At 71.1% G+C, this 57,671-nt stretch carries 49 protein-coding genes (2 of these 49 only partly in view); 12 read left to right on the forward strand and 37 right to left on the reverse strand.

Annotated elements, in window-relative coordinates:
• Nucleotides 1-533, forward strand: partial view of a hypothetical protein gene (locus tag ACH4K4_RS20625; protein WP_398168979.1) — the 3' portion only. 157 nt of this gene lie to the left of the window's left edge; the window shows 533 of its 690 coding nt (coding positions 158-690); its start codon lies beyond the left edge, outside the window; the stop codon is at nucleotides 531-533.
• A gap of 31 nt (nucleotides 534-564) precedes the next feature.
• Here the strand turns inward: ACH4K4_RS20625 and ACH4K4_RS20630 are convergent, their stop codons facing one another.
• The 23 genes from ACH4K4_RS20630 to ACH4K4_RS20740 all read right to left on the reverse strand — a co-directional run bounded on the left by ACH4K4_RS20630 (nucleotide 565) and on the right by ACH4K4_RS20740 (nucleotide 27,305).
• Nucleotides 565-957: a YccF domain-containing protein gene (locus ACH4K4_RS20630; RefSeq protein WP_398168981.1), complete on the reverse strand. Its 393-nt coding sequence runs from the start codon at nucleotides 955-957 to the stop codon at nucleotides 565-567.
• A gap of 106 nt (nucleotides 958-1,063) precedes the next feature.
• Complete coding sequence (gene htpX, locus ACH4K4_RS20635; RefSeq protein ID WP_398168983.1) at nucleotides 1,064-1,927, reverse strand: zinc metalloprotease HtpX; 864 nt, start codon at nucleotides 1,925-1,927, stop codon at nucleotides 1,064-1,066.
• A 307-nt stretch (nucleotides 1,928-2,234) separates the two neighbouring features.
• Entirely contained in the window at nucleotides 2,235-3,791 is a 1,557-nt protein-coding gene (locus tag ACH4K4_RS20640) for an NADH-quinone oxidoreductase subunit N (protein ID WP_398168984.1), read from the reverse strand.
• Nucleotides 3,791-5,425 carry a NuoM family protein gene (locus ACH4K4_RS20645; RefSeq protein WP_398169208.1) on the reverse strand — a complete coding sequence of 545 codons (1,635 nt, stop codon included), beginning with the start codon at nucleotides 5,423-5,425 and terminating at the stop codon, nucleotides 3,791-3,793. Before ACH4K4_RS20645 ends, ACH4K4_RS20640 begins: the two co-directional genes overlap by 1 nt.
• A gap of 17 nt (nucleotides 5,426-5,442) precedes the next feature.
• Nucleotides 5,443-7,476, reverse strand: coding sequence for an NADH-quinone oxidoreductase subunit L (locus tag ACH4K4_RS20650; RefSeq protein WP_398168985.1), 2,034 nt, complete (start codon nucleotides 7,474-7,476; stop codon nucleotides 5,443-5,445).
• A complete protein-coding gene (nuoK, locus tag ACH4K4_RS20655) occupies nucleotides 7,473-7,874 on the reverse strand; it encodes an NADH-quinone oxidoreductase subunit NuoK (protein WP_398168986.1) in 402 nt (133 codons plus the stop codon). The genes ACH4K4_RS20650 and nuoK (ACH4K4_RS20655) overlap by 4 nt, the downstream gene beginning before the upstream one ends.
• A complete protein-coding gene (locus tag ACH4K4_RS20660) occupies nucleotides 7,874-8,548 on the reverse strand; it encodes an NADH-quinone oxidoreductase subunit J (protein ID WP_398168988.1) in 675 nt (224 codons plus the stop codon). Before ACH4K4_RS20660 ends, nuoK (ACH4K4_RS20655) begins: the two co-directional genes overlap by 1 nt.
• Nucleotides 8,545-9,174, reverse strand: coding sequence for a NuoI/complex I 23 kDa subunit family protein (locus ACH4K4_RS20665; protein ID WP_398168990.1), 630 nt, complete (start codon nucleotides 9,172-9,174; stop codon nucleotides 8,545-8,547). The genes ACH4K4_RS20660 and ACH4K4_RS20665 overlap by 4 nt, the downstream gene beginning before the upstream one ends.
• Nucleotides 9,174-10,139 carry a complex I subunit 1 family protein gene (locus ACH4K4_RS20670; RefSeq protein WP_360124605.1) on the reverse strand — a complete coding sequence of 322 codons (966 nt, stop codon included), beginning with the start codon at nucleotides 10,137-10,139 and terminating at the stop codon, nucleotides 9,174-9,176. The genes ACH4K4_RS20665 and ACH4K4_RS20670 overlap by 1 nt, the downstream gene beginning before the upstream one ends.
• Entirely contained in the window at nucleotides 10,136-11,434 is a 1,299-nt protein-coding gene (locus ACH4K4_RS20675) for an NADH-quinone oxidoreductase subunit C (RefSeq protein WP_398168991.1), read from the reverse strand. The genes ACH4K4_RS20670 and ACH4K4_RS20675 overlap by 4 nt, the downstream gene beginning before the upstream one ends.
• Complete coding sequence (locus tag ACH4K4_RS20680) at nucleotides 11,431-12,144, reverse strand: NADH-quinone oxidoreductase subunit B (protein ID WP_398168993.1); 714 nt, start codon at nucleotides 12,142-12,144, stop codon at nucleotides 11,431-11,433. Before ACH4K4_RS20680 ends, ACH4K4_RS20675 begins: the two co-directional genes overlap by 4 nt.
• The gene (locus ACH4K4_RS20685; RefSeq protein WP_031002969.1) at nucleotides 12,135-12,536 is read right to left on the reverse strand and encodes an NADH-quinone oxidoreductase subunit A; all 402 of its coding nucleotides are present in this window, start codon (nucleotides 12,534-12,536) and stop codon (nucleotides 12,135-12,137) included. Before ACH4K4_RS20685 ends, ACH4K4_RS20680 begins: the two co-directional genes overlap by 10 nt.
• A 169-nt stretch (nucleotides 12,537-12,705) precedes the next feature.
• Complete coding sequence (locus ACH4K4_RS20690) at nucleotides 12,706-14,214, reverse strand: DUF6177 family protein (protein WP_398168995.1); 1,509 nt, start codon at nucleotides 14,212-14,214, stop codon at nucleotides 12,706-12,708.
• Between the two features lie 82 nt (nucleotides 14,215-14,296).
• Nucleotides 14,297-18,382: a type VII secretion protein EccCa gene (gene eccCa / locus ACH4K4_RS20695; protein ID WP_398168997.1), complete on the reverse strand. Its 4,086-nt coding sequence runs from the start codon at nucleotides 18,380-18,382 to the stop codon at nucleotides 14,297-14,299.
• A complete protein-coding gene (locus ACH4K4_RS20700; RefSeq protein ID WP_398168998.1) occupies nucleotides 18,379-19,236 on the reverse strand; it encodes a hypothetical protein in 858 nt (285 codons plus the stop codon). The genes eccCa and ACH4K4_RS20700 overlap by 4 nt, the downstream gene beginning before the upstream one ends.
• A 500-nt stretch (nucleotides 19,237-19,736) precedes the next feature.
• Nucleotides 19,737-21,089, reverse strand: coding sequence for a type VII secretion integral membrane protein EccD (eccD, locus tag ACH4K4_RS20705; RefSeq protein WP_398168999.1), 1,353 nt, complete (start codon nucleotides 21,087-21,089; stop codon nucleotides 19,737-19,739).
• Nucleotides 21,083-21,397, reverse strand: a complete 315-nt coding sequence (locus ACH4K4_RS20710; RefSeq protein ID WP_398169000.1) for a hypothetical protein — start codon at nucleotides 21,395-21,397, stop codon at nucleotides 21,083-21,085. The genes eccD and ACH4K4_RS20710 overlap by 7 nt, the downstream gene beginning before the upstream one ends.
• Before the next feature lie 252 nt (nucleotides 21,398-21,649).
• Nucleotides 21,650-22,660, reverse strand: coding sequence for a hypothetical protein (locus ACH4K4_RS20715; protein ID WP_398169001.1), 1,011 nt, complete (start codon nucleotides 22,658-22,660; stop codon nucleotides 21,650-21,652).
• A gap of 340 nt (nucleotides 22,661-23,000) precedes the next feature.
• The gene (locus ACH4K4_RS20720) at nucleotides 23,001-23,663 is read right to left on the reverse strand and encodes a pentapeptide repeat-containing protein (RefSeq protein ID WP_398169002.1); all 663 of its coding nucleotides are present in this window, start codon (nucleotides 23,661-23,663) and stop codon (nucleotides 23,001-23,003) included.
• Nucleotides 23,629-26,070, reverse strand: coding sequence for a hypothetical protein (locus ACH4K4_RS20725; RefSeq protein ID WP_398169004.1), 2,442 nt, complete (start codon nucleotides 26,068-26,070; stop codon nucleotides 23,629-23,631). The genes ACH4K4_RS20720 and ACH4K4_RS20725 overlap by 35 nt, the downstream gene beginning before the upstream one ends.
• 8 nt (nucleotides 26,071-26,078) lie before the next feature.
• On the reverse strand, nucleotides 26,079-26,513 hold the full coding sequence (locus tag ACH4K4_RS20730) for a DUF6507 family protein (RefSeq protein ID WP_398169006.1): 435 nt from the start codon (nucleotides 26,511-26,513) through the stop codon (nucleotides 26,079-26,081).
• 89 nt (nucleotides 26,514-26,602) lie between these two features.
• Nucleotides 26,603-26,914 (reverse strand): pore-forming ESAT-6 family protein, encoded by a 312-nt coding sequence (locus tag ACH4K4_RS20735; protein WP_398169007.1) that lies wholly within the window; start codon nucleotides 26,912-26,914, stop codon nucleotides 26,603-26,605.
• A gap of 70 nt (nucleotides 26,915-26,984) precedes the next feature.
• Nucleotides 26,985-27,305: a hypothetical protein gene (locus ACH4K4_RS20740; RefSeq protein ID WP_398169209.1), complete on the reverse strand. Its 321-nt coding sequence runs from the start codon at nucleotides 27,303-27,305 to the stop codon at nucleotides 26,985-26,987.
• Between the two features lie 310 nt (nucleotides 27,306-27,615).
• On the opposite strand from ACH4K4_RS20740, the gene ACH4K4_RS20745 reads away from it, so the two are divergent.
• From ACH4K4_RS20745 to ACH4K4_RS20775, 7 genes are all read left to right on the forward strand, one after another.
• Nucleotides 27,616-28,983 carry a sensor histidine kinase gene (locus ACH4K4_RS20745; RefSeq protein WP_398169009.1) on the forward strand — a complete coding sequence of 456 codons (1,368 nt, stop codon included), beginning with the start codon at nucleotides 27,616-27,618 and terminating at the stop codon, nucleotides 28,981-28,983.
• 176 nt (nucleotides 28,984-29,159) lie between these two features.
• Nucleotides 29,160-30,476, forward strand: a complete 1,317-nt coding sequence (locus ACH4K4_RS20750; RefSeq protein ID WP_398169010.1) for a sensor histidine kinase — start codon at nucleotides 29,160-29,162, stop codon at nucleotides 30,474-30,476.
• A gap of 341 nt (nucleotides 30,477-30,817) precedes the next feature.
• Nucleotides 30,818-31,477: a LuxR C-terminal-related transcriptional regulator gene (locus ACH4K4_RS20755; protein WP_398169211.1), complete on the forward strand. Its 660-nt coding sequence runs from the start codon at nucleotides 30,818-30,820 to the stop codon at nucleotides 31,475-31,477.
• A 273-nt stretch (nucleotides 31,478-31,750) separates the two neighbouring features.
• Nucleotides 31,751-33,706: a 2-oxoacid:acceptor oxidoreductase subunit alpha gene (locus ACH4K4_RS20760; RefSeq protein ID WP_398169012.1), complete on the forward strand. Its 1,956-nt coding sequence runs from the start codon at nucleotides 31,751-31,753 to the stop codon at nucleotides 33,704-33,706.
• On the forward strand, nucleotides 33,699-34,793 hold the full coding sequence (locus ACH4K4_RS20765) for a 2-oxoacid:ferredoxin oxidoreductase subunit beta (RefSeq protein WP_398169013.1): 1,095 nt from the start codon (nucleotides 33,699-33,701) through the stop codon (nucleotides 34,791-34,793). Before ACH4K4_RS20760 ends, ACH4K4_RS20765 begins: the two co-directional genes overlap by 8 nt.
• A gap of 228 nt (nucleotides 34,794-35,021) precedes the next feature.
• Nucleotides 35,022-36,026, forward strand: a complete 1,005-nt coding sequence (gene rarD / locus ACH4K4_RS20770) for an EamA family transporter RarD (RefSeq protein ID WP_398169015.1) — start codon at nucleotides 35,022-35,024, stop codon at nucleotides 36,024-36,026.
• Between the two features lie 149 nt (nucleotides 36,027-36,175).
• Entirely contained in the window at nucleotides 36,176-37,606 is a 1,431-nt protein-coding gene (locus tag ACH4K4_RS20775) for a M28 family metallopeptidase (protein ID WP_398169017.1), read from the forward strand.
• Between the two features lie 51 nt (nucleotides 37,607-37,657).
• On the opposite strand, the gene ACH4K4_RS20780 is transcribed toward ACH4K4_RS20775, so the two are convergent.
• The 6 genes from ACH4K4_RS20780 to ACH4K4_RS20805 all read right to left on the reverse strand — a co-directional run bounded on the left by ACH4K4_RS20780 (nucleotide 37,658) and on the right by ACH4K4_RS20805 (nucleotide 45,267).
• A complete protein-coding gene (locus ACH4K4_RS20780; RefSeq protein WP_398169018.1) occupies nucleotides 37,658-38,533 on the reverse strand; it encodes an ABC transporter permease in 876 nt (291 codons plus the stop codon).
• Entirely contained in the window at nucleotides 38,520-39,503 is a 984-nt protein-coding gene (locus ACH4K4_RS20785) for an ABC transporter ATP-binding protein (RefSeq protein ID WP_398169019.1), read from the reverse strand. Before ACH4K4_RS20785 ends, ACH4K4_RS20780 begins: the two co-directional genes overlap by 14 nt.
• A 53-nt stretch (nucleotides 39,504-39,556) precedes the next feature.
• Nucleotides 39,557-40,861, reverse strand: a complete 1,305-nt coding sequence (locus tag ACH4K4_RS20790) for an outer membrane lipoprotein carrier protein LolA (RefSeq protein ID WP_398169020.1) — start codon at nucleotides 40,859-40,861, stop codon at nucleotides 39,557-39,559.
• 284 nt (nucleotides 40,862-41,145) lie between these two features.
• Nucleotides 41,146-42,159, reverse strand: coding sequence for a polyprenyl synthetase family protein (locus tag ACH4K4_RS20795; RefSeq protein WP_398169022.1), 1,014 nt, complete (start codon nucleotides 42,157-42,159; stop codon nucleotides 41,146-41,148).
• 503 nt (nucleotides 42,160-42,662) lie between these two features.
• Nucleotides 42,663-43,862, reverse strand: coding sequence for an FAD-dependent oxidoreductase (locus ACH4K4_RS20800; protein ID WP_398169024.1), 1,200 nt, complete (start codon nucleotides 43,860-43,862; stop codon nucleotides 42,663-42,665).
• A 121-nt stretch (nucleotides 43,863-43,983) separates the two neighbouring features.
• Nucleotides 43,984-45,267, reverse strand: a complete 1,284-nt coding sequence (locus tag ACH4K4_RS20805) for an ATP-grasp domain-containing protein (RefSeq protein WP_398169025.1) — start codon at nucleotides 45,265-45,267, stop codon at nucleotides 43,984-43,986.
• A 286-nt stretch (nucleotides 45,268-45,553) separates the two neighbouring features.
• Here ACH4K4_RS20805 and fahA point away from each other — a divergent pair, with 286 nt between their 5' ends.
• The 4 genes from fahA (at nucleotide 45,554) to ACH4K4_RS20825 (ending at nucleotide 48,584) form a co-directional block, all read left to right on the forward strand.
• A complete protein-coding gene (fahA, locus tag ACH4K4_RS20810; protein ID WP_398169027.1) occupies nucleotides 45,554-46,753 on the forward strand; it encodes a fumarylacetoacetase in 1,200 nt (399 codons plus the stop codon).
• A complete protein-coding gene (locus ACH4K4_RS20815; protein WP_398169029.1) occupies nucleotides 46,750-47,430 on the forward strand; it encodes a GPP34 family phosphoprotein in 681 nt (226 codons plus the stop codon). Before fahA ends, ACH4K4_RS20815 begins: the two co-directional genes overlap by 4 nt.
• A 174-nt stretch (nucleotides 47,431-47,604) precedes the next feature.
• Complete coding sequence (locus ACH4K4_RS20820) at nucleotides 47,605-48,087, forward strand: hypothetical protein (RefSeq protein ID WP_398169030.1); 483 nt, start codon at nucleotides 47,605-47,607, stop codon at nucleotides 48,085-48,087.
• A gap of 155 nt (nucleotides 48,088-48,242) precedes the next feature.
• Nucleotides 48,243-48,584 (forward strand): hypothetical protein, encoded by a 342-nt coding sequence (locus tag ACH4K4_RS20825; protein WP_398169032.1) that lies wholly within the window; start codon nucleotides 48,243-48,245, stop codon nucleotides 48,582-48,584.
• A 180-nt stretch (nucleotides 48,585-48,764) separates the two neighbouring features.
• On the opposite strand, the gene nuoN is transcribed toward ACH4K4_RS20825, so the two are convergent.
• The 8 genes in view from nuoN to ACH4K4_RS20865 are tightly spaced (at most 12 nt apart) and all read right to left on the reverse strand, a layout consistent with a single transcriptional unit that may run on beyond the window.
• Entirely contained in the window at nucleotides 48,765-50,417 is a 1,653-nt protein-coding gene (gene nuoN / locus ACH4K4_RS20830) for an NADH-quinone oxidoreductase subunit NuoN (protein WP_398169033.1), read from the reverse strand.
• A complete protein-coding gene (locus tag ACH4K4_RS20835; RefSeq protein WP_398169035.1) occupies nucleotides 50,414-52,030 on the reverse strand; it encodes an NADH-quinone oxidoreductase subunit M in 1,617 nt (538 codons plus the stop codon). The genes nuoN and ACH4K4_RS20835 overlap by 4 nt, the downstream gene beginning before the upstream one ends.
• A gap of 3 nt (nucleotides 52,031-52,033) precedes the next feature.
• On the reverse strand, nucleotides 52,034-53,980 hold the full coding sequence (gene nuoL / locus ACH4K4_RS20840; protein ID WP_398169037.1) for an NADH-quinone oxidoreductase subunit L: 1,947 nt from the start codon (nucleotides 53,978-53,980) through the stop codon (nucleotides 52,034-52,036).
• A 12-nt stretch (nucleotides 53,981-53,992) separates the two neighbouring features.
• On the reverse strand, nucleotides 53,993-54,292 hold the full coding sequence (nuoK, locus tag ACH4K4_RS20845; RefSeq protein ID WP_003983361.1) for an NADH-quinone oxidoreductase subunit NuoK: 300 nt from the start codon (nucleotides 54,290-54,292) through the stop codon (nucleotides 53,993-53,995).
• A complete protein-coding gene (locus ACH4K4_RS20850; protein ID WP_398169038.1) occupies nucleotides 54,289-55,098 on the reverse strand; it encodes an NADH-quinone oxidoreductase subunit J in 810 nt (269 codons plus the stop codon). Before ACH4K4_RS20850 ends, nuoK (ACH4K4_RS20845) begins: the two co-directional genes overlap by 4 nt.
• Nucleotides 55,098-55,745: an NADH-quinone oxidoreductase subunit NuoI gene (gene nuoI / locus ACH4K4_RS20855; protein WP_398169040.1), complete on the reverse strand. Its 648-nt coding sequence runs from the start codon at nucleotides 55,743-55,745 to the stop codon at nucleotides 55,098-55,100. The genes ACH4K4_RS20850 and nuoI overlap by 1 nt, the downstream gene beginning before the upstream one ends.
• Nucleotides 55,738-57,117 (reverse strand): NADH-quinone oxidoreductase subunit NuoH, encoded by a 1,380-nt coding sequence (nuoH, locus tag ACH4K4_RS20860; protein WP_398169042.1) that lies wholly within the window; start codon nucleotides 57,115-57,117, stop codon nucleotides 55,738-55,740. The genes nuoI and nuoH overlap by 8 nt, the downstream gene beginning before the upstream one ends.
• Nucleotides 57,114-57,671, reverse strand: partial view of an NADH-quinone oxidoreductase subunit G gene (locus tag ACH4K4_RS20865; protein WP_398169043.1) — the end only. Its footprint extends 2,022 nt past the window's final position; only the last 558 of its 2,580 coding nucleotides appear in the window; its start codon lies off the right edge, out of view — the gene reads right to left on this strand; it ends in the stop codon at nucleotides 57,114-57,116. The genes nuoH and ACH4K4_RS20865 overlap by 4 nt, the downstream gene beginning before the upstream one ends.

A 57,671-nucleotide genomic window follows, 5' to 3' on the forward strand; every position in this document is an offset into this window, starting at 1 on the left:
CGTGGCAGGAGACGCCGCTGCCGGACGGCCTGGTCTCCCAGGTCTTCTTCTCCGGGACGGACGGCCGCACCGTGCTCGGCTTCGCGCAATGGGAAGAGGGCGCGGCCGGGGCGCCCCTGCGGTCCCCCGGGGCGGGCGGGCCGCGGCCCTACCGGTACTACCGCAGCCTGCTGCCCCAGGGCGAGCCGCCGGAGCCGGGGTGCATCGTGACCGTCTCCTTCGAGACGACGGGGCACGAGGCCGCCCGGCAGCTGGTCGACAGCCTGGTGGACATGATGGGCGGCGCGCAGCCGGGCTCCGCGAGCGCTTCCCCCACCCGTTCCGGCGGGATCTCCTCGAACTTCCATATCAGCGAGGACGGCACCCGGGTCTTCAACTACAGCGAGTGGACGGACGAGGCCGCGCACCAGCGCACGGTCGAGACGTCCCTCCAGGAGGGCGGCGCGGTGATGAACCTGATCGCGAGTATCCCGGGCGTCACGCCGCTCGGCTTCAAGCGGTACGTGGCGCCCCGGGGGCTCGTACGGCGGTGAGAGCCTGCCCGGAGAGCCGGGCGCGCCGTCGTCAGCGGGCGGCGAACGGCTGGTCCGTGGGGACGATCTCCCGGCCGAGCGGGAACAGGGAGAGCGGCACCATCTTGAAGTTCGCGATGCCGAGCGGGATGCCGATGATCGTCACGCACTGCAGCGCGCCCGTGACGATGTGGCCCAGCGCCAGCCACCAGCCCGCGAAGACGACCCAGACGACGTTGCCGATGACAGATCCCGCGCCCGAGTCGCGGCGCTCCACCGTCGTACGGCCGAAGGGCCACAGCGCGTACCCGGCGATCCGGAACGAGGCGATGCCGAAGGGGATCGTGATGATCAGGATGCAGCAGACGATGCCCGCGACGACGTAGCCGACCGCCATCCAGAACCCGCTCAGAACCAGCCATATGACGTTGAGGATGAGCTTCATGAGCGGCAGCCTTCCATGCGCTGTGCCGTGCGGTGATCGGGGCCTTCCCTCACCTAGACGCAGCGGCTGCGGGAATCGTTGCAGGTCTGCCGCGCACATCGGCCTGTCAGGAGTGGCGGCCCGCCATCTGTTCGAGGCGGGCGATGCGCTCGCGCATCGGCGGGTGGGTCGAGAACAGCTTGGTCATGCCGTCACCGGGCCTGAACGGGTTCGCGATCATCATGTGGCCGGCCGTCTCCAGGCGCGGCTCGGCCGGCAGCGGCAGCTGCCGGGTGCCCGCCTCCAGCTTGCGGAGCGCGGAGGCCAGGGCGAGCGGGTCGCCGGTGAGCTGGGCGCCGGAGGCGTCGGCCTGGTACTCGCGGGAGCGGCTGACGGCCAGCTGGATGAGGGAGGCGGCCACCGGGCCCAGGATCATGATCAGGAGCATGCCCAGGATGCCGGGGCCCTCGTCGTCGTCGGACCGGCCTATGGGAATCAGCCAGGCGAAGTTGACCAGGAACATCACGACCGAGGCCAGGGCGCCGGCCACGGAGGAGATGAGGATGTCGCGGTTGTAGACGTGGCTCAGCTCGTGGCCGATGACGCCGCGCAGTTCGCGCTCGTCCAGGAGGTGCAGGATGCCGTCCGTGCAGCAGACCGCGGCGTTGCGCGGGTTCCGGCCGGTGGCGAAGGCGTTCGGGGCCTGGGTCGGCGAGATGTACAGACGGGGCATGGGCTGGCGCGCGGCCGTGGAGAGCTCCCTGACCATGCGGTAGAGCTGTGGTGCCTGGAACTCGCTGACCGGGCGGGCGCGCATGGCCCTCAGGGCCAGCTTGTCGCTGTTCCAGTACGCGTAGGCGTTGGTGCCCAGGGCCACGAGGACCGCGATGATCAGGCCCGTACGGCCGAAGAGACTGCCGATGACGATGATGAGTGCGGACAGTCCCCCGAGGAGTACGGCGGTCCTGAGCCCGTTGTGCCTGCGGTGCACGGTACGCCCTCCAAATGGTGCGGCAGGGGAACCCTTTTGCTGACGTTTCCTCCACTTTTCAGTGGACCCTCTCTGTCTGGTCAACGCGAGGTGAAGGGCGCTAGTTCCCTTGTGCATCCGGAGACGGCGTACAGCCGTACGGGTGAGCCCCCGGACGGGTGCTCCCGCGGCACGCGCGAGACGGGTACGAAGCCAGGTGAAAACCGGCCACGACACGGTCCCGCACCGGCCGGGAAGTGGCCGGGGAACGATCGCAGCCCGGACCCGGGGTGCCCGGGTCCGGGCTGTCGCGTCGCGGGCCGGGCTCCTACAGGAGCGCGCCGGAGGCGAAGCGGAGAACGAGCTGCGGCGCTCCGGAGAGGGCGATGCCGAGTACGGCGGTGAGGACGATGGCGGCCGCGAGGGGCGCGGGGACGGCGGGCAGGGCGGCCGGGGCTCCGGACGCCTGCGTACGAACCCCCTCGGGAGCGCCGGCCCCGGCCTCGTCGCCGACCGTACGGAAGAGCACCGCCGTCCACTGGAGGTAGTAGTACAGCGCGATCACCACATTGACGGCCATCACCACGGCGAGCCAGGCCAGGCCCGCGTCGACCGCCGCCGAGAAGACCGTGACCTTGGCGAACAGGCCGATGATGCCGGGCGGCAGGCCCGCCAGGCAGAGCAGGAAGAAGCCGAGGGCGAGGGCGGCCAGCGGTCGGCGCGAGTAGAGCCCGCGGTAGTCGCTGATGCGGTTGGCGGGGCTCGTACGGGCCACGAGCGCGGCGACCGCGAAGGCGCCGAGGTTCACGGCCGCGTACATCAGGGCGTACGCGACGGTGGAGCCGATGGCGTGGGCCGCGTCGTCGGCGTACCCGGCGGCGGCGATCGGCACCAGGAGGTAGCCGGCCTGGCCCACCGAGGACCAGGCGAGCAGGCGTACGGCGCTGTGCGCGCGGCCCGGGGCCTGGCGCAGCGCCGCGACGTTGCCGACGGTCATGGTCAGGGCGGCCAGTACGGCGAGCGCCGGGCCCCAGACGTCCGCGTACGAGGGGAAGCCCTGGACCGTCACGAGGATGAGGCCGGAGAAACCGACGGCCTTGCCGATCACGGAGAGGTACGCGGCGATCGGCAGCGGCGCGCCCACGTACGTGTCGGGCACCCAGAAGTGGAACGGCACGGCGGCGGTCTTGAAGGCGAAGCCGACGAGGGTGAGGGCGACGCCCGCCGTGGCCAGGGTGGCCAGTCGGGGGTCGGGCAGGTGGGTGAGGGCGGCCGCGACCCGGTTCAGGTGGAGGCTGCCGGTCGCCGCGTAGACGAAGCTGACGCCCATGAGCATGACCGCGGTGGCCGCCACCGAGGACAGGAAGAACTTCAGGGCCGCCTCCGAGGAGAGGCGGTCCGCGCGCTTGAGCCCCACGAGGGCGAAGGCGGGCAGCGAGGCCACTTCGAGGGCGATGACGAGCGTCGCCAGGTCCCTGGAGGCGGGCAGCAGGGCCGCGCCGGCCGCGGAGGAGAGCAGCAGGAACCAGTACTCGCCCGCGGGCAGCCGGTGGTCCTCGACGGTGTTGAGGGACAGCAGCGCGGTGACCAGCGCGCCGGCCAGCACCAGGAACTGGACGACCACGGCGAAGTGGTCGGCGGCGTAACTGCACACGCCGGGGTCCGTGGTCAGGCAGAAGGTACGGCGGTCCCCCGCGACCAGGGGGAGGAGCGAGAGCGCGGCCAGGGCGAGACCGCCGGTCGCGACCCACCCCAGGAGCGGTTTGCGGCTTTCGGGGACGAAGAGGTCGGCGACCAGGACGGCCAGCGCGACGACCGCGGTGATGGTGGGCGGCGCGACGGCGAGCCAGTCGACGGACTGGACCAGGGAGGTCACGGAACTCATCACTTACCGCCTCCGAGGAGCTGCTGGACGGCCGGGTCGGTGAGGCCGAGGAGGGCCGCGGGCCACAGTCCGGTGAGGACGGTGAGGACGGCGAGGGGCGTCCAGGCCGCGTATTCGTAGCGGGCCAGGTCGGGGATGACGGGGGCGGTACGGGTGGCGCCGGCCCCGGAGCCGGCCGTCCCGGCGGTCTCCTCCGAACCGGCCGTCCCGGCAGCCCCGTTGCTCTCGGCCGTCTCCTTGCTGCCCATGCACACCCGCCGCACGACGATCAGCAGGTACGCGGCGGTGAGGAGCGTGCCCAGACCGGCCAGCGCCATGAACGTCAGGAACGCGGGCCTGCTGAGGCCGTCGGCGGGCTTGAAGGCGCCGAGCATGGCGAGCATCTCGCCCCAGAACCCGGCCAGTCCCGGCAGGCCGAGGGAGGCGATGGCACCGAAGGCCAGCAGGCCGCCGAAGCGCGGGGCACGCCCGTACAGGGCGGCTCCCGTGCGGCCCGCGAGCTGGTCGAGGTCGGTGGTGCCGTAGCGGTCCTTGAGTGCGCCGACCAGGAAGAAGAGGAGGCCGGTGATCAGGCCGTGCGCGATGTTGGCGAAGAGGGCGCCGTTGACGCCGGTCGGCGTCATGCTCGCGATGCCGAGCAGGACGAATCCCATGTGGCCGACCGAGCTGTACGCGATGAGGCGCTTGAGGTCGCCCTTGGCGCCGCGCCGGGCGAGCGCGAGGCAGGCCAGCGAGCCGTAGACGATGCCGACCGCGGCGAAGGCGGCGAGGTACGGGGCGAAGGTGTGCATGCCGTCGGGCGCGATGGGCAGCGCGATGCGCACGAAACCGTACGTGCCCATCTTCAGCAGGACGCCCGCCAGGAGCACGGAGCCGACGGTGGGGGCCGCGGTGTGCGCGTCCGGCAGCCAGCTGTGCAGCGGCCACATCGGCGCCTTGACGGCCAGTCCGATGCCGATCGCGAGCACCGCGAGCAGCTGGACGGTGTGGCTGAGCTGGGACTTCGGGCCGTTGTCAGTGGCGAGTGCCACCATGTCGAACGTGCCGGATTTCAGGCCGATGAGCAGGAGGCCCAGCAGCATCACGACCGAGCCGAGGAGGGTGTAGAGGATGAACTTCCACGCCGCGTACTGCCGTTGCGCACCGCCCCAGCGGGCGATGAGGAAGTACATCGGGATGAGGACCATCTCGAAGGCGAGGAAGAACAGCACGAGGTCCAGGACGGCGAAGGTGGCGAGGGTGCCGGCCTCCAGGACCAGGAGCAGGGCCACGAATGCCTTGGGAGACGGGCCCGCGGGCATGTGGAAGTAGCTGTAGAGCGCGCAGAGGAAGGTCAGCAGCGCGGTCATCACGAGAAGGGGGAGCGAGATGCCGTCGATGCCGAGGTGGATCCGGATGCCGAGGGCCTGGATCCAGCTGATGTCGGTGGTGGCCTGCATCCGGGCCGGGTGGTCGTGGTCGAAACCCGCGGCCAGTGCGATGGATGCGGCCAGCACGACGCCGGTGACGGTCACGCCGTGGCGCAGTACGGCCTGGTCGGGGTCGCGGCCCCGGAGACCGGGCGGGGCCGGGAGCAGGGCTGCGACCGCGCCCAGCAGGGGGAGGACGACGACGCCCGCGAGGAGAAGCTGCATAGCGGTGTGATTCACGGTCAGGCTCCCGTGCCCGTAGCGACGAGGACAACGGCGACGGCCAGGACGAACGAGCCCGCGAGCAGCGCGCCCAAATAGGTCTGCACATTGCCGGTCTGGGCGCGGCGGACGGCGGCGCCCAGCCAGCGGGGGGCGGTGCCCGCGCCGTGTACGTACGTGTCGACGACCTCGCGGTCGAGGAAGCGTACGAGCCGGGCGCCGGCGCGTACCGGCCGGACGAACAGCGCGGTGTAGGCGGCGTCCAGGCGGAAGCCGAGGGCGGCGTGGCAGTGCAGCGGCCCCAGGAGGAGGCGGCCGGGGTCGGCGGGGTCCGGGGCGCCGGCGTTGTCGCCGTACGCGGCGGCGTGGGTGGCGATGGCCTTCTCCTCGGAGTCCGCGGGGGCGGCGTCCGGGGCGACGGCGACCGCGCCGAGCGGGACGCGGGCCGCGAGGGCGGTGGTGTGCCGCCAGGCTCCGTAAGTGACCAGGGCGCCGACGAGGGCGATGCCGGTGCCCAGGACGGAGGTGGTCAGGGTCGGGATCAGCGACCGGCCGTCGAACCAGTCGGGCAGGACGGGGGTGGCCAGGCCCAGCACGAGGGTGGGGACGAACAGCACCCACAGGACGGTGTTCATCACGAGCGGCTGCTTGCCGTGGTCGGGGGCGGGTTCCGGGCCCTTGCCGTGGAAGGCCAGCAGCCACAGGCGGGTCGCGTACCCGGCGGTGAGGAGGGCGGTGAGCAGGCCTGCGATCAGTACGGTCCAGCCGGCCGCCGTGGGGACGGCGGTGAGCGTGCCGGAGGCCGTCGCGTGGCCGGTGGCGGCGTGTTCGGCGGCGCCCAGGACGGCTTCCTTGGAGAAGAAGCCGGCGAACGGGGGGATGGCGGCCAGAGCGAGCAGCGCCACCGTCATCGTCCAGTAGGCGTCGGGGATGCGCCGGGCCAGGCCGCGCATCCGCGACATGGCGGCCAGCGAGTTGGTGCCGGCGGCGTGGATGACCACACCGGCGGCGAGGAAGAGCAGCGCCTTGAAGGCGCCGTGCGACAGGAGGTGGAAGACGGCGGCCCCGCGGTCGCCGACGGCCAGGGCGCCGGTCATGTAGCCGAGCTGGCCGACCGTCGAATAGGCCAGGACGCGCTTGATGTCGTCCTGCGCCAGGGCGGCGAGTCCGGATCCGACCATGGTGACCGCGGCCATGACGGCGAGCACGACCATCGCGGTGGCGGAGGCCGCGAAGACGGGGAGGAGACGGGCGACGAAGTAGACACCGGCGGCGACCATGGTGGCCGCGTGGATGAGGGCCGAGACCGGGGTCGGGCCCGCCATCGCGTCGGGCAGCCAGGTGTGCAGCGGGAACTGGGCCGACTTGCCCGCGACGCCGGCCAGGAGCAGCAGCGCGACGAGGGTGGGGTGGTCCAGGCCGCCGACGGCCACGGTCTTGAGGATGCCGGTGATGCGGAACGTACCGGCGTCGGCGGCGAGCGCGAAGAGGCCGAACAGGAAGGGGACGTCGCCCAGCTTGGTGACGAGGAACGCCTTGAGGGAGGCGGCGCGGGCGGCTTCGGTCTCCCAGTAGTGGCCGACCAGGAAGTACGAGCAGATGCCCATGATCTCCCAGCCCACCAGCAGCACCATCAGGTCGCCGGAGTAGACGACCAGCAGCATCGCGGCGGTGAAGAGGGAGACCAGGGCGGCGTAGGAGGGATAGCGCGGGTCGTCGCGCAGGTAGCCGGTGGAGTAGATCTGCACGCAGCAGGCGACGACGGCCACGAGCACGGCGACGAGGGCGGCGAAGCCGTCGATGTGCAGGGCGAGGTCGATGGGGACCGAGCCGGTGGGGGTGAGCCGGGTCGCGGCCTCCACCGGGGCCTTCCCCGCGCCGGCGCCACCGCCCTGGGCGACGGCCACGACGACGGCCAGGGCGGCCGCGGCGAGGGTCGGCAGGATGGCCAGCGGGCGCACGAAGCCGGGCGCCCGGCGGCCGAGGAGGATGCCCGCGAGGGCGCCGAGGAAGGGGAGGAGGGGAACGAGTACGGCGGTGGTCGTGGTCGTCACGCGGCGGCCTCCGCCCGCTGGTCCGGCCGCGGCCGGCCGGTGGCGCCGTCCGCGCCGCCGGTGGGGTCGTCGTTCGGGTCGCTGCCGTCCGGGCGTTCGGCGAGGTCGCGCAGGCGGTCCACGTCCGAGCTGCCGCGGTTGCGGTAGACGAGCAGGACGATCGCCAGGCCGATGCCGATCTCGGCGGCGGCCACGGCGATGGTGAAGAGGGTGAGCGCCTGGCCGGCGTGCAGCTTGTCGCGCAGCCAGACGTCGAACGCCACCAGGTTGAGGTTGACGGCGTTGAGCATCAGCTCGACGGACATCAGGACCAGGATCGCGTTGCGGCGGGCGAGGACGCCGTACAGGCCGACGCAGAAGAGGAGGACGGCGAGGACGGCGGGGTAGGCGAGATGCATCAGCCTCGGCCCTCTCTGAGACGTGCGCGGTCACCGGACTGTTCGCGGGAGCCGGGCTGCTTGCGGGCGCCGGTCTGCTTCCGGGAGCCGGGCTGCTCGCCGCCACCGGCCTGCTTATCTCCGCCGGCCTGCTCGCTGTCGCCGTTCTTGCGGGAGAGCACGATCGCGCCGACGAGGGCGGCGAGGAGGAGGACGGAGAGCGCTTCGAACGGCAGCACCCAGTACTGGAACAGGCTGCGCCCGGAGGCTTCGGTGGAGCCTTGGACCGCGCCGTCCAGGTCGATCCAGGTCGTACGGAACGCGTCCACGACGACCCAGACCAGAGCGGCGGCGGAGGCGGCGGCCACGGCGATCGCGGCCCAGCGGTTGCCCGAGTCGGCGTCCGGGGAGCGGCCGATGGGCGCCTTGGTGAGCATCAGCCCGAACAGGAGGAGGACCACGACGGAGCCGACGTAGATCAGGACCTGCACCCAGGCGATGAACTCCGCGGTCAGCAACAGGTACTCGACGGCGATGCCGCCGAGGGCGACGACCAGCCACAGGGCGGCGTGCACCAGCTGCTTGGTGGTGACGGTGACCACGGCGGCGCCCAGGGTGACGAGGCCGACGAGGAGGAAGGCGATCTCCACCCCGGTCGGCGAGAGGAAGCCGTGGCTTGCGGCGGCGAGCGTCACGCTCCTCCCTCCTGTTCCTGGGCGGTGTCCGGGGCTGCTCCCCGGGCTGCTTCCTGCTCGGCCTGCCGTTCGGCCGCTTCCTGCGCGGCGAGTTTGTCGGCGGCCTTGCGGGCCGTGGCGATCTCCTTGGGCTCCTCGGCGGCGGGGTCGAGGGCGGGCGGTTCCGGGACCGTCCACATCCACTCGCGGAGTTTGTCCCGCTCGTGGGTCAGGTTGTGGATGTCGGTCTCGGCGTACTCGAACTCCGGCGACCAGAACAGCGCGTCGAAGGGACAGACCTCGATGCAGATACCGCAGTACATGCAGAGGGAGAAGTCGATGGCGAAGCGGTCCAGGACGTTGCGGCTGCGCTCGCGTCCGCCGGGGGCGGCGGGCGGCACCGTCTCCTTGTGGGAGTCGATGTAGATGCACCAGTCCGGGCATTCGCGCGCGCACAGCATGCAGACCGTGCAGTTCTCCTCGAACAGCCCGATCACGCCGCGGGTGCGCGGAGCCAGGTCGGGCTGTACGTCCGGGTACTGCTCGGTGACCGAACGCTTCGTCATCGTCCGCAGGGTCACGGCCAGGCCCTTGGCCAGTCCGCTGCCGGGCCAGCCGGTCTTCTTCCGCGGGTTCTCCGGGGCCATTACGAGATCACCACCTTGACGACGCCGGTGAGGGCGATCTGGGCGAGGGCCAGCGGGATCAGCACCGTCCAGGCCAGCTTCTGCAGCTGGTCCTCACGCAGCCGCGGGTAGCTGACGCGCAGCCAGATCACACCGAAGGCGAGAACCGCGGTCTTCAGGAGCGTCCACAGCCAGCCGAGGCCGTCGGCGCCGAACGGCCCGTGCCAGCCGCCGAGGAAGAGCACGGAGGTCAGGGCGCACAGGACGACGATGCCTGCGTACTCGGCCAGCAGGAACAGCGCGAAGCGCAGGCCCGTGTACTCGGTGTACGCGCCGAAGATGATCTCGGAGTCGGCGACCGGCATGTCGAACGGCGGCCGTTGCAGCTCGGCCAGCCCCGCCGTGAAGAAGACCAGGCCGCCGACGATCTGCCACGGCACCCACCACCAGTGGAAGGCGTCCAGGATGCCGGGCAGCGAGAGCGTCCCGGCGGCCATCGCGACGGAGGCGGCGGCGAGCAGCATCGGCAGCTCGTACGCGAGCAGCTGGGCGGCCGTACGCAACCCGCCCAGCAGCGAGAACTTGTTGGCCGACGCCCAGCCCGCCATCAGCGAGCCCAGGACGCCGACGCCCATGACGGCGAGGACGAAGAAGACGCCCGCGTCCAGCGACTGCCCCACCGCGTTGTCCGGGCCTATCGGGATGGCGACCAGCACGAGCAGGTACGGCAGGAGCGCGACGGCGGGCGCGAGCTGGAAGATGCGCCGGTCGGCACCGGCCGGTACGACGTCCTCCTTCTGCGCGAACTTCACACCGTCGGCGACCAGCTGCGCCCAGCCGTGGAAACCGCCCGCGTACATGGGACCGAGGCGGCCCTGCATGTGGGCCATGACCTTGTGCTCGGTCTGGCCGATGACCAGGGGAAAGACGAGGAAGGCGACGAAGACGGCGATCAGGCGCAGGGCGATGTCGAGGGCGTCGCTCATGGTCTGGTCCCGCCTTCTTCCGCCGCGTCGTCCGCGGCGGCTCGCACGTCTTCGGCGCCTGGGGCGTCGTCGTTGGTGGTGGGCTTCGCGGGTTTCGGCTCGGCCCGCTTCTCGGGTTTCGGCTCGTCCTCGAAAGCGGGGCGGGCGTGGTGCCACGGCGCGTCCGGGGAAGCGGGCGCGCGCGGCGCCTCGGCGGGCCCGGCGGCAGGCTCCGCCGCAGCCCCGGCAGCGGGCGGTTCACCGGCCGCCGCCGGGCCGGCCGCTGCCGAGTCGGCCGCTGCCGGGTCGGCCGCCGCCTGGCTGGCCGAGCCCTGGCTCGCGCTGCGCATCCGGCGGGCGGGGCGCTCGGGCCGGGCGGCCGGAGCCGGCGCCTCGGCCGGAGCCGGCGCGCCCGTACCCGCGGCCGCCGTCGCGTCGGCGGCCGGTGTCTCCGCGCCACTCGCGGTGCTCTGCTGGCTCGCCGAGCCCGCGCTCGCCGTACGCGTACGCCGGACCGGCCGCTCCCCTGCCGCCCCACCGGCCGCACGGGCACCACCGGCCGCGCGCGCACCACGAGCCGGCCGGGCCGGGGCAGGCGGCAGCTGGCCCTTCAGCGGGCCCCACTCGTTCGGGTCGGGCACGCCGGGCGGCAGCATCTGGCGGCGCTTGGGCCCGCCGTGCTCGGACTCGCCCGGTTCCTTCGCCCCCGGCCACGCCTTGGCGACCCGCGCCGCGAGCACGAAGTCCTTGCGCAGCGGGTGGCCCTCGAAGTTCTCGGGGAGCAGCAGGGGCACGAGGTGCGGGTGGCCGGTGAAGTCCACGCCGAACATCTCGTGCGTCTCGCGCTCGTGCCAGCCCGCGCCCGCGTACACGCCGATGGCGGTGGGCAGGGCGGGGCTCTCGTGCGGGACGGTGGTGCGCAGGACCAGGCGCCGTACGGTGCCGGGCCTGGCCACGTCGGCGAGGTGGGCGCAGACGCGGAAGCCGGTGCCGGGCTCGTCGACCGCGCTCAGCCAGTCGAAGTAGCTGCACCCGAGGTCGTCGCGGGCGGCGGTCAGGGCCGGGATCCAGGCCTCCGCGGGCACGTCCACGGTGAGGAGCCCGTACGCCTCGTCCGCCGTGGCGCCGGGCCCGAAGAGTTCCTCGGCCGGACCGGGCAGCCACCCGACGGGCGCGACGTCCTCGGCCGCACCGGCGGACGTGCCCGTGTCCGGCGTCTCCGTACCCGGCGTCTCGGCAGCCGGGGCTTCCGTCTTCGGGGCTTCCGTCTTCGGAGCCTGCCCGGCCTGCGGCTCCGGAGGCTGTTCGTCGCTCACTGGCCGCCCGCTCCCTTCGGCTCCCCGTCATCGGTCTCCGCGGCATCTGCCACGCCCGCCGCGCCCGCCGTATCCGACGCCGCCGGCGGTGCGACCAGCCCGCTGCGCAGCGCGCCGGTCGACGGCCCGGACGCACCGGCACCGCTCGCGCTCCCGTACCGCTCCCCCAGCGACTCGGCGGCGATCTTCTCCTGGAGCTTGAGGATGCCCTGCAGCAACGCCTCGGGCCGCGGCGGGCAGCCCGGTACGTACACATCGACGGGAATGATCTGGTCGACGCCCTTGGTGACCGCGTACGAGTCCCAGTAGGGGCCCCCGCAGTTCGAACAGGCGCCGAAGGAGATGACGTACTTCGGCTCCGGCATCTGCTCGTACAGACGCTTGACCGCGGGGGCCATCTTGTCCGTGACCGTGCCCGAGACGATCATGAGGTCGGCCTGCCGCGGCCCCGGCGCGAACGGGATCACGCCCAGCCGGATGAAGTCGTGCCGCGCCATCGACGCGGCGATGAACTCGATCGCGCAACAGGCCAGCCCGAAGTTGAAGACCCAGAGGCTGTAGCGCCGGCCCCAGTTCAGGACCACCTTCATCGGTTCGGGGGCCAGGCGGGCGAGCGGGCCCAGCCGGCGTTGTTCGACGGCACCGCCGGCGGACACGACAGGCAGCTGGGTGCCCGTCGTCGTGGCCGGCTTCGAATGCGTCACGTCCATTCCAGGACGCCCTTCTTCCATGCGTAGAGCAGGCCGACGGCGAGGAAGCCGAGGAAGATGAACATCTCCACCAGCGTGACCCCGCCGAAGCCGGGAGCGGCGAAGACCGTCGCCCAGGGGAACAGGAAGATCGAGTCGACGGCGAAGATCACGTACAGGAAGGCGTAGACGTAGTAGCGGACCTGGGTGTGCGCCCAGCCCTCACCCACCGGGTCCACGCCGCATTCGTAGGTGAGCAGTTTCTCCGGGGTGGGCACCACGGGCCGCAGCAGCCGCCCGGCCCCGAAGGCCACGGCGACGAAGAGCACACCGATCACGGCAATGAGCCCGACGACCGAGTACCCCTGGAAATAGTCCGCGGCAAGGCTGGTGCGTACGGTCGCGTCCGGCACGTCCGCCCTCGCTCCCTGACTGCTCTTGTTCAACGACTTCGACGATCTGTACGGACGGGAGTCTAGGCCCTGGCCCGCCCCCCGTGACCAGCCGCGTCACATCACGGACCGCGGCGCCCCCACTTCGCCCCCGCATGGCCCCGTGGCCGGAACCCGCCACGCGGCCGCGTCAGGCCCCACCGGCCTGGTGCGTGCCCCGTGTCCGATTCGCCCTGTCTGGTCGCAAATACCCGATGAGACCCTCCAGCGCCTCCCAGCCCCCCTCTCCCAGCGGATAGTGAAATCCCGCCGCGGCCATCGGCCCGAGTTGCCGCGGCGCCTCGGGAAGCGGCGGCCGTCGCGCATGAGTGATCCCGATCTCGCGCACCTCCGCGCTGCCCAGCACGAACGCCAGCGGTTGCGCGGGCACCTCGAACCGGGCAGGGACGCTCAGGTCGGTCCGGGCGACACGCTGCTGGACCAGGGAGGTGACCAGGCCGTGCCGGGTGACCAGCCGGGCGGACAGCTCGGGCAGGCCGCCGATGGGGAGATCCGCGTCGTACGGGAACCCGAAAGCAGCGGTGACGTCCTCCTCGACACCCTCGCCGGTACGGCTTACCCGGAGCGTGGCGATGCCGGGGCGGTCCGGGTGCCCGACGACGACGAGCCAGGTGGGTTCGGGCGCGCGCTCTCGTGCGAAGTCGGTCAGTTCGTGCCGGGACCAGCGCAGGGCGGCCGGTTCGGCGGTGCCCCAGCCGGCCGGCGGCGCGCCTGTGACGTGCTGCCAGACGTCCTCCAGAGCGCCGCCGAGGACGAGATCGCGGTCGGCGGCGTGGCGGACTCGCAGGGAGAGGACGAGCTGCCGTCCGGGCGTGTACCCGTCGTCCTCTGCGCCTTCCGCGCCTGCGGTCGCCGCTGCCCTGGTGCCGTCCGTACCGTCGGCCTGTTCCGCGGGGGTCCCCCTGACGAAGGCCGGCACCAGGTTTCCTGTCGCGGCGAAGTGCCCGTCCGCTCCTGGCTGCCACCGCAGTTCGGACCCCGACAGCCCGTCGTAGTAACCACCCTCGCCGTCTTGGACGACCCAGCGGTTGGGTATCCCGGTCAGTGCCGTGCGTACGGGCAGGGTGAGCCGCGCGCCGGGCGGTGTCACGATCTGCAGGGCCCGCTCCCCGCTCGCCGCCGCGCGGAACGCGTCGGAGAGCCAGGCCGTCAGGCAGATCACCGGCCGGTCCTGGACGACCACCGCCGCCTTACCCGTCAGCACGTCGACGGCAGGGTGCTCCGTCGCCTGCCCTGCCGTGGGGACGACGTCCGTCACGGTCTCCCCGTATGCGTCAACGGCCGCCGACCTCGGCCACACCGCACCGCCGAGCTGCGCGACCAACCGACTGGCGATGACACCGGCGAGCCGGTCTCCGCCACGCGCCCCGGTGGCTGCCCGTACCTCGGTCCACCACAGCGGACCGGCTCCCGGCACCGCACCCGACGGTCCGAGCAGCCGCGCGGCCTCACCGGGCGTGTGCACCAGTACGGGAGCCTCGACGGACGCCAGCGGGCGCCCCTCGGCGTCGGCCAGCCGGAGCACGGCGCCGTCGGCGTGGCTGGAGACGTGAGCCTCGGGTCCGCCCGCCATCATCCCGGCCGCAAGGCTCCACACATCCGGCATGCGCCGGGTGAGCGCGATCACATCCGTCGTCATCGTTCCGTCCCCGTCCGTTCGTTCTCCGCGGCCGCGCCGGGGCTCCGGGCTTCCTGGCACGGCCTGGTCCAGCTACGGTTTGTCACCCTCCGGCCTTCACTGGCCGTCCGGTGTCCACGTCCCCTGCCCAAGCCGTCTGTATCAGCCGGCTGTTCTCCCCGCGCCGTACGAACATGCCCCGGCCCGTCGGCTGCGGAGCCGGGTACACGCCGGGGAAGAGCTGCCCCTCTCCACGGTCGCCCGACATCACCACGGCCGACGTTCCGCACTCCCTCAGCGTCATCAGGAACGGTTCGTACAGCGCCCGTGACGCTCCGGCCGCTCGCCGTGTGACGACGAAGTGCAGTCCGATGTCCGGTGCGGAGGGCAGATACGGCAGAAAGGCGTCGAGTGGCTGCTGTCCTCCGCTCGCGAGGATGTCGTAGTCGTCCACCACTACGACGATCCGCGGCCCTTCGAAGGACGCGCCGCCCGCGGCCAGTACCTCCGGCGGTACGGAGTCGTCCGGGAGCCGCTTGTCCAGTTCCCGGGTGATCACCTCGGACAGGCCCGCCGCCAGCCGCGTGTTGTGCGCGTATCCGCCACGGTGTTCCTCGGGCACCAGGCTGTGCAGTCCGCGCCGGGGGTCCATCACCGCGAACACCAATTCGTCGTCCCCGAAGCGTTCGACCAGCCCACGCGCCACCAGGCGCAGCAGGCTCGTCTTGCCGCATTCGCTGTCGCCGAGGACCAGCAGATGCTGGTCCTGCCCGAACAGGTCGAGCGGGACCGGCCGCAGACCCGCCTGGTCCACGCCGATGGGTACCCGCCGCGGCTCCTCCGCCACGCCCGGCAGCCGGGCCGCGGGGAGCTTCGCGGGCAGGACGCGTACCGGTGCGGCGCCTTGGCCGCTCCAAGCGGCCCGCACGGTCCGTACGGCCTTCTCGGCTGCCTCGCCGAGATCGTCGACCGTCGCCAGGGCGTCGATACGGGGCAACGCGACCTGCGTGAAGAGCCTCTCCCCCGTGGTCTCGACCAGTGCCCGCCCTTGTTCGTCGGGGGCCAGGGTTTCGGCCAGCTTCCGGCTGACCATGGACTCGCCCGGATCGTTCAGCCGCAGTTCCACCTTGCTGCCGAAAGCGGACTGCGCGGCGATGCGTACGTCGTTCCAGCGCAGCATGGCAGCGACGACGTGGATGCCGTAACCGCTCCCCCGCTTGAGCAGGTCGCCCACGGCGTCGTCCAGCTGCTCGAACTCTTCGCGCAGCTCCCCGAACCCGTCCACCACCAGCACGATGTCCGTGGACGCCAGGCCAGGGGCATCCGGCAGCTGTCCTTGTGCGCGCAGCCGCCGCAGCTGCTCGACGGAGTCGATGCCCTGCTCGCGGAAGAGGCTTTCGCGAGCGGTGAGCATGGCGCGTACTTCTTCGACCGTACGGGCCGCCCGCTCCCGGTCGGCGCGCCCCGCGACGCCTCCGACGTGCGGCAGCCCTGCCATCGCCTGGAGGCCCCCACCGGCCAGGTCGAGTCCGTAGATGCCTACTTCTTGTGGTGTGTGCGTGAGGGCGAGCGACAGCATGAGCGTGCGCAGCAGTGTCGTCTTGCCGCTCGCCGGACCGCCGATGACCGCGACGTGCCCGCCGGCCGCGGTCAAGTCCAGTACCCACCGCTCCTGTCGTTGCCGCGCCGGATCGTCCAACAGCCCGAGCGGTACGCGCAGCGCGCCGACCGGGCTCCGGGACAGCCGCATGCCGCGCGAACCGTCCATCTCCAGAGGCCCTGCCGCGGCGTCCAGCGTCAACGCCTCCGGAAGCGGCGGCAGCCAGATCCGCCTCACCGGGGGCGCGGCGTCGGCGAGCCGGCCGACCAAGCTGGACAGCAGAGTGGGACCAAGGGTCCGGCGCGCGGGTGCCGGGCTCGTATCCTCGGCGGCTTCGGATGCCGCAAACCTGTTGTAGGCGGGGTACGGAAGCACTTCCGGGCCCGAGCCCTCGCGCCCCTCCTGCCGCTCCGGCCCCCGGTAGGGCCCGGACACGTACCCCGCCTTGAACCGCTCGTAATGGCTGGTGTCCACCTTGAGGTAACCGAAGCCGGGAATGGGCGGCAGGTGGAAGGCGTCAGGGGTCTCCAGGACCGTGCGCGATTCGTCGGGCGAAAAGGTCCGCAGGCCCAGCCGGTACGACAAGTACGTCTCCAGGCCACGCAGCTTGCCGCTCTCGATGCGCTGGCTGGACAACAGCAGGTGCACGCCGATCGATCGCCCGATACGGCCGATGGAGAGGAAGAGGTCGATGAAGTCGGGTTTGGCGGTGAGCAGTTCGCCGAACTCGTCGATGACGACGAAGAGGTGCGGAAGCGGGTCCAGTTCCGACGGACGCTGTTCCCGGGCTGCCCGGTAGGTGGAGATGTCCGGCAGGTTGCCCGCGTCCTTGAGCACCTGCTGACGGCGCTTGACCTCCCCCGCCAGGCTGGTGTGCACGCGCTCGACGAGCCCGGCCCGGTTCTCCAGGTTGGTGATGACACCCGCCACGTGCGGCAGCCCGTCGAACGGCGCGAACGTAGCGCCGCCCTTGTAGTCGACCAGCACCATCGACAGGTCCTCGGGCGGGTGGGCCGCCACCAGAGCCAGCACCAAGGTGCGCAGCAGCTCGCTCTTCCCGGAGCCGGTGGCCCCGACGCACAGACCGTGCGGGCCCATGCCCAGTTCGGCGGACTCCTTGAGGTCCAGGAGCACCGGCTCGTGAGCGTCGTTCAGCCCGATCGGCACGCGCAGGAACGCCTGCTCGCCGCGCGGCTGCCAGAGCTGCCGCACGTCCGCCGCACGCGGGTCCCCGATTCCCAGCAACTCGGCGAAATCCACCGGGCCCGACAACGGGGTGCCGGCGGCGGCCGATTCCGGAGAGAGCCGCAACGGCGCCAGTTCCCTGGCAAGGCCGTCGGCGCCGGCGGCGGACACGGCGTCGAGTGTGCCGCTCACCACGGCGGGTTCCGGCCGCCCGGGCACCGCGCCGCCGCGGTCCGCGCCGAGGACGCCCCGGTCGTCCTCGAAGACGACCTCACGGCCGTCTGCGCCGTGCACCGCGATCCGCAGCGCGACCTCGCCCGGCTCGTGCGTACGCTCCGCCACAAGGTGCAGCACGGTGACGCCCATGTCCTGGAGGCTGACCGCCTCGTCGGGACGTGGAAGCTCCCCGGCGATGTCCCCGTACCCGTCGCTGACGACCACCAGCCGCTTGCTCAGCCGCAGCGCGTCCTTGCCGGCCAGCCCCCGCCGGACCTCAGCCGCGTACGTGGCGCGCTCACGCAGCTCCGTGGCGAGCGAGGCGCCCAGGGCGGCCGCGCTGGGGGCGATACGACGGGCACCGACCGGCCCGTCCCACTCCTCCGGGTCCAGCACATGCGGCAGCCACTTGGCCCATTCCCAGTCCGCCAGCCGGTCCTGCGGGCACGCCACGGCGATGGCCACGTCGTCCGGCGCATGGGCGACGGCCGCCTGTACGACCAGCGTCCGTGCGACGCTCAGCACCGCTTCGCGCTCGCCCACCACGCTCACGTTCCCCGCGCGGTCCAGCGGCACGGTGAGCGGCATCTCGGACGCGGTGGAAAAGCGCTCCTGGAGCCCCGCCGCCTCGTTGAGCATGAACTCGTCGGGCGGCGTCAGCACGCTGCTGCCCTGCCGTTCCATGCTCAGTACGCGTACGGGCGTGGCACCGGTCCCGATCCGTACGTCCAGGAAATCCGCGTCGGTACGCCGGCGCTCCCACCGCCTGGCAGGATCGCGCACCAGGTCGTACAGCGCCTCGGGCGGCGGCGCGAGCACCCTCGCGGCCTGCCGGCGCCGGCGGTCCTCGGCGCTCAGCTCCTCCCGTAGCCCCTCCAGGTACTCCAGGTAGCGCTCGCGCTGCGCCCTGCGCTGCCGTTGCGCCCGGCCACGCTGTGAGAACAGCAGCAGCACGCCACCGAGCACCGCCACGACCAGGACGACGGCCCCGAGGGCGGCGAACTGGCTGTTCCGTATGACGGTCATCATCACGACGGAGCTGAACACGCCCGCCATGGGCAGCAGCGAGGTCGCCGCCGAGCCGGTCTTGCCCTCGGGGAGGTTGGGCGGTGGTTCGATCCGCCGCTCGGCGGGACCCGGAAGGGGGCGGGTGGTACGCGCCGGACGATGGACAGTACGGGTGCTCATGGCGTGAGCCGCCCCCCTGACGCGGGATGACGCTTGCCCGGCACGCGCGACACCGCGCGCTGCATCACCTCGGCCGCGATGCGCGCCGCCGCCTCCCGCGTCCGCTCGCCCAGCAGATCCGTACGGACGGCCCCGCCGCCGGCCAGGTGCCGGTCGTACGGCAGGGGAAGCACCGCCGCACCGTCCGCCCCCAGGGACTCAGCGGCCTTGCGCACGTCGATCCCCCCATCAGGTGACGCGTGATTGAGCACCACGACACACGTCGGCAGCAAACCGCGGTGCACCCCGCTCATCCACTGCAGGACGGACCTGGTCGCCAGCACGCCTTCCACGGTCGCCGGGGACACCAGCACCCGCGCTTGTGTGGTGACCAGCGCGGTGCGCGCCACCTCGGCCGGAAGCGTCTCGCAGTCCACGACCGTGGTCGCGAAGTAGCGGCGCAGCGCGGTCATGACCACCCGGTAGGTGTCGATGTCCAGCCGCGTACCGATGGACCCCTGGCTTCCCGGCAACAGCCAGCCGCCGCCCGTGAACGGCAGGAGGTAGCCGGTCAGGTCGGTGATCAGCATGGACGGATCGACGATCTGCGCCAGGTCGGTGCTCGACCAGCGCACCTCCGTCGCGCCGAGCCGGTGCGGCAGCGTGCCCAGCGCCGGGTCGGCCTCCACGGCCAGCACCGGGTCGGAGCGGTAGTGCGCGTAGGTGAGGGCCAGCAGGGCGGCGACCGTGGACTTGCCCGCTCCGCCGCGGATGCTGGACACGGCGAGTTGCCGCCCTGTCGTGACCGGCTGCTGGATGGCGTGCGCGGCCCGCGTGACGGCCTCGGTCTCGGCAGCGGCAGACGACGCGAACACGCGCCGCAGCGTCCGCCCCGCGCGCCGTGCGACGGATTCGCCGTGCCGGGGCTTGGCCTGTACTCCGTCGAGCTCGGGCGGCAGGAGGGGCACGGAGACGGGGGTGGGGGTCGACCGACGCACCTCCCGTGTTTGCTGCTGCGCATTCGCCGGGGGCCTGGCTGGAGCAGCCGGGGCCTCGAACGTGTCGGGTACGGGCGAACCCGCGTCCCCCGCCGTCCCCGGGCCGTACTCCGGCATCGGCGGCACCGAGTGGCCGGGAACCGTTATCGGCCCCGCACCGACCTCGGGCCGGCCGCTCAGGTCCCGCAACAGGTCCTGCTGCCAGTCCCCACGCGTACGCCCCGGCTGCCCCTCACCCGACGGCCCCGGCCGCCCCGGCTCTACCGACATGAACTCCGCCGCCCCTCCTGGTCAGGCCGGTCGATCTGGACGACTCTTCCCGCCGATCGCCGGCTCCCGCCCGTCATTCTGGCCGACCGCTTCCACCGACCGGCTGGTCAGAACGTGTGCAGCAGACGGCTGTACACCCCGAACGCTCCGAGAGCGACGGGAATCAACGCCACCACACCGACCGACTCGACCAGGTTCATCAGGCGGCGCAGCCGTACCCGTACGTGCTCCGGCGGCCGCACGGCAAGAGCCACCAACGGCGACAGCGCCATCAGGCACAACGTGACCAGTGCGCCTGCCGGGTTCTCTCCTTCGGCGGCCCACAACAGCACCAGCCGGATACAGACGGCCGCACCCGCTGCCAGCAACGCCACGACTTCCAAGGCCAACGGGTAGGCCCGCGCCCGCGAGAACAGCACGACACACAGCAACACCGCGACCGCCACCGACCAACCGTCCCCCGCGCCGGACGCGTCCGCCGCACCTGCGGCCAGCAGTCCGGCCGCCCCCGCCGACACCGCCGTGGCCACGGTGGCCAGCGCGAGTCCGCGGTGCGTGGCCCCCAGCGCCGCCGCGACCCGGTGTCTGCTGACCGGGGTGCCGCCGGAGCGCCGGTCGTCCAGTCGCGTGAGCCCGGCCGACATCAGCGCGATCCGCGGCAGGTACCCCAGCACCAGCACCGAGACGGCCCCCACCGCGATGCCGGCGCGCGTCGGACCGGTGACGGCCAGCCCCACTTCCCACATACCCACCGCGGCCGCCACAGCGACCGCGCCGATCAGCCCGCCCCGGCCCAGACCCGTACAGACTCCGAGCAGGGCGAGCACGACCGTCACCGTCATTCCGACAGCGGCCAGACGCAGGGCTCCGCCTGCCGCCACGTCCCACGAAGCGAGCGCACCGAGCGCTCCGCCCGCAAGCAGCAGGGCCGTGCCCAGTGCCGCCTTGCGCAGCAGCGCCCCGGCCACCGCACCGGCCCCGGCAGCGACCACCGAGGCGCCCCACAGCCACGGCCCGACCCGCCCGGCCCCGTACCAGGCCGTCGCGCACACGCCCGCGACGACCACCAGGAGCACACTCGCCCCGACCGCCGACCAGGACCGGCTCCGCTCGCCCCACCGCCAGGCACGTACATCCAGGTCGTCGGCCACCTCGTCGGTGACGTCGTGCACGACCGGCGCCGCCGGCGTTTCCTGCTCCCGCACCAGCCGCAGCACGGCCCCGTCGGCCACGTTCGCAGAAGCAAGCGTGGCGTCCTGTGCGAGCACCGTCCCGTCGACCGTCACCAAGCGGCGCATCAACGGCTCCTGCGCCACCCGGTCGCCGAGCAACGTCAGCACCTCGGGCAGCAGGGCACCGACCGGCTCGTGCGCGGGCAACACCAGGTCGACGCGCCGCCGTTCACCCACCAAGGTCACCCGGCTCAACGCCGCGCGCCGCCCGGTCGCCGTACTCACCATGCCGCAGAGGCCCCCACGCTAGAACCCGAACTCGTATTCGTGCCCGCACTCATACTCGCCCCCGCACTCGGCCGTACCCCCGGCGTACCCGGCGCGCCGTTCCCGTGCGCCATCTTCCCGGAGATGAACGACCACCCCACACAGCCGGCACACACCACGGCCGCGAGGGCGACGCCCCCGAAGATTTTGCCGACATTCTCGTCCAGGCTGCGCCGCGTCCGCTGCCCTCCGAACAACAGCGCGTCCCGCAGGCGTCGCCGCCGCACGGAAACCGATTCCAACAATTGACTGTCATAGTCCCGCGCCATCAGCGCCTACCCCTCCCACCGCGACACCCTACGCTCCCGACCATCATCCCAGCCTGGCCCTCAACGAGCACGGGCACAGTTAGCAAGGTCAAGCCGAGAAAGAACGCGCCATGCAGCGGCGGTGATCTCCACCCCTTCGCCCGCCACGCTCTTTCGCGGCTCACGGCGAAGGAAGTCCCGGCTCCAGTCGCCGACAGGCTCAGACGTGATCACAGGATGCCTCCGGCGTGAGCACAGTCCCCACGCGCCATCTTATTCGCGGCTTGCCATTTCCCTGAGAGAAACCAGACTCGCAATCTGGGCCGACTTGTTCGAGAGCGCATGCCCCATTTTTTCGTCACCGGGCACCCCGGCGAGCTCTGCGAGAGCTTCAGAAGGACGCATCCCTCGCTCTTCCGCTTGCCGGAGCAGCTCCAGCCAGGAGAGACCGGCCCTGTAGCCGGCTTCCCCCGAGGATTCGCGCGGCTCGTAGCTGGCCGCGGCACCCTCGTCCGACGCCCACAGGTAACCGAGCACTCCACGGTCGTCCCCTACCGGCACATAATGCACAACACCATCGATGGAGCGCCGGTAGCCGTCGCGACCGAACTGCGATCGATGGTGAAAAACTCGATTTCGGTACGGAATTTCGAAGGTGCTCCACACATCGGACGCCGAACCGTCAGGGTCGAAGTGGTTGTCCACTCCCGTCTCGCTCGGAGTGCCGAACCACGTGGGGTCATCCGGCTCCACCGCATCCCCCACGACTTCCGAGATCCCCTTCAGCGCCGCCGCAAGCCGCGGGTAATTGGCTCCGTGCACCGACCTCTGCTCTCGCCCCCGCAGGTCGAAGGGCATCCACGCATCCGAGTATGTCGCCAGGCGGATGGACAAGAAATCGACCGCAACGGACACTCCGAGCAAGAACAACCGCTCTTCGTGATACTCCGCACCGTGCCCGAGCAACGTTCCGGCGCAGGTGGCATCCACATTCACGCTGCCCACCCGACCAGGAACGACACTTTTTGAGATTTCAGCAACGATACATGGCATATCGGCATCGAGCGAGGCACTGTTCACCGAGAAGACGTGCTGGTAGAGGAAATTTTCCGGGTTTCCGGCTTCGAGGACCGCCACACGAATCGGAACATCCCCTACGACAAGCCGATGTCCGGCAAGAACAGAGAGGGCGGCACCCGCCGACTCCACACCCGCCGTCACCCAATCGTCGCCCGCCACCTCGTCCCCCCAGGTCCAACGAGCCAACGGGGTAGAAGTGATCACGAGGAGCCTCCTAGTGTGAAAGGGCTGCCGGAGGGCAGACCGTCGAAGACTTTGCCCAGATCGCCAGCCTTCAGCCGGCCGTCGCAGATTCGTTCCACGATCTGTTATTCCACCCCCTGCCGCGTTCGAAGACGCGCTCCTCCGCGAGCGGAACCAGCCCTGTCCCCCCGCCCACCCTAAGCTTATTTGCCTGCCCTCATCTGCGACTCTCGCTTTGGTTGAATTCCGGGCTTCCGGGTAGCGCCCGAAGGCAGAAGACGCAGAACCGTTACCACGCCTCGCAGTTTCGAGTTCGCGACTTCAGCCCTGTGAATCGAGGGGACCGCTCACAGGAGAGACCTTACTTTTTGCGACCACGCGCTGCAAGCACTTCAACGGTTCCTCCATGATGGAAAAACCATTCCTGAAGAGCCGGCCCGTCAAGCTGCTTCAAGGAACCGGAAAGTTCCAGAACGACAGGACCGAAGCAAGTACCCGTAACGCCGTTTAGTACGGTCGCTTCGCTGATCGTCACCTGGAGTACGGCTTCACTCAACACGGCGAACGAAAGGTCCGCGCCGCGGAGATCACTTTCAAGGAACGTGGTTCCGGAGAGGCGGGCACCGCGGAAGACCCCCTCCCTAGCATCCACGGCGTAGAGCGTGGCACTACCCATGTCCGCACCATCGAACCGAGCGGACCGCAGCAACGTCTCATCGAATTCAGCCTTTACCAGATCGGCACCTCTGAGGTCCGCGCCAGAGAGGTCGGTCGACGAAAAGTCCGCCCGGTAGAACGTTGCCCTTTCTGCTGAAACTCCCGTCAGATTCGCACCGGTGAACCGAGACGCCGAGAAATCACCGCCGGACAGGTCGGAACCACGAAAATCCAGGTCCTCCCCGTCGAACTGTGGGTTCCCTGCGGCAACCCAGTCATTGAGCGCTTCCGCTGCCGCTCGATCTTCGGGAAACCTTTTCGGGGCCCATCCTTCACGGGTACCAGATGACATCGTCTCCCCAACCATGAGTCTCGACCACTTTCCTTACATCGTCGATAGCCGCTTGGCTCGCATTCCGCGTGTCAATGACAGTCACGCGCCCCCGCACCTCGATCATTGTCCGCAGCTTGGTCACGAATTTATGGTTATTGGCGGGATTGTAGGCGCCACGGAAGGGTTTCGATTTATCGCGCTGATTATTGAGCGGAGGCCAATCGGAATGGACAGCCTTGATATCGTAAAACCGACCGGTAGTCTCCGAGCGGAAATCCCCCTGATCCGCCAGGTCCGGCCTCCTGATATCCGCCGGCAATCTTCCCTGTTCCCTCATATCGAGGCCCACCCTGGCCTCGTCCCGAGAATTGGCATTGATGACATTTTTATGATCGGGGTCGTGCTCAAGGTGCTTGAAGTCGTCGACATAACGCCTTTCGAGTTCTTCCAAGCGTTGCTGGTGCTGCGCCCTTTCCGAAGGTGACATCTCCCGCATGGGCTCACCTTCAGGCGGCCTCCTCGGTGTTTCCGCGGCCTGGTGCGGTACGTCGTCCGGTGAGCCTATCTCCGTACCGGGGTTGCTTGCAGTACCTCCATCGCCCAGATGCCCACCTTCCGAAGGGAGGGCCGTAGAAGCGTCACCTGTGCCGCGAGTTGCAGGGCCCGTATGACGGCTGGCTTCATTGTTGTGGTTACTGAGTCCCTTGTTCGGCTCGGGATGCACGGTATTGCCGCCATTGCCATGTCCATCACTGGCCCGGCCACCACTTTGGCTTTGCTCTGGCATGTGGTGCCCACCGCCGCCGGTGGACGCCACCGCATGACGCCCCCCACGCGCGGCGTTGCCTGCTCCCCCCGCATCACCTTGCAGGCGGCCATCGGCATGAAGGGCAGAATCGCCCTTCGAGTGTGGCAGGGCTCCTGTTGTGGCCAACTCGCGGTCAGCCGGAACCGAAGGGGCAGAATCAGGTGCCTGCGAAGACTTGTCGAGGAGCGCGCGGTCGGCGGCGGAGGCTTCTGCCATGGGGTGGGAACCCTTGACCGTGGCGCCGTGGCGGTCGACGACCTTGCCCTTGGGGGTGAGGAATTCGTCGTCGCCGTATTTGACCGAGTGTTCCGGGACGTTGCCTGCGCCGTGCGGGAGTTCCACCGCGGTTTTGCCCGGAGGTAGGTCGGGGAGAGGGCCGTGGAGGCTGACGGAGCGGCCGTCCGGTAGGTGAAGTGAACCGGACGGGGTGGCGGTGGCCCTGGCCGTCAGTGCATTGCGCAGGTTGTCGAGGGCCTTGCTTGCCTTGGTGCCCTGAAAGGCGGCGTGGATCGCCTGATCGAGCTTCGTGGCCTTGATGGCGGCACCGGCAGCCCTCGTTCCCTGTGTCACGGGATCAATGGCCCGGCCTATCTTGCCGATGGCGTTGGACACCTCGGCCGCCTTGCCCGCCGCTCCCGTTCCGGCCCGTACCGCGCCCCCCGCACCGATAGTGGCGATCGTGGTGAAGACGTTGAAGGATGCCGCGCCCGCAGCCCTTGCCTTGTTCTCTCCCCACTGGTCCCAGGCCACGAAGCCCTTGAGGATCTCCCGGAACGCAGCCTTCTGCTCATTGTCGGGATTGCCGCCGCCGAGAGTCGTGGAGCACAGCCAGTCGACGGGCCACACCAGGTACTGACCGAGGCCGCCGAGCCCGTTGAACAAGTTCTTCCAGGCGGCCCCCGCTCTCTCCCCGCCGTGCCCGCCCAGCATGGTCCACAGACCGTCCACGGTGCCGACGGCACCGTCCATGACCAGGCCGTCCCACAAGTAGGCCTTTGCCCAGTGGCCCCACTGGGCAGGCTCGTACCAGTGCCGCTTCTCCTCGACCACTGTGCCCCACGGCATCTCACCGGCCTTGTCCATGTCCTCGGCAGAGAACCGGTAGGAGTTCGGCTTGTGTGAACCGTCGTCCGGCACCCAATGGGTACCGCCGACCAAAGCGGAGATCTTGTTGGCGGTGGCGCGCTCCGCGTTCCAGAACGCGACGGTGGTCACCTTGACGTCCTGCCACAGGTCGTTGTTCTTTGCGACCTTGTCCTCGTCGTACTGCCAGTCCTCGTCGGTCTTGACGTCATCGGCGACGAAGGCGGCCGCCTGACCGCGCAACCGGTCCAGCTTGGTGACCAGCGGGCGCACTTCCGCGGCATAGCTGTCCAACGCGGCAGCGGCCTGCTCAAGGTCGTCGGCGAAAGCATCGGCCTTGTCGGCGACCGGTTTCGTCGTGCTGAAGAGCTGGTCGGCCTCCGGGGCCCGGTAGAAGGAGCCCAGCCCCTGGAAGCCGGTGTGGATGTCCGAGCCGCGGTGGCGTATGTCAGCGGCGCTCTTCTTCAGGGCCGCGGCGTCCTTCTCCAGTTGCTCCAGGTTTCCTGTGAACCTCGGGATGCCGGAAGGATCGATCGGATCCGTGCTCACTCTTCCCCCTACTTCCCGCCGCCGTCTTGCTGCCGGGCATCCTCTGCCTTGAACTGTTCGAGATCGGGTGCGCTGAGTGCGGCGTGCTGGGCGTTCGCCGCCATCTCCGTCAGCCCGCGTTCGTACGCGGTGGTGGCCTCGGCGGCACCGGCCACCGACTTGCCGGTACGGGCCACGAGAAAGAGCAGGTTGTCCGCGGTGTGCTGGGAGAACTCGCCGAGCGCCGCAGCCACCGGCCCTCCTGGCGCTTCCGCCCCGCCGGCTCCGCCCTTCCCCCCGGCCGCGGACGCGCCCGCTCCGAACGCGAGCGTGCCCGCCGCCCCTGCCGCCGACTGCAGATGGGCGTCGTACGAAGAGATTTCCGTGGCGAGCTCGTCCGCCTGGCCCCGAGTCTTGTTCAGCACCTGATAGACGCCCGATGGCGTGATGTCCCACCCGGTCATGCCTTGCCCCCCAACCGCTCCTGCCTTGCCTTCCCCGTTGCCTCGTGGCTGTCTCGCCATGGCCTTGACCACGGCTGGTGCCGGATGCCTCAGCCGATGGCGTCCACGGCTGCCTTGGCGCGCTGGATGGCCGTCTGGGCCGTACCGTCGTTCTTCTCCAGCGTGGTGCGCAGCAGGTGGATGATCGAACGGACCTCGGACGCGGTACGGTTCCAGCGCTGTTCCGCCGCGTGGTACTGGTCCGAGACGCCGTCCGCGGTGAAGTCGGCCATCGCCGCCTTCACCTGGCGGTCCCGCTCGCCGATCAGCGACTCCAGGCGTGCGATCACCGACTGCAGGTTGCTCTGTGCCTCACCGGATGCTCCGGTGTCGTAGCTGCGCCGGTCCGCTCCAGCGGCCATGGTTGCCCCCTTCCCGCACGGGAGTCCCGCGCGGAAGTTGAATTCGGTACCACGTGAATACGTCTGTAGGTCAGCGCCCGGAGAAACGGGCCGCGTCGAAGTTCGCCGAGGCCATCGACTGGCGCGCGTTGTCCGCTGCTTCGTGTTCGCCGGCAATGAAGGACCGGTCCATGCCCTTCTGGCCGCCGAGGATCGAGCGGAGCGCTCCGTTCAGTGAAGCCGCGATCTCATCGGAATTGCGCTTGAAATTGTCGAAGGCCGCCTTGCCCGCGCCGTTGAACTTTCCCTCCAGCGGTTGCGCGGCCACCACCAGCTGCTTGACCAGCGCACCGAGGTCCTCAGAAGACCCTTGGGTCTGGCCGGACAGCGTCGACAGCGTTTGACTGCCCATGTCGAACTTGAGACCCACCGTTGCTCACCCTCCCGATATACGCTCTTTCGCTTCGGCGGCCACGATTGGCGATCATGGACACCCCCCGTTCACCGACCACCCAACTAGTGCCGCACTGGTGACAGCAACAGCATTTGGAACAGTGAGGCGGAATCAATACAGATTTATCAGACGCCACTGACATCGACGGCGGTTCCCGGGCAGGGCCGTTTCGGAGGGCGGGTTGGTGGGCGGGGGTGGGGCAAACCCCACCTCCGCCCACCAACATCCCCCATGGTCAGCTCGGGTGGCTACCGGCAAGCTAGGGCATATGACCGCACGTTCCGTTCATGACGGGCGCCAGGGGCGCCCTTCGGCTTCGGGCGGGCTTTTCGCGTCGTCCGTCACCGGGCACGCCGACGAGCCCCTGCCGCCGCCGCGTGCCGCGCTCTCCTCCGTGACCTGGCGGGAGATCGCGCACCTGCTGACCAACTTCCCGTTGGGCGTGACCGCCTTCGCCGTACTGGTGGTCTGGCTGGTGGCCGGTATCGGGCTGTCCGTCACCGTGGTCGGGCTGCCGCTGCTCGCGGCGGGGCTGCTGGTGTGCCGGCAGTACGGGAAGCTGGAACGTGCCCGCGCGCGGCGTCTGCTGGGCGTACGGGTGGCGGAGCCCAGTCCGTTGCGGGCGCTGGACCAGGGGTTCTTCTCCTGGGTGTGGCTGCGGTTGAAGGACCCGGTCGGGTGGCGGCACGCGCTGTACACGATCGTCCGGCTGCCCTGGTCGCTGCTGACCTTTCCGGTGGTGCTCGTCTCGCTCTTCGTGGCCTGGCCCGTGCTGCCGTGGGTCGCGCGCGGACTGGCCAACGCCGACCGGATGATGGTCCGCGGCCTGCTGTCGCCCTCCGACGAGTTGGAGCGGCGGATCGCCGAGCTGAAGACGGACCGCGCGACGGTTTCCGACGCGGCCGCCGCCGACCTGCGCCGGATCGAGCGGGACCTGCACGACGGCGCGCAGGCCCGGCTCGTCGCGCTGGCGATGGGGCTCGGGCTGGCGAAGGAGAAGCTGCTGGAGGACCCGGACGCGGCGGCGCAGATGGTGGACGAGGCGCACGGCGAGGTGAAACTCGCCCTCCAGGAGCTGCGGGACCTCGCCCGCGGCATCCATCCGGCGATCCTCACGGACCGGGGGCTGGGCCCGGCCCTGACCTCGCTGGCCGGCCGCTGCACGGTGCCGGTGGAGGTCGAGGTGGACGTGGCGGAGCGGCCCGCGCCGGCGATCGAGGGCATCGCGTACTTCACCGTCTCGGAGCTGCTGCAGAACGTCTCCAAGCACAGTGGCGCACGGTCCGCGCGGGTGGAGGTCTGGCGGGCGCGGGACCGGCTGCTGCTCCAGGTGCAGGACGACGGGCGGGGCGGAGCGCGGCTGGACGGCGGCAGCGGGATGGCCGGGCTGGCGGAGCGGCTGGGGGCGGTGGACGGGCTGTTCGTCCTCGATTCGCCGGCCGGCGGGCCGACGCGGGTGACGGCCGAACTGCCGTGGCGGAGCCGGGAGCAGGAAACAGGAAAGGAGCCGGGGGCGGGGAAGGGGCCGGGAGCAGGGAAGGGCCGGGGACAGGGAAAAGGTTGGGGGCGGGGAAGAGGTCGGGGGCCAGCGGGGGGAGGCCGCACGGGTAGTGGCGGCGGCGCGGGGTGGGGATAACCCCAGGTTGAAGACTGCGCTGTCCCTCATGGTGCGGACCGCGCCGATCCCCGAGCCTTGAGGTACTGGCGGCGCCGGAAGCGGCGGCGCCGGCAGCGGCAGCGGCCGGACGTGGCCGAAGGCGCCGGAAGGCACCGGCGATGGGCCGGCCCGGACTTGGCAGAACGGACGACGAGATGATGGATACCGCGTACGAACCTCGATCCACACGCCCGCGGGTGCCCGCCGCGCTGCGCGCCCCGTTCTCGGGGCGTACCTGGCGGGAGTTCCTCTACCTCGTCCTCAGCCTCCCGGTGTCGGTCGTGATGTTCACCTACGCCATCACCATGATCGCGATCGGGGCGGGCCTGCTGGTCACCTTCCTGGGCATACCCGTCCTCGCGGGCGGGCTGCTCGGCTGCCGGGGGATGGGGCATCTGGAGCGCGTCCGTGCGCGCGCCCTGTTGCACATGGACGTGGACGCTCCGGAGCCGCTGCGGGCCGGCAAGCCGGGGATGATGGGCCGGGTCGCGGCGGTCCTCAAGAGCGGCGCCTCCTGGCGTCATTTCCTGTACGGCGTGCTGCAGATGCCCTGGGCCGTGTTCGCGTTCTCCGTGGCGGTGACGTTCTGGACGGTGGCCTGGTCGCTGTTCCTCTACCCGCTGTGGCAGTGGACGTTCCCCGCCTACCTCGACCAGCCGGGCATCCAGCTGTGGGGCAACGGGCGCGGCGACGGCCTCTATCTGGACTCCCCCGGCGGGGTGGCGCTGGCCAGCGGTCTCGGGCTGGTGCTCGTGCTGGCCGGGCCGTGGGTGATACACGGGCTGACGCAGGTGGACCGGGTCCTGGTGTACGGGCTGCTGGGCCCGTCCCGGCTCGCCACGCGCGTATCGGAGCTGGAGACGGACCGCGGGGTGGTCGTGGACACCGCCGCCGCCGACCTGCGGCGCATCGAGCGGGACCTGCACGACGGCGCGCAGGCGCGGCTGGTGGCGCTCGCCATGGACCTGGGGCTCGCGAAGGAGAAGCTGGCGGAGGACCCGCAGGCCGCGGCCAAGATGGTGGACGAGGCGCACGGCGAGGTGAAGGTGGCCCTCCAGGAGCTGCGGGACCTCGCGCGGGGCATCCACCCGGCGATCCTCACGGACCGGGGGCTGGGCCCGGCCCTGACCTCGCTGGCCGGCCGCTGCACGGTGCCGGTCAAGGTCTCCGTCGACCTGGACCACCGCCCCGCCGCCGCCATCGAGGGCATCGCCTACTTCACCGTCTCCGAGCTGCTGCAGAACGTCTCCAAGCACGCTCGCGCGTCCGCCGCCACCGTGGACGTGTGGCATGCGGGTGACCGGATCATGGTTCTCGTCACGGACGACGGCCAGGGCGGCGCGAACACCGAATCGGGCAGCGGGCTGGCGGGCCTGGCGGAACGGCTCGGCGCGGTCGACGGCCTGCTCGTCGTCGACTCCCCGGTGGGCGGGCCGACGGCGATCACGGCGGAGTTGCCCTGGCGGGGCTGATACCCGTCGGCCGCGCCGCTCCGGGGGGCGTCGAAGGGGCGAGCCGTACGGCCTGGTTTCCCACCAGGGCGGACCGGCTTCGCCCCTTCGGCGTGTTCCGGGACGACCCGGTTTGCCCCCGGGCCCGTAAGAGCCTGTGCCATCAGCCGGCCGGCTGTGCTCCGCCCACCGGCGGAACCGGCGCGCGTTCGGACTTCGCCCCTCCGGTTTCCCTCCCTCTGAACTGTCACCTCCTTTAATCCCGGCGGCTGGGGGCGGGCGGGATCGGATGCTGGGATGCTTGGGGGCGCAGGGGTGGGAAAACACCGAAACGTGGGGGCTTGAAAGACGTGGAGGACAGGGTGCGGGTGGTCATCGCCGAGGATTCGGTGTTGCTTCGGGAGGGCCTGACCCGGTTGCTGACCGACCGGGGGCACGACGTCGTGGCCGGGGTGGGCGACGCCGAAGCGCTGATCAAGGTCATCGGGGAGCTGGCCGCGGAGGACGCGCTGCCGGACGTGGTCGTGGCGGACGTACGGATGCCGCCGACGCACACGGACGAGGGGGTACGGGCCGCGGTGCGGCTGCGGCGCGATCACCCGGGGCTGGGGGTGCTGGTGCTGTCGCAGTACGTGGAGGAGCAGTACGCGACGGAATTGCTGGCGGGATCCAGTCACGGGGTCGGCTATCTCCTCAAGGACCGGGTAGCCGAAGTGCGGGAGTTCGTCGACGCGGTGGTCCGGGTCGCCGAGGGGGGCACCGCGCTGGACCCCGAAGTGGTCGCGCAGCTTCTGGGCCGCAGCCGCAAGCAGGACGTGCTGGCGCATCTCACGCCGCGGGAGCGTGAGGTCCTGGGGCTGATGGCCGAGGGGCGGACGAACTCGGCGATCGCACGGCAGCTGGTGGTGAGCGACGGTGCGGTGGAGAAGCACGTCAGCAACATCTTCCTCAAGCTGGGCCTGTCGCAGAGTGACGGGGATCACCGGCGGGTGCTGGCCGTGCTCACCTATCTCGACTCCTGAGAAACCGACACGCCGTCAGCCGCGCAGGTCCGGGTACGGCCGGGGCCGTACCGGGACCAAAGGAGTAGAACCAATGGCCGAGACGCAAGCGTCTTGGAGAAGGGGGCCGGGGGGCGGTTGTTCCATGACAATTCCTGACAGAACGGCGTCTCACGTCCACGTCCATCATGTGATCGGCCCAGGGAAGGCGACCCTTACCCACGTACGATGTTCGTGGGACGACCGGTCGGCACGACGAGTCCCGAGCCACCGCCCCAAGGGAGGTCCGAAGCAGTGACCAGCCAGGTCAGCAGCCAAGCCGAGCAGGCCGACGGAGCGCTCACCGGGGAGCCGCCCGCTCCCGGGACCGGCGCCGGAGGCGGTAATGACGGCGGTAAAGAGGTACGTCGCCTGGACCGGGTGATCATCCGGTTCGCGGGCGATTCGGGTGACGGCATGCAACTCACGGGCGACCGGTTCACGTCCGAGACGGCGTCCTTCGGCAACGACCTCTCGACCCTGCCGAACTTCCCCGCCGAGATCCGGGCCCCGGCCGGCACCCTGCCGGGCGTCTCCAGTTTCCAGCTGCACTTCGCCGACCACGACATCCTCACCCCCGGTGACGCCCCCAACGTGCTGGTGGCGATGAACCCGGCGGCCCTGAAGGCGAACCTGGCCGACGTACCGCGCGGCGCGGACATCATCGTCAACACCGACGAGTTCACCAAGCGCCCGATGGCCAAGGTCGGTTACGCCGTCAGCCCGCTGGAGGACGGCTCGCTGGAGGCGTACAACGTCCACCCGGTGCCGCTGACGACGCTGACCATCGAGGCGCTCAAGGACTTCGGCCTGTCCCGGAAGGAGGCCGAGCGGTCCAAGAACATGTTCGCGCTGGGCCTGCTGTCGTGGATGTACCACCGGCCCACCGAGGGCACCGAGGCGTTCCTGCGCCGCAAGTTCGCCAAGAAGCCGCAGATCGCCGAGGCGAACGTGGCCGCGTTCCGGGCGGGCTGGAACTTCGGCGAGACCACCGAGGACTTCGCCGTCTCCTACCAGGTCGCGCCGGCCACCGCCGCCTTCCCGACCGGCACCTACCGCAACATCTCCGGCAACCTGGCCCTGTCCTACGGCCTGATCGCCGCCGGGCAGCAGGCCGACCTGCCGCTGTACCTGGGCTCCTACCCGATCACCCCCGCCTCCGACATCCTGCACGAGCTGTCCCGCCACAAGAACTTCGGCGTGCGCACCTTCCAGGCCGAGGACGAGATCGCCGGGATCGGCGCGGCACTGGGCGCCGCCTTCGGCGGGGCGCTGGCGGTGACCACCACCTCCGGGCCCGGGGTGGCGCTGAAGTCGGAGACGATCGGGCTGGCGGTCTCCCTGGAGCTGCCGCTGGTGATCGTGGACATCCAGCGCGGCGGGCCCTCGACCGGCCTGCCCACCAAGACCGAGCAGGCGGACCTGCTGCAGGCGATGTACGGGCGCAACGGGGAGGCCCCGGTGCCGATCGTGGCGCCGCAGACGCCCGCCGACTGCTTCGACGCGGCGCTGGAGGCGGCCCGCATCGCGCTGGCCTACCGCACCCCGGTCTTCCTGCTCTCCGACGGCTACCTGGCCAACGGCTCCGAGCCGTGGCGCATCCCCGAGGTCGACCAGCTGCCCGACCTGCGGGTGCAGTTCGCCTCCGGCCCGAACCACACGCTGGCGGACGGCACGGAGGTGTTCTGGCCGTACAAGCGCGACGAGCAGACGCTCGCGCGGCCGTGGGCGGTGCCCGGCACGCCGGGCCTGGAGCACCGCATCGGCGGGATCGAGAAGCAGGACGGCACCGGCAACATCTCCTACGACCCGGCCAATCACGACTTCATGGTCCGCACCCGCCAAGCAAAGATCGACGGCATCGCGGTGCCCGAGGTGGCCGTGGACGACCCGGACGGCGGCGCCGACACCCTGGTACTGGGCTGGGGCTCGACGTACGGGCCGATCACCGCCGCGGTGCGCCGGGTACGGCGCGAGGGCGGCCGCGTCGCCCAGGCCCACCTGCGCCACCTCAACCCCTTCCCGCACAACCTGGGCGAGGTACTCGCCCGCTACGACAAGGTCGTGGTGCCGGAGATGAACCTCGGCCAGCTCGCCACCTTGCTGCGGGCCAAGTACCTCGTCGACGCCCGCTCCCACACCCAGGTCAGCGGAATGCCGTTCAAGGCCGAACAGCTTGCGGAGGTCTTTAAGGAGGCCATCAATGACTGAGACGATCGCGGAGGGGTCCTCGACGATCGAGGCGCTTTCCCTGGTGCCCAAGGCCGAGGCGCAGCAGTCCATGAAGGACTTCAAGTCCGACCAGGAGGTGCGCTGGTGCCCCGGCTGCGGGGACTACGCCGTGCTGGCCGCCGTGCAGGGCTTCATGCCCGAACTCGGCCTGGCCAAGGAGAACATCGTCTTCGTCTCCGGCATCGGCTGCTCCTCCCGCTTCCCGTACTACATGAACACCTACGGGATGCACTCCATCCACGGCCGTGCCCCGGCCATCGCCACCGGCCTGGCCTCCTCCCGGCGCGATCTGTCGGTATGGGTGGTCACCGGCGACGGTGACGCCCTGTCCATCGGCGGCAACCACCTCATCCACGCCCTGCGCCGCAACGTCAACCTCAAGATCCTGCTGTTCAACAACCGGATCTACGGCCTGACCAAGGGCCAGTACAGCCCCACCTCCGAGGTCGGCAAGATCACGAAGTCGACGCCGATGGGCTCGCTGGACGCGCCCTTCAACCCGGTGTCGCTGGCCCTCGGCGCCGAGGCCTCCTTCGTAGCCCGCACCGTCGACTCCGACCGCAAGCACCTGACCAGCGTGCTGCGCGCGGCCGCCGCCCACCCCGGCACGGCACTGGTGGAGATCTACCAGAACTGCAACATCTTCAACGACGGCGCCTTCGAGGTCCTCAAGGACAAGCAGCAGGCCGAAGAGGCCGTCATCCGCCTGGAGCACGGGCAGCCGATCCGCTTCGGCGCCCCGGCCGCCGACGGCCTGGGGTCCAAGGGCGTGGTCCGCGACCCGGCCACCGGCGACCTGAAGGTCGTCGACGTGACGGCGGAGGGCGCGGACGCGGTGCTCGTCCACGACGCGCACAGCCCCTCCCCCACGACCGCCTTCGCCCTCTCCCGCCTCGCCGACCCCGACACCCTGCACCACACCCCCATCGGCGTGCTGCGCAATGTCGACCGCCCCGTCTACGACACCCTCATGGGCGACCAACTCGACACCGCCATCGAGCAGAAGGGCAAGGGCGACCTCGCCTCCCTGCTCGCCGGCAACGACACCTGGACCGTGGTCGGCTAGCCCCCGCCCGCGCCGCTTTCGGTGCCCGTACGAGACGTCGTCCCGCGTCTCGTACGGGCACCACTGTTTTCGGCCGGAACCCGCCTCCTCCGCGGCCTTCGCCGGCCCGCGCGGCTGTCATGACCGTATTGCGGTACGGGCATGACATCCGGCCCTTCTGGCGTTACCTTCAGATCGCGAACCGCAGCCAAGGCGGCGCGGGTGGAGCGGCATTCAGCGGAGGGCCCCTTGCAACCCCAGTCGGACCAGCACACAGGACTCGTCTACGGCACGGCCGCATACGTGGTGTGGGGCCTGCTCCCCCTTTACTGGCACCTACTGGGCGACCTGGCCCCCGCCGAGATCCTGGCCCACCGGATGGTGTGGTCGCTGCCGGTCGCCGTCGTCATCCTGGCCGGGCTGCGCCGCTGGTCCTGGACGCGGCAGTTGGTGCGGCAGCCCAAGCGGCTCGGCCTGGTCCTGGTCTGCGCCGCGGTCATCTCCGTCAACTGGTTCCTGTACATCTGGGCGGTCAACGCCGGACACGTACTCGAAGCGAGTCTGGGCTACTTCATCAACCCGCTGGTCAGCATCGCCTTCGGCGTGCTGGTGCTGCGTGAGCGGCTGCGCCCGTTGCAGTGGGCGGCCGTGGGCGTCGGCAGCACGGCGGTGGTCGTGATGGCCGTGGCGTACGGCAAGGTGCCCTGGATCTCGCTCGCGCTGGCGTTCTCGTTCGCCACGTACGGCCTGGTCAAGAAGGGTGTGAAGATGGACGGGATCGAGGGCTTCAGCGCGGAGACGGCGATGCAGTTCCTGCCCGCGCTCGGCATCCTGGTCTATCTCGGTGTGCGCGGCGACGCCGGGTTCGTGACGGGCGGGACAGGCCGGATGCTGCTGCTCATGGGCTGCGGCGTGGCCACCGCGCTGCCGCTGATCGCCTTCGGCGCGGCGGCCATGCGCCTGCCGCTGACCGTGCTCGGCATGCTCCAGTACCTGGCGCCGACCTTCCAGTTCGCCCTCGGCCTGCTGGTCTTCCACGAGGAGATGCCGCCGGAGCGCTGGGCGGGCTTCGCCCTCGTCTGGCTGGCGCTGGTGCTCCTGACGTACGACGCGATCCGTACCGCCCGTACGGGGCGCACGGCCCTGGCCGCGGCACGCGTCGCGGCCGCCGGCCGGCCCGCCGCGCCCGCCGGCCCCGCGTCGGTTCCGGCTGCTCCGGAGGCCACCACGGCCGCCTCGCGGCGCACCTCGTAGCCCCGGTAGGCCGCCGCGTACCGCCGTGCGCGATATGCGGGGCGGGGTGTCCGGTTTCCGCCTTGCCAGCGGGGCGTGCCGCGCCCAGCATCAACTTCGCGCCACGCACGGTCCGTTCACCTCACGTTCGGAATCCGGAGACCCCTCTCATGGCATGGAACGCTGGTATACGCTCTGCGACCCTTCGTTTTCGAAGATCCGGCACTGGCGGGGACCCCGCCGGCGGCAGCGGCAGGGGAGGCGGCCCCGGCGGCTTCCGGCTCACCGCCACCGGTGCCGCGATCGGCCTGATCGTTGCGATACCCGGGGCGGCCGGTGCGGCAACCGCCGCGCCCGCCGCCGGCCACTCCCCCACTCCCACGGCCGCCACCGCGCTCGCCGCCCCCGACATCCCGGTGGCCAACGTCAAGGCCCACCTGGGCCAGCTCCAGTCGATCGCCACCGCCAACGGCGGCAACCGGGCCCACGGCCGGGCCGGTTACCGGGCGTCGCTCGACTACATCAAGGGCAAGCTGGACGCGGCGGGCTTCACCACCAGCGTGCAGCAGTTCACCGCGAGCGGCGCCACCGGCTACAACCTGATCGCCGACTGGCCCGGCGGCGACCCGAACCAGGTCCTGATGGCCGGCGCCCACCTCGACTCCGTCAGCGCGGGACCCGGCATCAACGACAACGGCTCCGGCTCCGCCGCGGTCCTGGAAACCGCGCTGGCGGTGGCCCGCGAGGCCGCCAAACCCACCAAGCACCTGCGCTTCGGCTGGTGGGGCGCCGAGGAACTGGGCATGCGCGGCTCCCAGTACTACGTCAGCCGGCTGTCCGCGGCCGACCGCGCGAAGTTCAGCGGCTACCTGAACTTCGACATGGTGGGCTCGCCGAACCCCGGCTACTTCGTCTACGACGACAACCCGCAGATCGAGGGCGTCTTCAAGGACTTCTACGCCGCGCGCGGCATCCCCACCGAGATCGAGACCGAGGGCGACGGCCGCAGCGACCACGCCCCCTTCAAGAACGTCGGCATCGCCGTCGGCGGCCTGTTCTCGGGCGCCGACTACACCAAGACGGCCGCCCAGGCGCAGAAGTGGGGCGGCACGGCGGGCCAGCCCTTCGACCGCTGCTACCACCGCTCCTGCGACACCTCGTCGAACATCAACGACACCGCCCTGGACCGCAACAGCGACGCCGTCGCGCACGCGGTGTGGGCACTGGGCGTCGGCACGACCACCCCGCCCGGCGGCACCGTCTTCGAGAACACCGCCGACGTGCAGATCCCGGACGCGGGCGCCGCGGTGACCTCGCCGGTGACGGTCACCGGACGTACGGGCAACGCGCCGGCCGCGCTCCAGGTCGGTGTGGCCGTCAAGCACAGCTACCGCGGCGACCTGGTGATCGACCTGGTCGGCCCGAGCGGGCGGGCGTACCGGCTGAAGAGCTCGAACGGCTCGGACTCGGCGGCCGACGTGATCGCCACGTACACCGTGGACGCGTCCGCCGAGACGGCCGACGGCACCTGGCAGCTGCGGGTGCAGGACATCGGTCCGCAGGACACCGGCTATATCGACAGCTGGAAGCTGACCTTCTGACGGCGGGCCGCTGCCGCTCCGGCCGGAGCGGCAGCGGTCACCGGCCGGCGTTCAGGACGTGATGTCCCGGGCGGTGAAGCGCGCCCAGGCCGCGGAGCCGAAGACGGCCGCGTACAGCGCCTGGAGGCCGAGGTTCTTCTGGAGCTGGTCCCAGTAGACGGGGTCGCGCAGTACGTCGGCGAAGGACAGCCAGTAGTGCGGGAAGAGATACGGCTGGATCGCGTGCAGCTGCGGGATGGCGTCCAGGATCTGGACCATGATCAGCAGGCCGACCGTGGTGGCCATCGCGGCGATCCCGCTGTTGGTCAGCGTCGAGACGAACAGCCCGATCGCCGCGACACCGACGAGGGAGCAGGCCACGACGCCCGCGACGGCCAGCGCCCGCAGCAGCCCCTCGCCGAACGGCACGGTGGTGCCGGACAGCAGCGTCACCTCGCCGACGGGGAAGAGCAGCACGCCGGCCACCAGGGCCGAAGCCGCCACGACCAGCGTGCCCACCAGACAGAACGTCACCGTGGTCGCGTACTTGACCAGCAGCAGCTTTGTCCGCCCCGCGGGCGCGACGAGCAGGTAGCGCAGCGTCCCGGCGTTGGCCTCGCCCGCGACGCAGTCCCCGGCCACCACACCGACCGCCAGCGGCAGGAAGACCGGCAGGGTCGCGGCCAGCGAGGTGAAGACCAGGAAGAGGCCGTTGTTGGTGACCTGCGAGATGAAGGCCGCGCCGCCCGAAGCGCCCGGCCCGCCGCCGTCGCCGCCCGTCTCGATCCGCACGGCGACGCCGATCAGGACCGGTACGGCGGCGAGGACGCCGAGCAGCGCGAGGGTGCGCCAGCGCCGGAAGGTCGTACCGATCTCGTTGCGCAGCAGGCCGAGCGACCGCGGCGTACGGAGGGCGGCCCCGGCCCCGGCTGTCTCAACCCGCGACATCGAAGCCCTCTCCCGTGAGCCGTACGAAGACGTCCTCCAGGGACGCCCGTTCCGTGCCGAAGGCGTGTACGCGTACCCCGGCGCGTACGAGCGCGGCGTTCACCTCGGCGGGATCGAGCGGAGCGGCCGCTCCGGGGGGCCCGCCGGCCGGTGCCGGCGGTTCCCCGCTCACCCGCTCCTCCGTGACCACGAGGTCGGTCACGCCGTACTCCTTGAGCACCCGCACCGCGTCGGCGGTGTCGGTGGTGCCGACCACCAGCCGTCCCCGTGCGCCGGCGGCCAGCGCGGCGACCGTGCCCTGGGTGATCAGCCGGCCGCGCGCCATCACCGCGGCGTGCGTGCAGACCTGCTCGATCTCGTCGAGGAGGTGGGAGGAGAGGAAGACGGTGGTGCCGTCGCCCGCCAGCTCCCTGACCAGGGTGCGGATCTCCCGCATGCCCTGCGGGTCCAGGCCGTTGGTCGGCTCGTCCAGGACGAGCAGTTCCCGTGGCCGCAGGAGCGCGGCGGCCAGTCCCAGGCGTTGCTTCATGCCCAGCGAGTAGGCGCGGGCCTTCTTACGGGACGCGGCGGCCAGCCCGACGCGTTCGAGCGCGCCGTCCACCCGCTGCGCGCGGGTACGGGGGTCGGCGTCCGGGTCGGCCGCGTCGTACCGGACGAGGTTGTCGCGCCCGCTGAGGAAGCCGTACAGGGCCGGGCCCTCGATGAGGGCACCGACCCTGGGGAGCACCCGGCGGGCCGCCCGCGGCATCGGCTCGCCGAGCAGCCGGGCGGCGCCCGAAGAAGGATCGATCAGGCCCAGCAGCATGCGGATGGTGGTGGTCTTGCCCGAGCCGTTGGGGCCGAGGAAGCCGAAGACACTGCCGCGTGGCACGGCGAGGTCGAGGCCGTCGACGGCGAGCTGCCCGCCGCGGTACCGCTTCGTCAGGCCCCGGGTCTCGATCACCCGGTCCCCGGCGGACGGCTGTGTCATCGGCTCCCCCACTGTGGCGGGGCGGGCCCGGACGGCCCGCCCCGCTTCCGCGGTCACTTCGCGGCGTTGGCCGCCTTGATCAGGGTTTCCTTGTCCACGGCACCGGCGTAGACCGAGCCGTCGTCCGTCACCAGGGCGTTGACCAGGCGCGTGCTGAACAGCCGGCCGGAGCCGAAGTCGCCGCTGACCTTCTCGCTCAGGCTGTCCAGCAGCTTGGCCGCGTCACCGGAGGCGTTCTTGCCCTTGCCGGTGGCCAGGCCGGATCCGGCGCCCTTGAGGTGGGCGATCGAGGTCCAGCCGTTGCCCAGGACGTCGAAGCCGCCGGCGCCCTTGCCGTGCTTGCCCTTGCCCTGGCCGGTCAGGCCGTGCTGCCCCAGGATGCCCTGGAGGCCCTCGGCGGCCTGCTCGCCCTTGGCGCGGTGCTGTGCGGCGGCCTGGTCGCCGTTGACGACCTTGGCGTCCTTCGGCGGCTTGAAGTCGAAGGTGCCGGCCGCGGGCTTGGCGAAGTCGACGGAGGTGAAACCCACGTCGACCGCCGCGGCCCCGCCGCCCTTGGGGGTGAGCGTGAACTTCAGCGGCACACCGGTCTCGGCGTCCACCGAGATGCGGATCGCGTCGACCGTGGAGCCGGCCTGCTTGGGCTTGACCGAGAGCTGGTACGCGTCGCGCCCGGCCACCTTGGCCGTGCCGTCGACCGAGACCGAGGTGGTGTCGCCGACCGCTTCCAGCGCCTTCTTGGCCAGCTCCTGCGGGGTCATGTTCTGCGGACCGCCGGACTTGCCGGACTTGTCCGAGCCGTGCTTGCCCGCGTCGGCCGGGATCGTGGCGTGGTACGCGGTGTTGCTCTTGCTGTCGTAACCCCAGACGTCACGGCCGTTGTGCACGAAGTTGTACTCGGCGGCCTTGCCGACGACCGAGACCCGCTGCTTGTCGGGCCCGTCGGCGGCGACGCGCAGCGTGTTCGACCCGGACGCCAGGCCCATGAGCCGGCTCTGCGGGCTCGCCGAGGAACCCGTGTCGTCACCGGCCTTGCCGCCCCGCTCGGCGGCCCCGCCGAACGCGGCGGCGCCGCTGCCCGAAAGGCCGGCCGGCAGGCCCAGGTCGGTGTTGGTGCGGATCGTGCCGGACAGCTGCTGCACATCCGATTTCGCGATCTTGGCTATGAGGTCCTGCGCCGAGATCTTCGGCAGATCCGGGGAGCCGGAGCCCGCGAACGCCGGGACCAGCCCGATCGAGGCCGCCGCGACGCCCACGACCGCGACCGGGATCGCGTACCGCATCGTCTTGCGGCGCTTCGCGGAGCGCCCCCCGTCCCCGTCCCATTCGTCGGTGACCTGTGCCGGTTGGTTCCGTGGCATGTGCCTTACCTCCGTCGTAAGCGGCGGCCTGCTCTGCGACGCACTCGTCCACCCCCGGGCTCATTGTGACCCGTTCCGCCGTGGCGTGGTGCCCCCAATCCCACCAAACCGGCCAGCCGTACGCGTCAGCCCCCGGGGCCAACTCCTCCTACTCCGGTGGGATGACCTCACACCGCCACAGGGCGGAGCGGATGAGACCAAAGACGGACCGGTCCCTAGGGGACACCGGCTGCCTCACAGGTGCCACGGCGCCTCACGGCGCACGTTCCGGGAAAAGGGGCGGCTCAGCCCGCCCGGTGCACCACCGAGTCGCACAGCCCCTCAAGGGCCTCCTTCGCCGTGCACTCCGGCAGCGGAACGAGCATGGCCCGCGCCTCCTCGGCGTAGCGCACCGTGTCGCGGCGGGCCTGCTCCAGCGCCGGGTGGGCGCGCAGCCCGGCCAGCGCCTCGGCGTGCCGGACGTCGTCGGTGAGGTCGCCGGCCAGCAGGTCGCGCAGCTCGCGGTCCTTGTCGGTGCCGGCCGGCCCCTCGGCCAGGGCACGCAGGCGCAGGACCGGCAGGGTCGGGATGCCCTCGCGCAGGTCGGTGCCGGGCGTCTTGCCGGACTCGTGGGAGTCGCTGGCGATGTCCAGGACGTCGTCGGCGAGCTGGAAGGCGGTGCCGAGCCGTTCGCCGTACTGGGTCAGGATGTTGACGGTGGACTCGTCGGCGCCGGACATCATGGCGCCGAAGCGGCCGGCGACGGCGATCAGCGAGCCGGTCTTGCCGGCGATGACGTCCAGGTAGTGGTCGATCGGGTCGCGGCCGTCGCGCGGGCCCGCGGTCTCCAGGATCTGGCCGGTGACGAGGCGCTCGAACGCCTCGGCCTGGATGCGTACGGCCTCCGGGCCGAGGTCGGCCAGTATGTGCGAGGCACGCGCGAAGAGGAAGTCGCCGGTCAGCACCGCGACGGAGTTGCCCCAGCGGGCGTTGGCGCTGGCCACCCCGCGGCGCACGTCCGCCTCGTCCATGACGTCGTCGTGGTACAGCGTCGCCAGGTGCGTCAGCTCGACGACGACGGCCGAGGGGACGATGCCCGGCGTGTGCGGGTCGCCGAACTGCGCGGCCAGCATCGCCAGCAGCGGCCGGAACCGCTTGCCGCCTGCTCGTACGAGGTGTTGCGCGGCCTCGGTGATGAACGGCACGTCGCTTTTGGTGGCCTCCAGCAGGCCTTCCTCGACAGCCGCCAACCCGGCCTGGACATCGGCCTCAAGAGCCTGGTCCCGCACGCTCAGCCCGAAGGGCCCGACGACGGTCACGAGGGGTACTCCTGTCTGCTGACGATCAAACGGATTGTCGATCTGTCGCTGTCTTCACCATTGGCCAGCGTATCCGGTCGCACTTGGATCACCGTGAGCGCCCGTCCCTCCGAAGCGCTCGGGCGGCGCGCAGGGCGTCCGGACCCCTCAAACGACCGCCCGTTATGTCCGTGCGTACCCATTCATCACGGTTTGCACTGGGGGAGATGGGGCAGTCGGGCCGAGTGTTTTCCCGATTGCCCCCGAAGCCACATCCCGTGACCGCTCGCACACACCCCCGCGACGACCACGCGTTCTTCCACCGACCGCAGGCCGGCCACCCGCCGGGCGGTCCCGTGCGGCGGCGCTCGGCCGGAAACCGACCCCGGACCGGGGGTTTCCGGCCGCGCCGAAGGCCGCCTGGGGACTGATCGCCTCGTACGTCCAGCTCGGACTTGGCGGCATCCTGCCGCGGACCACCGGCATGTCGGCCACCACCGGCACCCGCCGTACCCGCGCCGCCGTCAGTGGCGCCGCACCACCGCCCCCGCCAACCGCCGGGAGGCGAACTCGGTGCCGCAGACGAAACGCATCACCGGGCCGAAGGAGGCCGCCGCCGGCAGGCCCGTGAAGTACAGGCCCGGCACCGAGGAGCCGAAGCCCGCGTCCAGGCGGGGGCCGCCGCCGCTCACCGTGATCCCGGTGCGCAGGCCCTGGCCGAGGAAGTCCATCGCCGCCAGGTCGACCCGGTAGCCGGTGGCGGCCAGGACGTGATCGGCGGCCAGTTCGCCGGTCCGGCCCTCGGGGCCGCGCAGCGTCAGCACGGGCCGGCCGTCCTCGACGCGCGCGCCCGCGATCCGCCGCCCGGCCGTGACCTGGACGCGCCCCACGAAGCGCTCCCGCAGCCACCAGGCGCCCAGCGGCCCCAGCACCCGGCGCACCAGGTACCGCCGGGTGGGCGCCGGCAGGTACCGGAAGCCGCCCGCGTAGTTGGTGAACGCGTACAGCGACCAGGCGTTGCCGAACGGTGTCCCGGGCCGCAGCTTGGGCTGCCGGTCCGGCGGCGAGCCGAAGCCCACTGCCGTACGCCCGCGCGCCACGACCCGTACGGACTTGGCCCCGGACTCGGCGAGCAGCACAGCGCTCTCCAGCGCCGACTGCCCGGCGCCGACCACCACCACGTCCCGGCCCGCGAAGCCCGACAGGTCCCGGTGCTGGGAGCTGTGCGAGACGGGCCCGGTGGGGGACGGCCCGTCCGGCACCGCGGCGGCCAGCTCGCGGGGCATCCTGGCGAACCCGGTCAGCCCGGTCGCCACGACGACGGCCCGCGCCCTGAAGTCCTCGCCGCTGTCCAGCTTCAGCTCGAATCCGCCGGCCCGCCGGTCCACCGACACCACCCGCACCTGCTCCAGGTCGGGGACCAGCTTCTCCTGGAACCACTCGCCGTACCGTACGAAGGCCTCGACGGGGACGATGTCCCAGTCGGACTCGTAGCGCCGCTCGCCGACCGCGTCGCAGAAGTCCCGGAGCGTGTGCCCGGCCCGCGGGGTGTCGATGTTGGACGCCACGGGCGTCGACTTGAGCAGCATCCCCGCGGGCATGTGCTCGCGCCAGCTCACCATCGGCCGGCCGAAGACGCGCACGGGCACCCCGCGCGCGCGAAGATGAGCCGCCGTCGACAGGCCGTACGGGCCCGCCCCGATGACCGCTACCGGAGTGTTCACTCGGTTCCCCTCCCCAGGGTGTTGCCGACTGGCAGTGCTCCCCACTGCCCCAGGGCGTCGCCGTCCGGGCGCCCCGCTGATTCCCGGGCCGGCGCCCGGTCCGGATTCCCGTCCCGCGCCGCTACGGGCGCGCCTGCCGGAACGCGGCGCTGTGCGCCGCCTCCCGCGCGCGTCTGCTCGCGCGCCGCAGCTGCACCAGGTGCCGGGCCCCCGGCCCCACGAACCTGGCCAGCATCGTGAAGAACGGCTTGAGATCGTCGGCGGCCAGCCACGCCAGCTCCGTGCCGGTGGCGTGGCGCGGCGCGTGCGGCGTCGTGTAGCCGCTGCGCCGGTACGCGAGCAGGGCCGGCAGGTCGATGTTCTCCACGACGAACCGCTGCCCGGCGCGCTGCTCCCCCTCCGGAACCTTGCGGCCGGTCAGGTCCAGGTGCTGGGCCCGTACGACGTCGATGCCCGACTCGTTCTCGAACAGGCGGAACTGGGCGCCCATCCGCGGGTTGAAGTCCAGCAGCTTGTACTCGCCGTCCCTGCGGTCGTAGCGCCAGTCCAGGTCGGCGATGCCGCTGAAACCGATGCGCTTGACGAACTGCGCGGACATCTCCGCCAGTTCCGGGTTGTCCACGACGTATGCGCAGGCCGTCATGCCTGCGTGCGGCGGCCAGGAACGCACCTTCACCCCGGTGAACAGGGCCAGCGCGGAGCTCTCCGCGTCGAAGTACGCGTGCACGATCCAGTCCTCGGCCTCCTCCCTGGGCAGGTACTCCTGGAGGATCACGCCCGGCCGCCGCCCCCAGTCGCGGGCCAGGCCGATGAGCTGGTCGGGGCCCGATATCCGGGTCGTGCCGGCGACCGCCGGGCTCCTGCGCCGCTGGAACGCCTCGCGGTTCTTGGCCACCACAGGAAAGCGCGCCCGCGCGGCGAAGCGCTCGATGTCCGCCTGCGACTGGGGGAAGGCGGCCGCCGGCGACGGCACGCCGTGCTCCACACACAGCTCGTGCAGCCCCTGTTTGCTCGCCAGGCGGCGCGGCAGGCCCGCCTCGGTGCGCGGAAAGAGAAAGCGGTCGCCGAGGGCGCCGGCGTGCTCGGCTATCAGGACGGCGGCCTCTTCGTCGGTCGGTATCAGGACCGCGGGCCGGCCGATGCGTTTGCCGATGCGCAGCAGCACCTCGACGAGCCGCTCGGGGTCCTCGCGCCCGGTGGTCGGCCAGACGCAGCGCCCGTGCAGGTAGCGCGAGGCGGCGGCAGGCGTGAATCTGTCTTCCGTGATGGCGTATACGGGCACACCGAGGCGGCCCAGACTGCGGATCGCCCCCACCCCGCCGTGGTGCAGCGGGTAACCGCCGATCTTCACGACGAGCCCCGGAACGGTCCGGTCCACCGTGAACGAAGTGCTGGTACGAGCCACCTGACCCCCCAACGGCACGGCACGCGTCCCGCCCCGGCCGCGCCCGGCAAGGACGCTAGGCCCGAACTGACCATTCCGGCACCGCTTTTCAGGACATTGCGAACTCTTTAGACGGCTTTCCCGATGCCTTTCGCACCGTCCCGCGAGCGACGGCGCCCGCCGTCCGACGGGCCATCCCCCCGCGGGCCGTTGGGCCGTAACCTGATCGTCGAGCCCCCGGCCCACCGGCCGGGCCGCCGGCCACAGGTGACGACGCACGCGAGACGACCCACGCGAGGAGCCGTACATGCCCGAGCAGAGCCCGCTCGACCTGCCCGAAGACCACCCCTTCGGGCCGCACACCCTGCCCTACGGCGTCTTCGCCACGGCGGACGAGCCGGACCGGCGACGCATCGGCGTCCGCTACGGCGACCACGTACTGGACCTGAACGCGCTCGCCACCACGTCCGAGTCCCCGCACGCCGGCCTGCTCGCCGCACCGAACCTCAACCCGCTGCTCGCCGCGGGCCGGGACGTCTGGCGGGCCGTGCGGGACGCCGTACGCGCCGCCGTCACCGAGCCCGCGCACCGCGCCGCCACCGAGTCGCTGCTGCTCCCGCTCGACGCGGTCACGCTGCACCTGCCGTTCGAGGTCGCCGACTACGTCGACTTCTACGCCAGCGAGCACCACGCCACCAACGTCGGCCGGATCTTCCGCCCGAACGCCGACGCGCTCACCCCCAACTGGAAGCACCTGCCCATCGGGTACCACGGCCGGTCCGGCACGGTCGTCGTCTCCGGCACCCCGGTGGTACGGCCCAGCGGCCAGCGCAAGGCCCCGGCCGACGCGGCGCCCGTCTTCGGGCCCTCCACGCGGCTGGACATCGAGGCGGAGGTCGGCTTCGTCGTCGGCACCCCGTCCGCGCCCGGCGAGCCGGTCGGCCTGGCCGGCTTCCGCGACCACGTCTTCGGCGTCTGCCTGGTCAACGACTGGTCGGCGCGCGACATCCAGGCGTGGGAGTACGTGCCGCTCGGCCCCTTCCTCGGCAAGTCCTTCGCCACCTCCGTGTCCGCCTGGATCACGCCGCTGGACGCCCTGGACCACGCCCGTACGGCGCCGCCCGCCCGCGACGTACCCGTCCTCCCCTACCTGGACGACACGGACGCCGAACCCGGTGGCATCGACCTGCGCATCCAGGTGGACGTCAACGGCGAGACGGTCGCCCGCCCGCCCTTCTCCGCCATGTACTGGACCGCCGCCCAGCAGCTCGCCCACATGACGGTCAACGGCGCCTCGCTGCGCACCGGCGACCTCTACGCCTCCGGCACGGTCTCCGGACCCGAGCCGGACCAGCTCGGCTGCCTGCTCGAACTCACCGGCGGCAAGGGCCCGTACCTGGAGGACGGCGACGAGGTCACGCTGACCGCGTGGGCGCCGGGCCCCGAGGGCTCCCGTATCGGCCTGGGCGAGGTCACCGGCCGGATCCGGCCCGCGCGAACGTCATGACCGGGCGCGGCGCGTTCGGCGGCCCGGACCGGGGGCCCACCCTGCCCGAGGAACTGCTGCTCCTGGCTCTGGACCCGGAGCGCGGCAAGCCGCTGTGCGAGTCGTCCTACCTGCGCTACGGCCTGGCCGGCGCCGCCCTCGCGGAACTGGAGTGGGCCGGCCGGGTCGGCGAGGGCCCCGGCGGCCGGATCACCGTCCACAACCCGCTGCCGCTCGGCGACCCGGTGCTGGACGGCGCGCTGGCCGCCCTGCCCGACCCCGCGAAGGGCGGGCAGGGCCGCGAGGTCAAGGCCCGGCGCTGGGTGCGGAGCGCGGCACGCGGCGTCGACGAACTGTGCCGGCAGCGGCTGGCGGAGCGCGGCGCGATCCGCCGGGAGTCCCGGCGGGCGCTCGGCCTCTTCCGGTACGAACGCCTGACGGCCGGCCCGGTGGACCTCGCCGGTCCGGCCCACGCGCGCTTCAAGAGCGCCCTGGCCACCGGCTTCGCCGACCCCTGCGACCGGACGTACGCGGCCCTCGTCGCGGCCGTCCAGCTGGATCGCAAGCTGGCGCTCGGCCGCGACCGGCGCTGTGTGCGCCGCGAGCTCAAGCGGCTGGCACACGCGGACTGGATCGCCCGCGCGGTCCGGTCCGCGGTGACCGAGGACCAGGCGGCGGGCTCGGGCGGCGCCGGGTGAGCCACGAAGGTCAAACCCCCTCAACTCCCCCGTCCGGGCCCCGGAAGGTCACGGCAACGCGCCAACTCTGTAGCGACGGCGCCGCAATCCCTCCCGCCCCACCCGTTACACGCCCGGACCGTGCGCCGCGTTGCTAGCCTCACGTCTTCCTGTCCCACAACGGAGGAGACGTACGTGCGCAAGGCAGCGCAGATCGCCGGGGCGGCCACCGTCGCCGCCATGCTGCTCAGCGGCTGCGGCAGCAGCGGCAAGACCGGCGGAGCCGACGCGCCGAGCACCAGCCCGGCACCGGCCGCGCCGACGCAGGGCGCGGACAAGCCCGCGGCCGGCAGCGCGCTCGACGGCGCCTGGACGGCCAAGACCGGCGACTCGGACCTCACCCTCGTCATCTACCGGGGCACCGCTTCGATGGGCCTCGGCGCCGGGAGCAACGTGGCCTGCCAGGGCAAGGCCGAGACCATGGGCGTCACGGTCATCGCGCTGAAGTGCATGGGCGGCCACACCACCCGCACCATGGGCACCGCCAAACCGGCCGCCGACGGCAAGACGATGAAGGTGAGCTGGAAGGGCGGGCCCACCGACGACTTCACCAAGGCCGAGGGCAAGCTCAAGCTGCCGACGATGCCCAGTCTGCCCGCCCGCCTGCCGAACTCCTGACCGGCACGCACGGCGGAGCCCCTGACCGGCTCGAACGGCTCAGGGCGCTACGCCACCAGGGGTGTTTCCGGGGCGGCGCCGGGAAAGACGCCATACGCTGAGCCATATTCACTCCGAGTAGTTGCTCGACACCGACAACCACGAGGAGTCACCAGATGCGCCTGCGTACCTCCGTCGCCGCCGCCTTCGGGGCGGCCGTACTCGCCCTGACCACCCCGACCTCCGCCTACGCCGCCGACGGGGTCTTCTCCTACGGCTTCAACACCGGCAACAAGCTGGACCAGCGGGCGGCCGTCTTCAACCCGCCGGGCAAGGAGTGCGTCACCCTCAAGCTGCCGGACGGCGCCGACTTCGCCTACGCCGCGCGCAACCGGACGAACGCCACCGCCGTGCTCTTCGCCGACGACGACTGCAGCAGCGACACCTTCTTCGTCGTTCCCCCCGGCAAGGCCGCCCCGAAGAGGGTCCTGGTCCGCTCGGTGATGTTCTCCCGCTGAGCCCCGCCCTCACCCGCGCTGAGCTGCGCCTTCCCCGCTCCGGCCGGTGTCCTTCGCACGTTGCGCCAACGCCGCGCCGCACCCTTCGTACGCTGAGATGTGCCACGGCCGCCGCCCGGTACCCCGCAAGGGCACCGGGCGGCGGCCGCATCCCGCGGGCCGTCCGACGACGGCCGGCGCTCAGCGCACGAAGACCCCCGCCTGGCCCGCCAGGTCGAGGAAGTACTGCGGCGCCAGGCCCAGCACCAGCGTGACCGCCACGCCGACCGCGATGGCCGTCATCGTCAGCGCGCTGGGCACCGCCACCGTCGGGCCGTCCGCCTTCGGCTCGCTGAAGAACATCAGCACGATGACGCGGATGTAGAAGAACGCGGCGATCGCGGACGAGATCACACCGACCACGACCAGCCAGCCCGCGCCGCTCTCCGCCGCCGCCTTGAACACCGCGAACTTCCCGGTGAAGCCCGAGGTGAGCGGGATGCCGGCGAAGGCGAGGAGGAAGACCGCGAAGACCGCCGCCACCAGGGGCGAGCGCCGGCCGAGCCCCGCCCACTTGGACAGGTGGGTCGCCTCGCCGCCCGCGTCCCGTACGAGCGTGACCACCGCGAACGCGCCGAGCGTCACGAAGGAGTACGCCGCCAGGTAGAACAGGACGGAGGAGATGCCGTCCTTGCTGGTGGCGATCACACCGGCGAGGATGAAGCCGGCGTGCGCGATGGAGGAGTACGCCAGCAGCCGCTTGATGTCCGTCTGGGTGACGGCCACGATCGCGCCGCCCAGCATCGTGACGATCGCGACGCCCCACATGACGGGCCGCCAGTCCCACCGCAGCCCCGGCAGGACCACGTACAGCAGCCGCAGCAGCGCGCCGAACGCGGCGACCTTGGTGGCCGCCGCCATGAACCCGGTCACCGGGGTCGGCGCGCCCTGGTAGACGTCCGGCGTCCACATGTGGAACGGCACCGCGCCGACCTTGAAGAGCAGGCCCATCAGCACCAGCGCCGCGCCGATCAGCAGCAGCGCGTCGTTGCCCATCGTGTCGGCCAGCGCCGGGTTGATCTGCTTGGCGCCGTCGCCGACGACCTGGGCGATGCCGGAGTACGTGACCGTGCCCGCGTAGCCGTACAGCAGCGCGATGCCGAAGAGCAGGAACGCGGAGGAGAACGCGCCGAGCAGGAAGTACTTCACCGCGGCTTCCTGGGACAGCAGCCGCTGGCGGCGGGCCAGCGCGCACAGGATGTACAGCGGGAGGGAGAAGACCTCCAGCGCGACGAAGAGCGTCAGCAGGTCGTTGGCGGCGGGGAAGACCAGCATGCCGCCGACCGCGAACAGCGCGAGCGGGAACACCTCGGTCGTGGTGAACCCCGCCTTGACCGCCGCCCGTTCGGCCTCGCCGCCGGGCACGGCCGCGGCCTGCGCCGCGAAGGAGTCCACCCTCCTGCCGTGCGCCGCCGGGTCGAGCCGGCGCTCGGCGAAGGTGAACGTGGCGACCAGCGCCACCAGCAGGATCGTGCCCTGGAGGAAGAGCGCCGGGCCGTCCACGGCGATGGCGCCCATCGCCGCGATCTTCGCCTTGGTGGTGCCGAAGCCGCCGGCCGCCAGCCCCACGACGGCCGCGAATCCGGCGGCCAGCGCGAGCACGGACAGCAGCAGCTGGGCGTAGTACCGGCTGCGGCGCGGCAGGAACGCTTCCAGTACGACGCCGACGACCGCGGCACCCAGCACGATCAGGGCCGGGGCCAGCTGGGCATACTCGATCTTCGGCGCCGGGATCTTGGCCGGCGCCTCGGCCGCAATGGTCCACAGGCTGTGGACGCTCGCCACGGAACTCACTTCGCGGCCTCCGCATCTGCCTTCACGGGTACGTCGGGTCGGGGATCGTGCCGGTCGACGACGGACAGGGTGTGTTCGACCGCCGGGTTGACGAGGTCCGTCAGCGGCTTCGGATAGACGCCGAGGAACAGCAGCAGCGCGATCAGCGGGGCGACGACCGCCAGCTCCCGCGCCTTGAGGTCCGGCATCGCCCGCACCTCGGACTTCACGGGCCCGGTCATCGTCCGCTGGTAGAGAACCAGTACGTACAGGGCGGCCAGCACGATGCCGACGGTGGCCACGATGCCCACGGCCGGATAACGGCTGAACGTGCCCACCAGCACCAGGAATTCGCTGACGAACGGCGCCAGGCCCGGCAGGGACAGCGTCGCCAGGCCGCCGACCAGGAACGTGCCGGCCAGCACCGGCGCGACCTTCTGCACCCCGCCGTAGTCGGCGATCAGCCGCGAGCCGCGCCGCGAGATCAGGAACCCGGCGACCAGCATCAGCGCCGCCGTCGAGATGCCGTGGTTGACCATGTACAGCGTCGCGCCGCCCTGACCCTGGCTCGTCATCGCGAAGATGCCCAGGACGATGAAGCCGAAGTGGGAGATGGAGGCGTACGCGATCAGGCGCTTGATGTCGCGCTGGCCGACCGCGAGCAGCGCCCCGTACAGGATGCTGACCAGCGCGAGGACCAGGATGACCGGTGTGGCCCAGCTGCTGGCCTCCGGGAAGAGCTGGAGGCAGAAGCGCAGCATCGCGAAGGTGCCGACCTTGTCGACCACCGCGGTGATCAGCACGGCGACCGGGGCGGTGGACTCGCCCATCGCGTTGGGCAGCCAGGTGTGCAGCGGCCACAGCGGCGCCTTCACCGCGAAGGCGAAGAAGAAGCCGAGGAACAGCAGCCGTTCGGTGCCGGCCGCCAGCTCCAGCCTGCCGTCGGCGCGCGCCTGGACGATCTCGGTGAGGGAGAAGGTGCCGCTGCCCAGCTGGTGGGCGGTGGCCGCGTACAGCCCGATCACCGCGGCCAGCATGATCAGGCCGCCGGCGAGGTTGTAGAGCAGGAACTTCACCGCGGCGTACGAGCGCTGGGTCGCGCTCTGCTCCTCGCCGTGCTCACCGGCCCGGTCCCCGAAGCCGCCGATGAGGAAGTACATCGGGATCAGCATGGCTTCGAAGAAGATGTAGAAGAGGAAGACGTCGGTGGCCTCGAAGGAGATGACCACCATCGCCTCGACGGCGAGGATCAGGGCGAAGAAGCCCTGGGTGGGGCGCCAGCGCCGGTTCGGTTCGGCTTCCTCCATAGGGTCGGCGTCGTGCCAGCCCGCCAGGATCACGAACGGGACCAGCAGCGCGGTCAGCGCGATCAGCGCCACCGCGATGCCGTCCACGCCCAGCTCGTACCGGACGCCGAAGTCCTTGATCCAGGCGTGCGACTCGGTGAGCTGGAACGGGCCCTTCGCCCCCGGGTCGAAACGGACCGCGACCACCGCGGCCAGCGCCAGCGTGGCCAGCGAGAACAGCAGCGCCAGCCATTTGGCGGCGGTGCGCTTGGCGGCGGGCACGGCCGCGGTGGCGATCGCGCCGATCGCCGGGACCGCCGCCGTGGCCGTCAGAAGGGGAAACGACATGGCTCAGACACCCCTCATCAGCAGGGTCGCGGCGATCAGCACGGCCGCACCGCCCAACATCTGTACCGCGTAGGAGCGGGCGAAGCCGTTCTGCACCTGGCGGAGCCGGCCGGAGAGGCCGCCCATCGAGGCGGCCGTGCCGTTGACCGCGCCGTCCACGACGGAGTGGTCCAGGTAGACCAGGGTGCGGGTCAGGTGCTCGCCGCCGCGCACCAGCACGACGTGGTTGAAGTCGTCCTGGAGCAGGTCCCGGCGGGCCGCCCGGGTCAGCAGCGAGCCGCGCGGCGCCACGGCCGGTACCGGCTTGCGCCCGTACCGGAGGTAGGCGAGCGCGACGCCGAGGACCATCACCACGATCGTGGCGGTGGTGATCGCCGAGGCGCTCAGCGGCGGGTGCCCGTGGTCGAAGGAGGTGACCGGCTCCAGCCATGTCACGAACGCCTCGTTGATGCTGAACAGGCCGCCCGCGAAGACCGAGCCGACGGCCAGCAGGATCATCGGGATCGTCATGGACTTGGGCGACTCGTGCGGGTGCGGCGGGGTGTACTCGCCCCTGGTCTCGGCCGCGGGTTCCACCGACGGCTCGGCGGGGGACGGCGTCGGCGCCTTGCGCCAGCGCTCCTCGCCGAAGAACGTCATCAGCATCACCCGCGTCATGTAGAACGCGGTGATCGCGGCGCCCAGCAGGGCCGCGCCGCCGAGGATCCAGCCCTCCGTACCGCCCTTGGCGAACGCCGCCTCGATGATCTTGTCCTTGGAGAAGAAGCCGGACAGCCCCGGGAAGCCGATGATCGCCAGATAGCCGAGGCCGAAGGTGACGAAGGTGACCGGCATGTACCTGCGCAGACCGCCGTAGCGGCGCATGTCCACCTCGTCGTTCATGCCGTGCATCACCGAACCGGCCCCGAGGAAGAGCCCGGCCTTGAAGAAGCCGTGGGTGACCAGGTGCATGATCGCGAAGGCGTATCCGACCGGTCCCAGCCCGGCGGCCAGGATCATGTAGCCGATCTGCGACATCGTCGAGCCCGCCAGGGCCTTCTTGATGTCGTCCTTCGCGCAACCGACGATCGCACCGAACAGCAGCGTCACCGCGCCGACCACCACGACGGCGGTCTGCGCGTCCGGCGCCCCGTTGAAGATCGCCCCGGATCGGGTGATCAGGTAGACCCCTGCGGTCACCATCGTCGCCGCGTGGATAAGGGCGGAGACCGGGGTCGGGCCCTCCATCGCGTCGCCGAGCCAGGACTGGAGCGGTACCTGCGCCGACTTGCCGCAGGCGGCGAGCAGCAGCATCAGGCCGATGGCGGTGAGCTTGCCCTCGGACGTCTCGCCCGCCGCGCCCAGCACCGGGCCGAACGCGAACGTCCCGAACGTGGTGAACATCAGCATGATCGCGATGGCCAGGCCGACGTCACCGACGCGGTTGACCAGGAACGCCTTCTTCGCGGCCGTCGCCGCGCTGGGCTTGTGCTGCCAGAAGCCGATGAGCAGGTACGAGGCCAGGCCCACGCCCTCCCAGCCGACGTACAGCAGCAGGTAGTTGTCGGCGAGGACGAGCAGCAGCATCGCCGCGAGGAACAGGTTCAGGTAGCCGAAGAAGCGGCGGCGCCGCTCGTCGTGCTCCATGTAGCCGACCGAGTAGATGTGGATCAGCGATCCGACACCGGTGATCAGCAGGACGAACGTCATGGACAGCTGGTCGAGCTGGAAGGCGACGTCCGCCTGGAAGCCGCCCACCGGGACCCAGCTGAACAGGTGCTGGTGCAGGGTGCGGTGCTCGGCCTCGCGGCCCAGCAGGTCGGTGAACAGGGGGACGGCCAGGGCGAAGGACGCCAGCGCGAGCAGCGTGCCGAGCCAGTGGCCCACCCGGTCCAGTCTTTTGCCGCCGCACAGCAGCAGGGCCGCTCCGACCAGCGGTGCCGCGACGAGCAGCGCGATCAAGTTCTCCACTTTTGCGACCCCTTACAGCTTCATCAGGCTGGCGTCGTCGACCGAGGCCGTATGGCGGGTGCGGAAGATGGACACGATGATCGCCAGGCCCACCACGACCTCGGCCGCGGCGACGACCATCGTGAAGAACGCGATGATCTGCCCGTCCAGGTTTCCGTGCATCCGCGAGAAGGCCACGAAGGCGAGGTTGCAGGCGTTCAGCATCAGCTCGATGCACATGAACACCACGATGGCGTTCCGCCTGATCAGCACCCCGGCCGCGCCGATGGTGAACAACAGGGCGGCGAGATAGAGGTAGTTGACCGGGTTCATCGCTTCGCCTCCTCGCTGCGGCCCAGCCAGTCTTCGGAGCGCTGCTCCAGTGCCTTCAGTTCGGCCAGCGACTCACCGGAGACGTCCCGGATCTGGCCGCGCTCGCGCAGCGTCGCGTTGACGGTCAGCTCGGACGGCGCGCCGTCGGGGAGCAGGCCGGGCACGTCGACCGCGTTGTGCCGGGCGTAGACACCCGGGGCGGGGAGCGGCGGAATCTGCTTGCCGCCGCGGATACGGGCCTCGGACTGCTCGCGCTGCGTCTTGGCGCGCTCCGTACGCTCGCGGTGCGTCAGCACCATCGCGCCGACGGCCGCCGTGATCAGCAGCGCGCCGGTGACCTCGAAGGCGAAGACGTACTTGGTGAAGATCAGCGCCGCCAGGCCCTGGACGTTGCCCCCCGCGTTGGCCTCGCCGAGCCCGTTGAAGTGCCGGAGCGATGCGTTGCCGAGGCCGGCGGCGAGCAGGATGCCGAAGCCGAGGCCGCAGGCGGCGGCCAGCCAGCGCTGGCCCTTGAGCGTCTCCTTGAGGGAGTCGGCGGCCGTGACGCCGACGAGCATGACGACGAAGAGAAACAGCATCATGATCGCGCCGGTGTAGACGACGATCTGCACGATGCCGAGGAAGTACGCGCCGTTGGCGAGGTAGAACACCGCCAGGACGATCATGGTGCCGGCGAGCGAGAGGGCGCTGTGCACGGCGCGCTTCATCAGGATCGTGCACAGCGCGCCGAGCACGGCGACCGTGCCGAGGATCCAGAACTGCACCGCCTCGCCGGTGGATGCCGCCGCGGCCAGGGAGGTCGCCATCACCGGGTCACCTCCCGGGCGGCGGGCTCGTCGGGGCCGAAGGTGGCCGCGGCCTCCTGGGGCGCCGCGGTGTCCGCGCCGCCCTCCCCTTCGGCCGTCTCGCCCTTGGAGACGGCGACCTGCCGCACCGCCCCCGGCGCGGCCTCGGTCACCAGGCCCTGGTAGTAGTCCTTCTCCGTCATCCCGGGGTAGATGGCGTGCGGGCTGTCGACCATGGTGTCCTCCAGCCCCGCGAGCAGCTCTTCCTTCGTGTAGATGAGCGATTCGCGGGTCCGGTCGGCGAGTTCGTACTCGTTGGTCATGGTCAGCGCCCGGGTGGGGCACGCCTCGACGCACAGGCCGCACAGGATGCAGCGCAGGTAGTTGATCTGGTAGACGCGGCCGTAGCGCTCGCCGGGGCTGTAGCGCTCCTCGTCGGTGTTGTCCGCGCCCTCGACGTAGATCGCGTCGGCCGGGCAGGCCCAGGCGCACAGCTCGCAGCCGACGCACTTCTCCAGCCCGTCCGGGTGCCGGTTGAGCTGGTGGCGGCCGTGGAAGCGCGGCGCCGTCGGTTTCTTCTCCTCCGGATACTGCTCGGTCAGCCGCTTCTTGAACATGGCCTTGAAGGTCACGCCGAAGCCGGCCACGGGGTTCTGGAAGTCAGGCACCGTCGCCCCCCTTTCCGTCCGTCTCGTTTCCGTCACCGACAGTGTCCACCCGGCCACTGACAATCAGCTCGCGGTCCCTGCGCGGGCGCCGTCGCGGCACGGGCGGCAGGGTCTGTCCGGGCAGTGGCGGTACGGGGAATCCGCCCGCCATCGGGTCGAAGGCCGGCTCCTGGTCCGGTTCCTCCTTCTCGCTCCGGCGGAAGAAGTCCGCGACGAGCGAGACCAGCAGCACGGCGATGGCCGCGCCGGCCACGTACAGCACGACCCGCTGGAAGTCGTACCCCTCGTTCCTCAGTGCCCGTACGGTCGCGACGAGCATCAGCCAGACCATGGAGACCGGGATGAGGACCTTCCAGCCCAGCTTCATGAACTGGTCGTAGCGCACGCGTGGCAGCGTGCCGCGCAGCCAGATGAAGAAGAACAGCAGCAGCTGCACCTTGACGACGAACCAGAGCATCGGCCACCAGCCGTGGTTGGCTCCGTCCCAGAAGGCCGTGACCGGGTACGGGGCCCGCCAGCCGCCCAGGAAGAGGGTGACCGCGACCGCCGAGACGGTGACCATGTTGATGTACTCGGCGAGCATGAACATCGCGAACTTGATCGACGAGTACTCGGTGTTGAAGCCGCCGACCAGGTCGCCTTCGGACTCCGGCATGTCGAACGGGGCGCGGTTGGTCTCGCCCACCATCGCGACGATGTAGATGACGAAGGAGACCGGCAGCAGCAGCACGTACCACTTGTCCTGCTGGGACTCCACGATCGTCGAGGTGGACATCGACCCGGAGTAGAGGAACACCGCCGCGAACGAGATGCCCATCGCGATCTCGTACGAGATCATCTGCGCGCACGAGCGCAGGCCGCCGAGCAGCGGGTACGTCGAGCCGGAGGACCAGCCCGCCAGCACGATGCCGTAGATGCCGACGGAGGCCGTGGCCAGGATGTACAGGACGCCGATCGGCAGGTCGGTGAGCTGCATCGTCGTCCGGTGGCCGAAGATCGAGACCTCGTTGCCCGCCGGGCCGAAGGGGATCACCGCGACGGCCATGAAGGCCGGTACGGCCGCGACGACCGGCGCGAGGACGTACACCGCCTTGTCGGCGCGCTTGACGATCAGGTCCTCCTTGAGCATCAGCTTGATGCCGTCCGCGAGGGACTGGAGCATGCCCCAGGGGCCGTGCCGGTTGGGGCCGATGCGCAGCTGCATCCACGCGACGACCTTGCGTTCCCAGACGATCGAGAAGAGCACGGTCAGCATGAGGAACGCGAAGCAGAAGACCGCCTTGACGGCGACCAGCCACCACGGGTCGCGGCCGAACATCGACAGGTCTTCCTGGGCCAGCGTGCTGCCGGCGAGAGCCAGGTGCTGCGTCACGCGTCCACCTCCTTGACCGGTCCTGCCGCCGCGCCGGAGGCCCCGGAAGCACCCGCCGCCGCGACCTTCACCAACTCCCCTGGCCGTGCGCCCGTGTCGGCGGCCACCCCGCCGCCCACCGAGTTCAGCGGCAGCCACACCACCCGGTCGGGCATCGGCGTGACCGCCAGCGGAAGCCGTACGGTCCCGCGCGGCCCGGTGACCGCGAGCAGATCGCCGTCCTTGACGCCGGCCTCCGCGGCGGTCACCGCCGACAGCCGGGCCACGGCCGCGTGCCGCGTGCCGGCCAGCGCCTCGTCGCCTTCCTGCATGCGCCCCTGGTCGAGCAGCATCCGGTGGCCGGCCAGCACGGCTTCACCGGGCTCCGGCCTCGGTAGCGCGCGCCCGGCCTCCATGGGGTCGGCGGCGTACGTGCCGCCCCACGGGCCCAGCGCCGACAGCTCCCTGCGTACGGCCCGTACGTCGGGCAGCGCCAAGTGGACGTCCATGGCGTCGGCGAGCATGTGCAGCACCCGTGCGTCCGGCAGCAGGTGCCGCCGCGCCGTCTGGTCCGG

Source organism: Streptomyces sp. NPDC017529, assembly GCF_044329785.1.
Classification (GTDB): domain Bacteria; phylum Actinomycetota; class Actinomycetes; order Streptomycetales; family Streptomycetaceae; genus Streptomyces.

Excerpts from the sequence above, each read along its gene's own strand:
- ACH4K4_RS20750 (WP_398169010.1), top strand. The coding sequence starts at position 29,160 with ATGATGGATACCGCGTACGAACCTCGATCCACACGCCCGCGGGTGCCC.
- ACH4K4_RS20765 (WP_398169013.1), top strand. The coding sequence starts at position 33,699 with ATGACTGAGACGATCGCGGAGGGGTCCTCGACGATCGAGGCGCTTTCC.
- fahA (WP_398169027.1), top strand. The coding sequence starts at position 45,554 with ATGCCCGAGCAGAGCCCGCTCGACCTGCCCGAAGACCACCCCTTCGGG.
- ACH4K4_RS20630 (WP_398168981.1), bottom strand. The coding sequence starts at position 957 with ATGAAGCTCATCCTCAACGTCATATGGCTGGTTCTGAGCGGGTTCTGG.
- ACH4K4_RS20690 (WP_398168995.1), bottom strand. The coding sequence starts at position 14,214 with ATGACGACGGATGTGATCGCGCTCACCCGGCGCATGCCGGATGTGTGG.
- eccCa (WP_398168997.1), bottom strand. The coding sequence starts at position 18,382 with ATGAGCACCCGTACTGTCCATCGTCCGGCGCGTACCACCCGCCCCCTT.
- ACH4K4_RS20645 (WP_398169208.1), bottom strand. The coding sequence starts at position 5,425 with ATGCAGCTTCTCCTCGCGGGCGTCGTCGTCCTCCCCCTGCTGGGCGCG.
- ACH4K4_RS20790 (WP_398169020.1), bottom strand. The coding sequence starts at position 40,861 with ATGCCACGGAACCAACCGGCACAGGTCACCGACGAATGGGACGGGGAC.
- eccD (WP_398168999.1), bottom strand. The coding sequence starts at position 21,089 with ATGGTGAGTACGGCGACCGGGCGGCGCGCGGCGTTGAGCCGGGTGACC.
- ACH4K4_RS20745 (WP_398169009.1), top strand. The coding sequence starts at position 27,616 with ATGACCGCACGTTCCGTTCATGACGGGCGCCAGGGGCGCCCTTCGGCT.
- ACH4K4_RS20815 (WP_398169029.1), top strand. The coding sequence starts at position 46,750 with ATGACCGGGCGCGGCGCGTTCGGCGGCCCGGACCGGGGGCCCACCCTG.
- ACH4K4_RS20670 (WP_360124605.1), bottom strand. The coding sequence starts at position 10,139 with ATGAGCGACGCCCTCGACATCGCCCTGCGCCTGATCGCCGTCTTCGTC.
- ACH4K4_RS20740 (WP_398169209.1), bottom strand. The coding sequence starts at position 27,305 with ATGGGCAGTCAAACGCTGTCGACGCTGTCCGGCCAGACCCAAGGGTCT.
- ACH4K4_RS20850 (WP_398169038.1), bottom strand. The coding sequence starts at position 55,098 with ATGGCGACCTCCCTGGCCGCGGCGGCATCCACCGGCGAGGCGGTGCAG.
- ACH4K4_RS20640 (WP_398168984.1), bottom strand. The coding sequence starts at position 3,791 with ATGAGTTCCGTGACCTCCCTGGTCCAGTCCGTCGACTGGCTCGCCGTC.
- ACH4K4_RS20780 (WP_398169018.1), bottom strand. The coding sequence starts at position 38,533 with ATGTCGCGGGTTGAGACAGCCGGGGCCGGGGCCGCCCTCCGTACGCCG.
- ACH4K4_RS20775 (WP_398169017.1), top strand. The coding sequence starts at position 36,176 with ATGGCATGGAACGCTGGTATACGCTCTGCGACCCTTCGTTTTCGAAGA.
- ACH4K4_RS20785 (WP_398169019.1), bottom strand. The coding sequence starts at position 39,503 with ATGACACAGCCGTCCGCCGGGGACCGGGTGATCGAGACCCGGGGCCTG.
- ACH4K4_RS20720 (WP_398169002.1), bottom strand. The coding sequence starts at position 23,663 with ATGGTTGGGGAGACGATGTCATCTGGTACCCGTGAAGGATGGGCCCCG.
- ACH4K4_RS20730 (WP_398169006.1), bottom strand. The coding sequence starts at position 26,513 with ATGACCGGGTGGGACATCACGCCATCGGGCGTCTATCAGGTGCTGAAC.
- ACH4K4_RS20735 (WP_398169007.1), bottom strand. The coding sequence starts at position 26,914 with ATGGCCGCTGGAGCGGACCGGCGCAGCTACGACACCGGAGCATCCGGT.
- nuoK (WP_398168986.1), bottom strand. The coding sequence starts at position 7,874 with ATGCATCTCGCCTACCCCGCCGTCCTCGCCGTCCTCCTCTTCTGCGTC.
- ACH4K4_RS20665 (WP_398168990.1), bottom strand. The coding sequence starts at position 9,174 with ATGGCCCCGGAGAACCCGCGGAAGAAGACCGGCTGGCCCGGCAGCGGA.
- ACH4K4_RS20710 (WP_398169000.1), bottom strand. The coding sequence starts at position 21,397 with ATGGCGCGGGACTATGACAGTCAATTGTTGGAATCGGTTTCCGTGCGG.
- ACH4K4_RS20835 (WP_398169035.1), bottom strand. The coding sequence starts at position 52,030 with ATGTCGTTTCCCCTTCTGACGGCCACGGCGGCGGTCCCGGCGATCGGC.
- nuoK (WP_003983361.1), bottom strand. The coding sequence starts at position 54,292 with ATGAACCCGGTCAACTACCTCTATCTCGCCGCCCTGTTGTTCACCATC.
- ACH4K4_RS20825 (WP_398169032.1), top strand. The coding sequence starts at position 48,243 with ATGCGCCTGCGTACCTCCGTCGCCGCCGCCTTCGGGGCGGCCGTACTC.
- ACH4K4_RS20680 (WP_398168993.1), bottom strand. The coding sequence starts at position 12,144 with ATGGACGTGACGCATTCGAAGCCGGCCACGACGACGGGCACCCAGCTG.